This window comes from Streptomyces pyxinicus, from assembly GCF_024753135.1.
GTDB classification, from domain to species: domain Bacteria; phylum Actinomycetota; class Actinomycetes; order Streptomycetales; family Streptomycetaceae; genus Streptomyces; species Streptomyces pyxinicus.
This window is the reverse complement of record NZ_JANUGP010000022.1, coordinates 57672-114861: the sequence shown is the minus strand read 5'-3', so window position 1 is coordinate 114861 and position 57190 is coordinate 57672. Positions and strand designations below refer to the sequence as shown.

The window sequence follows — 57190 nt, the reverse complement described above, 5'->3', positions numbered from 1 at the left end:
CAGGACGTGGCAGCTGCGTGCTCCGCGGAGCAGGGCGTCGGCGAAGTCGGTCCCTTCAGCGATCGACTTCCTGGCGAGGAAGACGCTGCCCTCGCCGAACCGGTCCTCAAGCACTCCATGGCACACGTAGGCGAGAGGCTTGCCGCCGTCAGTCCGGTAGTTGAGGAAGATCTCGTGCACGTACGGATCCCTTCTCGATGAGATGCGCTAGGAAAGGTGCGTGTGAGTAGCCGAGGCGGTCAGTTCCGGCAGCAGCTGCCGCACCACCGAGGAACGGCTGTGCCTGCCGAGGGTGCGGGAAAGACGCCGTACGTCCGCCGAGACCGTCGCGGACGAGATGAGACGCAGCGACGGCAGCAGTTCGGAGGTGAGCCGGCACGCCTGGTCGATGTCTCCGGCCGAGGCGTGCGACAGCGCCCGACGGACCCCGTACCGTGTCCTGCTGCGGAGGGCGTGCCCGGGTACGCGGATCAATTCCCTGTCCAGTATCTCGGCGGCCTGCCGGGGACGTCCCAGGTCATACAGGCACCAGCCGGTGAACATCGATACGACGTCGGGCACATGGGAGGCACCGAGTACGGGCTGGGACGGGTCGGTACCGTCCCGCTCCAGCAGTTCCCTGGCTTGGTCGAGACTGCGCAGGCAGCCTGTGTAGTCGCCGGCGACCGCTCTGCCCTGCGCCAGGTGCTGGGCTGCCAGCCCGCGGATCCGGGCCGGAGCCTCGCTCTCCAGGGCATGGGCGGCCAGTTCCATGGAATCCGCGACGTCTCCGCGGTAGAGGCTCACCAGCGATCGCCGTACCTGGGCGTAGACGGCGAGTGCGTTGTCCGTTCCCGCTGCCGCGAGACGAACCGCGCGATCCGTCCACCACAAAGCAGCTGTGTCGTCTCCTGATTCCTGTGCCATCCACCCGGTGTATTCGGCATAGCGTGAAGCCAGCACCAGCAGTGCTTCGCGGATTCGGGGGCCGCTGCCCGCCGCAAGCTGCTCCAGGCTGTGTGTCTGGGCGATCAGCGGTGGCAGCACGAAGGCGGGCCCCGAGGCCTGCCCGAGCCTGCGGAGCTGTTCGAACACTAACCGCGAGGCATCGACAAGGGTCGCAGCCCCTTCGGGCGTCGGGCAGGACGGCTGGGGGCTGCCGACCTGTAGGCTCAGTGCCGCGGCCGCACCGGCGGCGATGAGGTCACGACGCGTGACGGGCTGGAACGAACTCGAACCGTCCTTGTGAAGTTGCATCAACCACACCTCTTCTTCGTCGTTGCCGGAAACGGATAAGCGCGGCTGCGCCTGAGGAAGTGCGACAAGGCGGGACAGCGAGCCTTCGGCATCCAGCTCCGTGTCGCACAGCCGTGCCAGCTCGGGCGTGGGGCGCTGGATCCCCCGCTCCACCTTGCTCAACTGGCTCTTGCTGTAGTGGACCCGCTGCCCCAGTTGCTGCAGGGAGAGGCGGGCCGCAAGACGCCGCCTGCGCAGCTCACTGCCGAAGTCGTTTGACTGCTCCAGCACTTAAACCTCCGTTGCTCTCCGGCCGGCAGCCGGAGTGCGGCGCGAACTCAGAGTGCGCCGGACGCCATGGGCCGGACAAGGCGAAACGGGCGTTTCCCGTTTCCACATCCGCGAGGGAAACCGAACGATGACCTGATGTCGAGAAAGTGATTTCGGCCATCGACGGTCACCGGGTTCGGTGTCAGGTGGCTGCCCAGGACCTCACGGCGACACCGCTGAGAGGGGGTCTGCGCTGCTCGGCCGGCGTCATTGTCGGTGGGGTTTGGTAAGAATGCAGGCGTGAGCAGCGAGGACGGGACGGGGGACGGCGGGGCCGAGGGGGCGCCGCCGGAGCAGCTCGCGCTGATCCGGGACAGCGTGCGCAAGGCCAAGGCGCCGCGGGCCAAGCCCCGGACCTGGCGGGGCGCCGCGCTCGCCGAGCACCTGCCCGTCGCCCGGGTGCTGGTCGACAAGGGCGTGCTGCACCTCGACCGGTACTTCGACTACGCCGTGCCCGCCGAGCTGGACGAGCAGGCGCGGCCCGGGGTGCGGGTGCGGGTCCGGTTCGGCGCCGGGCGGGGTCGGGTGCGCGAGGGGCGCCGGGAGGGCGGCGGGCTCATCGACGGCTTCCTGATCGAGCGGCGCGCCGAGTCCGACTACTCCGGGCCGCTCGCCGCGCTCGCCCAGGTCGTGTCGCCCGAGCCGGTGCTGGGCGAGGAACTGCTGGGCCTCGCCCGGGCCGTCGCCGACCGGTACGCGGGCAGCCTCGCCGACGTCCTCCAGCTCGCCGTACCGCCCCGCAACGCCCGCGCCGAGCAGCGGCCGTCCCCCGCACCGCTGCCGCCGCCCGCCGCCCCGGACCCCGGCTCCTGGGCGCGCTACGAGCACGGCTCCGCCTTCCTGGCGGCCCTGGCCTCCGGGGGCGCGCCCCGCGCCGTGTGGAGCGCGCTGCCCGGGCCCGGCTGGAGCGAGGAGACCGCCCGCGCCGTCGCCGCCACGCTCGCCTCCGGACGCGGCGCCCTCGTCGTCGTACCGGACGGGCGGGCCGCCGCGCGCGTCGACGCGGCGCTGACCGCGCTGCTCGGCGCGGGCCGGCACGCGCTGCTCACCGCCGACGCAGGGCCCGAGAAGCGGTACGCGCAGTGGCTCGCGGTGCGCCGGGGGTCGGTCCGGGCCGTCGTCGGCACCCGGGCGGCCATGTTCGCGCCGGTGGCGGACCTCGGTCTGGTGGCCATCTGGGACGACGGCGACGACAGCCACAGCGAGCCGCACGCCCCGCAGCCGCACGCCCGGGACGTCCTGCTGTTGCGCGCTGCCCTGGACGGATGCGGGTTCCTGCTCGGCGGGTTCGCCTGCACCGTGGAGGGCGCCCAGCTCGTGGAGAGCGGCTGGGCCAGGCCGCTGGTCGCGGGCCGGGAACAGGTGCGGCGGACGGCGCCCCTGGTACGGACGGTCGGGGACGACGACCTCGCGCGGGACGAGGCCGCCCGCGCCGCCCGGCTGCCCACGCTCGCCTGGCAGGCGGCCCGGGAGGGGCTGCGGCACGGCCCGGTGCTGGTCCAGGTGCCCCGGCGCGGCTACGCGCCGCGCATGGCCTGCGCCCAGTGCCGGGCACCCGCGCGCTGCCGGCACTGCTCCGGGCCGCTGGAGGGGCAGGACGGCGGCGTCCTCAAGTGCGGTTGGTGCGGGCGCGAGGAGAGCGCCTGGCACTGCCCGGAGTGCGGGGGGTTCCGCCTCCGCGCCCAGGTGGTGGGCGCCCGCCGGACCGCCGAGGAACTGGGGCGGGCCTTTCCCGCCGTGCCGGTGCGCACCTCGGGGCGGGAGCACGTGCTGGACACCGTGCCCGGCACGCCCGCGCTGGTGGTGAGCACCCCGGGGGCCGAACCGGTCGCCGAGGGCGGCTACGCGGCGGCCCTGCTGCTGGACGGCTGGGCCATGCTCGTACGGCCCGACCTGCGCGCCGGCGAGGACGCGTTGCGCCGGTGGCTCGCGGCGGGCGCGCTGGTACGGCCGCAGGGGCAGGGCGGGACGGTCGTCGTGGTGGCCGAGCCGACGCTGCGGCCGGTGCAGGCGCTGGTGCGCTGGGATCCGGTCGGGCACGCGGTGCGGGAGCTGGCCGAGCGGGCCGAGCTGGGTTTCCCGCCGGTGTCCCGGATGGCCGCCGTGTCGGGTACGCCGACAGCTGTCGCCGAGTTCCTGAGGGCGGTCGAACTGCCGCCGGAAGCCGAGGTGTTGGGGCCGGTGCCGGTGGCGCCGACGCTGCCGGGACGGCCGCGCAGGCCCGGCGCGCCCCCGCCCGGTGAGCACTGGGAGCGAGCCCTCGTCCGGGTCCCGCCGGGCAGCGGCGCCGCCCTGGCCGCCGCCCTCAAGTCCGCCCAGGCGGCGCGCATGGCCCGGGGGAGCGACGAACCGGTCCGGGTCCGCGTCGACCCGCCGGACATCGGCTGAGACGGCTCGCTCCGGGCTGCCCGGCCCCGCCCTCCCACAGGCTCGGGCTTCCCGGCAGCCGTGGGGGAGGGGCGGCGGGCGGTGCTCAGCCGTTGCGGGGGCTCGGGAAGGCGGTCGGGCGGACCTCCTCGCGCAGGGCGGGGCTGCCCGCGGTCGGCTGGGTGGGCATCGAGCGGGCCGCGGGGACCGTGGGCAGACCGGTACTCACGCTGACCGGGTGGTGGCCGGCCGGATCCGCCGTCCGCTCCGACTCGGCCGCCGCCTGGGCCGCGGCGCGGCGGGCGCCGTAACGCCGGTGCACCGCCTGCTTGGTGACGCCGAGCGCCGAGCCCACCGCGTCCCAGGAGAAGCCGAGTGAGCGGTCGAAGTCCACGGCCGCCGTGACCAGCGTCTCGACACTGTCCCGGAGTTCCTGGGCGAGGCGCACCGTCGGGGCGGGGGCGCGTCCGTAGACGACGAAGCCCGTGGCGGGGCCGGAGCGGCGCGGGCGGTAGACGTTGCCCAACTGGGCGGTCAGCGTGCGCAGTGCGTCCACCTGCCGGCGGACCCGCTCGATGTCCCGCACCAGCAGGTGCAGGCTGGCCCGGGCCTGGGCGTCGTGGGTTGCGTGGTCGGCCATGAACAAGCCTCTCGAACCGGCGTTGAAAGGGACGGGACCCCGAAGGCGCCCCGAAGTGGTCAACTCTTCCTTGACCAACGCGTGCGCGCTCCGCTGGTCACGGGGTGGGGCGTGCGGGCTTATGCGTACGCCGGTCCCCCGAGCCTGCGCCGTGAGCGGCCGGCCGGGTGTCCGCCGCCTGCCTGCCGGCGGACATCTCGGGCGGGGTCGGGTGGCTGTGAGCACGCACCGGCGGTCGGCAGCTGTCGCTGTGGGCCGGCGGTCCGGCAGCGTAGGTGCGGGTCGGCGGTCGCGGGAGCGGCGGGGTGCGTGGCGCCCGGGGTGGGCGCGGGTACGGGCCCGCGGTCCGGTGGGCGTGGTCATAGACTGGTGCGCTGCCCGTCAACCCCCGCCCGAGAGGCCCGAACCCGCCCATGAAGCTCGTCTTCGCCGGTACCCCCGAGGTAGCCGTTCCCGCCCTGGACGTCCTGATCGCCTCCGGGCGGCACGAGGTGGCCGCCGTCGTCACGCGGCCCGACGCACCGGCCGGGCGCGGACGCAGGCTGGTCGCCTCGCCCGTGGCCGAGCGGGCGGAGGAGGCCGGCATCGAGGTGCTGAAGCCGGCCAAGCCGCGGGACCCGGAGTTCCTGGAGCGGCTCAGGGAGATCGCCCCCGACTGCTGCCCGGTCGTCGCCTACGGCGCCCTGCTGCCCAGGGCCGCCCTGGACATCCCCGCCCACGGCTGGGTCAACCTGCACTTCTCGCTGCTGCCCGCCTGGCGCGGCGCCGCTCCGGTGCAGCACTCCATCATGGCGGGCGACGAGATCACCGGCGCCTCCACCTTCCTCATCGAGGAGGGACTCGACTCCGGGCCGGTGTACGGCACCGTGACCGAGGAGATCCGCCCCACCGACACCAGCGGCGACCTGCTCACCCGCCTCGCCTTCGCCGGCTCCGGGCTGCTCGCGGCCACCATGGACGGCATCGAGGACGGCACCCTGAAGGCCGTACCGCAGCCGTCCGAGGGGATCACCCTCGCCCCGAAGATCACCGTCGAGGACGCCCGGGTCGACTGGGCCACGCCCGCGCTGCGCGTGGACCGGGTGGTGCGCGGCTGCACCCCCGCGCCCGGCGCCTGGACCGTCTTCCGCGGCGAGCGGCTGAAGCTCGTCCAGGCCACGCCCGTGCCCGAGCGCACCGACCTGGCACCGGGCCGGCTCGCCGTCGGCAAGAACAGCGTGCACGTCGGCACCGGCTCCTACGCCGTGGAGCTGCGGTGGGTGCAGGCACAGGGCAAGAAGCCGATGCGCGCCGCCGACTGGGCGCGCGGCGTCCGGATCGCCGAGGGCGAGACGCTCGGCGCCTGAGCCCCGGACGCCGGAGGCGGGGGCGCGCCGACGTAGGCTGGAGGCCGCACCCCCCTCTGACATCCGGAGCACCTTTTTCGTGAGCGAGCAGTCCCGGCGGCCGCGCAGGCCCGCCAAGCCCTACCGCCGTCCCCAGAAGGACCCCGTCCGCATCCTCGCCTTCGAGGCCCTGCGCGCGGTCGACGAGCGGGACGCGTACGCCAACCTGGTACTGCCGCCGCTGCTCAGGAAGGCCCGCGAGAACGGCGACTTCGACACCCGGGACGCGGCCCTCGCCACCGAGCTGGTGTACGGGACGCTGCGCCGCCAGGGCACCTACGACGCCGTCATCGCCGCCTGCGTAGACCGGCCGCTGCGCGAGGTGGACCCGCCGGTGCTGGACGTGCTGAGCCTCGGCGCGCACCAGCTCCTCGGCACCCGCATCCCGACGCACGCCGCCGTGTCCGCCTCCGTCGAGCTGGCCCGGGTGGTGCTCGGCGACGGCCGGGCCAAGTTCGTCAACGCCGTGCTGCGCAAGATCGCCCAGAACGACCTCCAGGGCTGGCTCGACAAGGTCGCGCCGCCCTACGACGAGGACCCCGAGGACCACCTCTCCGTCGTGCACTCGCATCCGCGCTGGGTGGTCTCCGCGCTGTGGGACTCCCTGGGCGGCGGGCGCGCGGGCATCGAGGACCTGCTGGAGGCCGACAACGAGCGGCCCGAGGTGACCCTCGTCGCGCGGCCGGGCCGGGCCACCGCCGAGGAACTGCTGGGCGAGGAATCCGCCGTACCGGGGCGCTGGTCGCCGTACGCCGTGCGGCTCGCCGAGGGCGGTGAGCCCGGCGCGGTCGAGGCCGTGCGCGAGGGACGGGCCGGCGTGCAGGACGAGGGCAGCCAGCTGGTCGCCCTCGCGCTGGCGAACGCCCCGCTGGACGGGCCGGACGACAAGTGGCTCGACGGCTGTGCCGGACCCGGCGGCAAGGCCGCGCTGCTGGCCGCCCTGGCCGCCGAGCGCGGGGCGGCGCTGCTCGCCTCCGAGAAGCAGCCGCACCGGGCCGGCCTGGTGGCGAAGGCGCTGCACGGCAACCCGGGCCCGTACCAGGTCATCGCGGCCGACGGCACCCGTCCGCCGTGGCGGCCCGGCACCTTCGACCGGGTACTGATGGACGTGCCCTGCACCGGCCTGGGCGCCCTGCGCCGGCGTCCTGAGGCCCGCTGGCGGCGGCGCCCGGCGGACTTGGACAACTTCGCCCCGCTCCAGCGCTCCCTGCTGCGCACCGCGCTCGACTCGGTGCGGATCGGCGGCGTCGTCGGCTACGCCACCTGCTCCCCGCACCTCGCCGAGACCCGCGCGGTCGTCGCGGACGTCCTCAAGCAGCACCCGGACACCGAACTGATCGACGCCCGCCCCCTCCTCCCCGGCGTCCCCGCCCTCGGCGACGGCCCGGACATCCAGCTCTGGCCCCACCTCCACGGCACGGACGCCATGTACCTGGCCCTGATCCGCAGAACCGGTTGAGACGCCGAGGAGCGCGGCGCCCCGCGAGGGGCGCGGGGAACCGCACGACCGACCCCACCGCCCCGCGGACAAAAGACCACGTCACGCCCCCACCGCTACAGCCGAGCGCAGCGACATGGCAGGCTTGGGGCATGGCCGCGCAGATCAACCCCAGCATCCTGTCCGCCGACTTCGCACGCCTCGCGGAGGAGGCCAAGGCGGTCCAGGGCGCCGACTGGCTCCACGTCGACGTCATGGACAACCACTTCGTCCCCAACCTCACGCTCGGGGTGCCGGTCGTGGAGTCCCTGGCCCGTGCGACGGACACCCCGCTGGACTGCCACCTGATGATCGAGGACCCCGACCGCTGGGCTCCCCGGTACGTCGAGGCGGGCGCCTCCTCCGTCACCTTCCACGTGGAGGCGGCGGCGGCCCCGGTGCGGCTCGCCCGCGAGATCCGCGCCAAGGGCGCCCGCGCCTCGATGGCGCTCAAGCCGGCCACGCCGATCGAGCCCTACGAGGACCTGCTGCCGGAACTCGACATGCTGCTGGTCATGACGGTCGAGCCGGGCTTCGGTGGCCAGGCCTTCCTCGACATCATGCTGCCGAAGATCCGCCGCACCCGTGAGCTGATCGGCAAGCACGGCCTCCAGCTCTGGCTCCAGGTGGACGGCGGCGTCTCGGCGTCCACGATCGAGCGGTGCGCCGAGGCCGGAGCCGACGTGTTCGTCGCCGGGTCGGCCGTCTACGGCGCCGAGGACCCCGCCGAGGCGGTCCGGGCGCTGCGCGGTCAGGCGGAGGCGGCCACCGCCCAGGCCTCCTGGGCATGCGACCACTGAGCCACAGATACATGAACGGTTAAGGGAACGGCGCCCATCAGGGCGGATCAGTCGCGCCGAATCTGCGAGGATGAACGGCGAATCCAGAGTGTGAACAGCAGTGAGGAGATCGCCGTGTCGGGTATGTCGGCGGGCCGGTCAGCCATGCGGATGGGACCCGCTGAGCTGGTGCAGGCGGCGGCCATGGCCCGCCGCTTCTACCTTGAGGGCAAGTCCAAGATCCAGATCGCGGAGGAGTTCGGCGTCAGCCGCTTCAAGGTGGCCCGGGTCCTGGAGACGGCCCTCGAACGGGATCTCGTGCGCATCGAGATCCGCGTCCCGGCCGAGCTGGACGCCGAGCGCTCCGACGCGCTCCGCGCCCGGTACGGCCTGCGGCACGCCGTCGTGGTCGAGTCCCCGGCCGAGGCGGAGGAGACCCCCGACCCCGAGAACCTCGGTGAGGTGGCCGCCGACCTGCTCGGCGAACTCGTCAACGAGGGCGACGTGCTCGGCCTCGCCTGGGGCCGCTCCACCATCCACATGGCGGCGGCGCTCGACCGGCTGCCCCCGTGCACGGTGGTGCAGCTGACCGGTGTGTACGACGCCGGGACCTCGGAGCGCGGCTCGGTCGAGGCCGTACGCCGCGCCGCCCAGGTGTCGGGCGGCGACGCCCACCCGATCTACGCGCCGATGCTGCTGCCGGACGCGGCCACCGCGGCGGCGCTGCGCAACCAGACCGGGATCGCCCGCGCCTTCGAGTACTTCGACAAGGTCACGGTCGCCTGTGTCTCCATCGGCTCCTGGGAGCCCGGCATCTCGACGGTGCACGACATGCTCAGCGACGAGGAGCGTGCGCACTACGCCTCGCTCGGCGTCGCCGCCGAGATGGCCGCGCACCTCTTCGACGCCGAGGGGCGCCGGATCGGGCGGGACCTCGGGGAGCGCTGCATCACGGTCAAGGCCGACCAGCTGCGCCGTATCCCGGAGGTCGTGGCCATCGCCGGAGGCCAGCGCAAGGCCTCCGCGATCGACGCGGTGCTGCGCTCGGGCCTGGTGACGAGCCTGGTGACGGACACCTCCGCCGCCGACTACCTGATGACGGCCGGCCCGACTCCCAAGTCGACACTCAGCCGCGCCGACCCGGACGGCGTCTGACCGGGCCGGCCCCGGACGACCGGGACCGGACGACCGGCCCAGACACGAGGCGGCCCAGACAAGAGGCGGCACAGACAAGAGGCGGCTCAGACAAGAGGCGGCACAGACAAGAGGCGGCCCAGACAAGAGGCGGCACCGACCAGAGGCGGCACTGACATGAGCGAGGACCCGACCGGCCGTTTCCCCGTCGAGCTGGACCTCGGCGGGGTCGGGGACAAGGCCGGCCTGATGGACCGGGTCGCCCGGGCGCTGGACCTGCCGGACTGGTTCGGCCGGAACTGGGACGCGCTCCTCGACAGCCTCGCCGACCCGTCCGTCTGGCCCACGCCGACGGCCGAGCCCGGTCGTGGTCTGCACCTCGTGGTGACCGGCTGGCGGCCGTACGCGGACGCCCGTCCGGACGAGTGGCGGGTGGCCCGGGAGGTGTTCGCGGAGGCGGCCGGCCGCACCGCCGCGCTCACGGTGACCCTCGCGCCCGAGTGACATCACCCTGTCGTGACGGCATGTCAACTCCCGTCCATGGATAGGCTTCCGCAGGGACGGAGCCATTCGGGACGGGGGTCGAGACAGACGTGGTGTATCAGATTCCGCCGGCGCCGGCGCACTTCGTGGACCGCGAGTGGCAGCAGGCACAGGCCCGCCGGCTGGTCATGGCGGGGCCGCCGGGGGACGACGGCAGCCGGCCGCTGTGCCTGCTGCTGAGCGGCTACGGCGGCATCGGCAAGACCGAGCTGGCCTTCCGCCTGGCCCGCGCCCTGCACGCGCGCTACCCGGACGGCGTGCTGTACGTCGACCTGGACGACGTACGCCGGGAAGACGGCGCGGTGGAGGTCGCCGACGTCCTCGGCGAGCTGCTGCGCGGCCTCGGCGCGGAGTGGATCGCGCCCGCGTTCCCGGAGCGGGCCCGGCAGTACTGGTCCCTGACCCACGGCAAACGGCTCGCGGTCGTCGTGGACAACGCCCGGTACGGCACCGAGGCCGAGCCGCTGCTGCCCGCCGGGAGCGACAGCCTGGTCATCGTCACCAGCCACGGACCCCTGTACGACCTCCAGACCAGGGCGGGCGCCGAACTTCCGCTGGAGCCGCCGGCACCCGCCGACGCGCTGGACCTGCTGGAGCGGATCACCCGGGACGCCCGGCTGTCGGCCGAGCCCGAGGAGGCGCGCAGGCTGCTCGACGTGTGTGCCGGACTGCCCGCCGCCCTGCTCGTCGCGGGGCAGTGGCTGCGCCGGTACCGGGACCGGCCGCTGGCCCGGCTGCTCGGCCGGCTGAGCACCGAACTGGACGAGAAGGGACTCCCCCCGGTGGAACAGGTGTGGGACGCGGCCTACGACAGCCTGGGCGCCGACCCGGCCCGCCTGTACCGCCTGCTGGGCCGGTTCCCCGGCCCCTCCTTCACCCTCGCCGCCGTCGACGCCCTGCTCGGCCGGGGCCCGGACACCGCCGAGGACGCGCTCGACGAACTGCGCGCGTCCGGGCTGCTGCCCGTTCCGGGTCCGGACGGCCGTATGCGGCTGCCCGAGCTGCTGCGCGCCCACGCCCGCCGCCGGGCGGAGGCACACGGCGATCAGGCCGACCGCGAGGTGGCCCTGCGCCGGCTCGTCCGCTGGTATCTGCGCCAGGCCCAGGGCGCGGACCTGGCGGCGGCCGGGCGGCGGCTGAGGACGGCACCCGAGGCGGAGCCGGTGCCCGGCACCCGGGACGTCCTCTTCGAACGGCCCGGAGACCCGCCGGGTGCGGCCGTGGCGCGGGCATACCAGTGGCTGGAGTCCGAACGGCACGCGCTGTTCGGCTGCGTCCGCGTCGCGTACGCCGCCGGTGCGGCCGGCGAGTGGGGCCTGGAAGAGGCGTCGGCCCTGTGCGAGCCGCTGTGGACGCACTACCTGAACCATCCGCACTACGCCGACCACATCGACGTCTTCCGTACGGGCGTGGCCGCCGCCCAGCGCGCCGGCGACATGCGGGTGCTGGTCCGGATGCGCTGCCAGCTCGCCCGGCCGCTGTGGGAACAGGGCGAGTTCGAGGAGGCGGGGCAGCAGCTGACCCAGGCCTGGTCGACCGTCCAGGCCGCTTTCGGCACCTCCCCGGACGAACGCAAGCTCGCCGCGTCCACCCGGGAGTTCCTCGGCATGCTGAGCGCGGCACGCGGCGACTGGCCCGCCGCGGCCGAGGAGTTCGCGGCGTCCGGGGCGGTGCACGAGGAGATCGGCAACGCCTACGGCGCCACCTTGCAGCGGTACCGCCTGGGCGAGGCGCTGGCCCACCTCGGTGAACTGGAGCGCGCCGCCGACCTGCTGGAGCGGGTCCGCGCGGAGTTCGCCGACGGCGGCCGGACCCGGCTCACCGCGCGCGCCGAGTTCGCCCTCGCCGGGGTGCGCGACCGGCTCGGCCGCACCGACGAGGCGCGCGCCCTGTACCTGGCGGCGCTGGACGGGATGCGCGCGCTGCGCGGTGTCCGCGACGAGGCGCGCGTCCTGGACGCCCTCGCGGACCTCGCCGCCCGCACGGGCCGGGAGGCCGAGGCCGAGGGACACCGGACGGCGGCGCGGGAGCGGTGGGCGCGGCTGGGGCTCGCCTGAGGAACACCCCCCGGGGCGGCCTCCTCTGTCTCACACGGGTGTCGCGGCCTCCTCGGCGGTGGCCGGGGCGAGCCGGACCTCGACCGTCTGGGGGCCGATGGCGCAGGTGAGACCGGTGTGCTCGACGTCCGGGCGGGCGAAGAGCACGGCGTGTACCGCCGAGAGGACGGGCACCGGGTCGACCGGGACGGTCCGCCGGTGGGTCCCGTGCGGCCCGATCCGCACGGACAGCAAGGGGCCGGAGCGAGGCCGCAGCAGGCAGTGCGTGCCGGAGACGACGACCGCCGCGCTGCGCCGGCCACCGGGGTGGTCCGCCAGGATCCGCCGCGTCCAGTCCTCCGCCGGCTCGGTCGGCGCACCCGGGTGGCCGCCCGCGCGGCGGTACAGGAGTGCGGCGCTCTGGAGGTGACGCCGGTGCGCGGCGCCGACCTCGGCGGCGAGGTGATGGACGGGGGCGGGCGGTACCAGGTGGGCGGGGTGGCGTAGAACGCGGATCACGCCGTGCTCGTCGTGCTCGACGCGTACCGCGAAGGCGGCGGGCGTGTCCTGCGCCGGTGCCGGGTCGGGCAGCAGGCGGGGGAGGACGGGATGCGTGGGCGGTGGGAGGCCGAGCAGGTCGTACACCGTCTCCCGCAGCCGGTCCAGCGCGTGTCCCCGCTCGGCGAACACCGAGTCCGTGAAGGCACTGCTGCCGCCGGGGCGGTGGGCGCGCAGGATGGCCGCCATGACGTCCGCCGCGTCCGCGCGAGGCAGATCCGGGGCGAGGTGAGGGGCCCGCTTCAGGAGGTCGGCCATCGGGCTGCCGGGAAGCAGTTCGTCGCCGCCGTCGTAGGCGCCGAGCAGCGGGCGGTCGAGGGCCGCCGGGTACAGGGCCGCCGATCCATGGTCGGTGATCAAGAGGTCCGCCGCGATGGCGACCGACGCCCACTCCTCGTGGACGCCGGGCAGCAGCAGGCCCGCCTGGCGCGCGGGGTCCAGGTACTCGTCGAGGTCGAGGGCGCCGCGACGGACGCGCTCGTTGGGGTGCAGGACCAGGGCGAGCTGGTACTCGTCGTGGGGGAGGACGGCGGCCAGCTCGGCGGGGAGCCCGGGGCGGCGGCCGATCAGGGATTCCGGGCCCCAGGTGGAGAACAGGACGACGAGCGTACGGCTGCCGGTGCGCAGCGCGGCCCGGTAGCGGTCACGGCGGTCCTGCGACTCCAGGAACCGCTCCAGCAGGGGGTCGCCGACGACCGCCGCCCGGGCCGCCGCCTCGGGACTGGCCAGGGCCAGCCGTTCGATCTGGCTGGGGTGGGCGAACAGGTACCGGGTGGCGAGCGGTGTGCCGTCGGGCTGGAGGAGGTGGGCGGGGTCGAGTCCGGAGGCGGAATCCTCCGTTCCCTCGCCGGAAAGGGACTTGTTGAAGCCGGCGCCGTGCGGAAGCAGGGCGCGCGGGCCGTGCAGGCGGCGCAGGTCGCCCTTGGGGCTGGCGGCGAGGATCAGCGCGAAGGTCCGGGAGACGGCGTCCGCCCAGGGCAGGGTGCGGCCGCCCGCGCGGTCGATCGCGCCGAGGGCGTGGTGGGAGAAGTCGGAGCCGGGGACGAGGGTGAAGTAGCGGCGTACGCGGTCGTCACCCGCGAAGACCGGGAGTGTGTCGAGCAGCCGGTGCAGCGCGTTCTGCGAGCGCGCCGCGAACAGCACAGCACGCCCGTCGCCCGTCGCCCGTCGCCCGTCGCCCGTCGCCTCAAGTGTCTCTCCAGTGTACTTGGCATGCCCCTGCCGTATCCGGCGTTTCCGCAGATCGGCACGAGTGGCGCCGTAGTGATCGTACCGAGGCGGGAGGGCCCTTCGCCGAGGTGCTTGGCGGAACCTCCGAAGATCGCCGGGCGGGCCTGGAGGTTCTGTCGGGGTACGGCGGCGGCCCCGTCATGGGAGAATGAAGTACGTGCTCTTTTCCCCCTGGCACACCTGTCAGGGGGTCGCCTCTGATCGACTGGGATGTGCAGCACGTGCGTTTCCTCAATGACATCCAGCCCGCGTACGACCTGACGTACGACGACGTGTTCATGGTGCCGAGCCGCTCTGCGGTGGGCTCGCGTCAGGGCGTGGACCTCAGCTCGCCGGACGGCACGGGCACCACCATCCCGCTCGTCGTCGCCAACATGACCGCCATCGCCGGCCGCCGCATGGCCGAGACGATGGCCCGCCGCGGCGGCCTCGTGGTCATCCCGCAGGACATCCCGATCGACGTCGTCACCGAGGTCGTCTCCTGGGTCAAGGGCCGGCACCTGGTGCTCGACACCCCGATCGTGCTCGCCCCGCACCAGACCGTCGCCGATGCCTTGGCGCTGCTGCCCAAGCGCGCGCACAACGCCGGTGTCGTCGTGGACGAGGACCGGCGGCCCGTCGGCGTCGTCACCGACACGGACCTGACCGGCGTCGACCGCTTCACCCAGCTCGAAGTGGTCATGTCCCGGGACCTGCTGCTCCTCGACGCGGACATCGACCCGCGCGAGGCCTTCAACCGGCTGGACGCGGCCAACCGCCGCTACGCCCCGGCCGTCGACAAGGACGGCAGGCTCGCCGGAATCCTCACCCGCAAGGGCGCCCTGCGCGCGACCCTGTACACGCCGGCCGTCGACGCTCAGGGCAAGCTGCGCATCGCCGCGGCCGTCGGCATCAACGGCGACGTCGCGGGCAAGGCCAAGCAGCTCCTCGACGCGGGCGTGGACACCCTCGTCATCGACACCGCTCACGGCCACCAGGAGTCGATGATCAGCGCCGTCCAGGTGGTGCGCGCCCTCGACCCGCGGGTGCCGATCGTCGCCGGCAACATCGTCTCCGCCGAGGGCGTCAAGGACCTGATCGACGCCGGCGCGGACGTCATCAAGGTCGGCGTCGGCCCCGGCGCCATGTGCACCACCCGCATGATGACCGGCGTGGGCCGGCCGCAGTTCTCCGCGGTCCTGGAGTGTGCCGCCGAGGCGAGGAAGTACGGCAAGCACGTGTGGGCCGACGGCGGTGTCCGCCACCCGCGCGACGTGGCCATGGCCCTCGCGGCCGGCGCGTCCAACGTGATGGTCGGCTCCTGGTTCGCGGGCACCTACGAGTCCCCGGGCGACCTCCAGCAGGACGCCAACGGCCGCCTGTACAAGGAGTCGTTCGGCATGGCCTCCGCGCGCGCGGTGCGCAACCGCACCTCCGAGGAGTCGGCGTACGACCGGGCCCGCAAGGCGCTGTTCGAGGAGGGCATCTCCACCTCCCGGATGTTCCTCGACCCGGCCCGCCCGGGCGTCGAGGACCTGATCGACTCGATCATCGCGGGCGTCCGCTCCTCCTGCACCTACGCCGGTGCCGGCTCCCTGGAGGAGTTCGCCGAGAAGGCCATCGTCGGCATCCAGAGCGCGGCCGGCTACGCCGAGGGCAAGCCGCTGCACGCCAGCTGGAGCTGAGCCCCGGCCCCTACGGCCCCCGTCCCTCCCGCGCCGGGAGGAACGGGGGCCGTAGGCGTCCGGGCCCCTCTCGCGTGTCCTGTTGCGCGGGCCGGGCGTCCCGCGCAACGCTCGACAGGGCACGCGCAACGAATGGGCGTTCCCCCGGGAGGAACGCAATGATCATCCGGGGACACGCAAGATTGCCGCATTACGTCCGTGAAGGCCCGGCTCGTAGGGTGCTCACCTGTACGTGGCGTGGCGGGGACCCCGCTCGGTGGGTCCCTGGTCTCGTGGGGCTGCCGTCGGTCCTCGTCCGCCGTGACCGGCAGCGATAAGGAGGCCACCGCGTGCTCGACCATGGCGCGTCCCCGCAGAACCCACCGACGCCGGCCCCCGCGTCCCCGGGCGTCGCCGCGCGCCTGATGCGCCGCAAGCCCGTGGAGCGCCTGATCGCCGAGGGCGGCCAGGGCGAGGGCGGCACGCTCCGGCGCTCGCTCGGGCTGTGGCAGCTCACCATGATCAGCATCGGCGCCACCCTCGGCACCGGTATCTTCGTCGTCCTCGGCCAGGCCGTCCCGAAGGCGGGTCCGGCCGTCACGCTGTCCTTCGTGATCGCCGGTGTCACCGCGCTGTTCTCCGCCCTGTCCTACGCCGAGCTGGCCGGCACCATCCCGGTCTCCGGCTCCTCGTACTCGTACGCCTACGCGACCATGGGCGAGCTGATCGCCTGGGTCTGCGGCTGGTGTCTGCTGCTGGAGTACGGCGTCTCGGTCGCCGCCGTGGCCGTCGGCTGGGGCGAGTACCTGAACGAACTGCTGGACGGCACCCTCGGCGTGACCCTGCCGGCCGCCCTGGCCAACCCGCCCGGCGTCGACGGCGGCGTCTTCAACCTGCCCGCGCTGATCGTCATCCTGCTCGCCATGGTGTTCCTGCTCGGCGGCGCCAAGGAGTCCGCCCGCGCCAACACGGTCATGGTGTGCGTGAAGATCGCCGCGCTGGTGCTGTTCTGCGCCATCGGCTTCATGGGGTTCAAGTCCGGCAACTACGCGCACTTCATGCCGCTGGGCATGGACGGCGTCAGCGCCGCGGCCGCCACGCTGTTCTTCTCCTACATCGGCTTCGACGCCGCCTCCACCGCCGGCGAGGAGGCCAAGGACGCCCAGCGCGACCTGCCCCGCGCCATCATGCTCTCGCTGGTCATCGTGACGGCCCTGTACGTGCTGGTCGCCGCCGTCGCGGTCGGCGCCCGGCCGTGGCGGACGTTCGCCGACTCCGAGGCCGCCCTCGCCCAGATCATGACGGACGTCACCGGGCAGAGCTTCTGGGGCACCCTGCTCGCCTTCTGCGCCGTGATCGCCATCGCCAGCGTGGTGCTGACGGTGCTCTACGGCCAGACCCGCATCCTCTTCGCCATGTCCCGCGACGGCCTCGTCCCGAAGGTCTTCGCCCGGGTCCACCCGAAGACCGGCGCCCCGCGCGCCAACACGGTGATCGTCGCCCTGTTCTGCGGGGTGCTCGCCGCCGCCATCCCGCTGGGGCAGCTCGCCGACGCCACCAGCATCGGCACGCTGTTCGCCTTCGCGCTGGTCAACGTGGCCGTGGTGGTGCTGCGCCGGACCCGCCCGGCCATGCGGCGCAGCTTCCGGGTGCCGCTCGGGTGGCTGCTGCCCGTGCTGGGCTTCGTCTGCTGCGCCTGGATGATGTTCAGCCTGTCCGCCGTGACCTGGGCCGTGTTCGGGGTCTGGATGGCCGTCGGGCTCGTGTTCTACTTCCTGTACGGCTATCGCCGTTCCCGTCTCGCGACCGACGACCCGCTCGCGGCGACGGCAGAGAAGTGAACCGGACGAAGAAGTGAACGACCCCCTGTGTTGAACGATCTCGACGAACGTATCGTGCACGCCCTCGCCGAGGACGCCCGCCGGTCCTACGCGGACATCGGAGACCTGGTCGGCCTGTCCGCGCCCGCGGTGAAGCGGCGGGTGGACCGGCTGCGCGCCACCGGTGCGATCACCGGGTTCACCGTGCGGGTGGACCCGGCGGCGCTCGGCTGGGAGACCGAGGGGTTCATCGAGATCCACTGCCGGCGCAACACCTCGCCGGAGACCATCCAGCGCGGTCTGGAGCGGTACCAGGAGGTGGTGGCCGCGTCCACCGTCACCGGGGACGCGGACGCGATCGCGCAGGTCTTCGCGTCCGACATGCGGCACTTCGAGCGGGTGCTGGAGCGGATCGCGGGGGAGCCGTTCGTGGAGCGGACCAAGTCCGTGCTGGTGCTGTCGCCGTTGCTGCGGAGGTTCTCTTCGGGGGCGCCGGGGTAGGGGGGCGGGGGCAATGGCCCCCTGGGCCCTTCCTAATCCGCCGTCTTCCGCGCCAGCGCGTTGTTGTCCATGGAGTTGCGCACGCTGAAGCTCACCGCGTCCGAGCGGTACCGGTCGTCCGACCACTCCACCGGCCGGCCCTCGCGGGTGGTCGTCACGCGCCGGACGCGCAGCAGCGGACTGGTGCGGCGGACGCCCAGCAGCTCGGCGTCCCGGGCGCCGGCCGCGACCGCGTCGATGACGTGCTCCCCGTAGGCGAAGACCAGACCGGTGTCGTCGTAGAGGCGCTGGGTCACCGAGGGGCAGTCGGGCTCCAGGGGCGCGACCGCCGGCGAGATCCAGTCCGCGTACACCGTGCGCTCCAGCAGCACCGGTTCGCCGTCCAGACCGCGTACCCGGAGCACGTGCAACACCCGGGTGCCGAGGGTTAGTTGAAGGCGTACCGCGTCCTCGTGCGTGGCCGGGTGGTACTCCTGGGCGACGACGTGGCCGGTGGCCTCGCGGCCCATCGCGCGGGCCCACTGGGCGAAGCTGCGCAGTTCCTCGAAGCTCTGGCTGCGGCGGCTGGCGAGCACGACGCGGCGGGCGCCCTGCCGGGAGCCGATCAGCCCCTCGGCGGTGAGGGCCGCGACGGCCTGGCGGACCGTGCCGCGCGAGACGCCGTAGTGCGCGGCCAGCTCCGACTCCGAGGGCAGCCGGCTGCCGACCGTGTACTGCTCGCGGTCGATCGCGCGCCGCAGCTCGTCGGCGATCGCCTCGTGTCGCGCCGTCATGCTTCCCCTCTGCGTAGGCCGCTGTGCACAGCGTGACCAGCCTAGACGAGATCTGCCGGTGATCTGTATCGGCCGGAAGTGTGCAGGGAAACAGGGGTCGGAGTTTCGCCAGTGTTTACGGACAGGACACCGGCGCCGGGCGTACTGAGGCCAACTTGTTCAGACAAGTTATCCGCACTACTCCACCCTCGTGCGTCCCCTGGAGAGACCGTGACCGTGTCCCTGCCGAGAAAGACCGTCCTCGGCGGCTCCCTCGCCGCCGTAGCCGCGTTCGCGCTGAGCGCCTGCGGCGCCGCCCCCGACAACGCGTCGACCACCACCAAGGACGGCAAGAGCGCCGCCACCGCCACCTCCGCGACCGCCTTCGGCGGCATGGACGCCCTGGTCAAGGCGGCCAAGAAGGAGGGCAAGCTGCACATCATCGCGGTGCCCCGCGACTGGGCGAACTACGGCGCGATCATCGACGGCTTCCAGAAGAAGTACGGCATCACGATCGAGGACGAGAGCCCCGACGGCTCCAGCCAGGACGAGATCAACGCCGTCACCTCCCGCAAGGGCCAGGACCGCGCCCCCGACGTCCTCGACCTCGGCAGCTCCTTCGCGCTCAGCGCCGCCCAGCAGGATCTGCTCGCCCCCTACAAGGTGGCCTCCTACGGCGACATCCCCGCCGCCCAGAAGGACCCGCGAGCCCGCTGGTACAACGACTACGGCGGCTACATCTCCATCGGCTGCGACGCCAAGCGCGTCAAGTCCTGCCCCACCACCTTCAAGGACCTGCTCAAGCCCGAGTACAAGGGCCAGGTCGCGCTCAACGGCAACCCCACCAAGTCCGGCTCGGCCTTCGGCGGCGTCTACGCGGCGGCCCTCGCGAGCGGCGGCTCCTTCGACGACATCCAGCCCGGCCTGGACTTCTTCGCCAAGCTGAAGAAGAACGGCAACTACACGCCCGTCGAGTCCACCCCGGCCACCGTCGAGAAGGGCGAGACCCCCATCTCGATCGACTGGGACTACCTGAACGCCGGGTACGCCGACGAGTTCACGTCCAAGGGCGTCGACTGGAAGGTCGCCATCCCGGCCGACGGCCAGTACGCCCAGTACTACTCCCAGGCGATCAACAAGGACGCCCCGCACCCGGCCGCCGCCCGGCTGTGGCAGGAGTACCTCTACAGCGCCGAGGGCCAGAACCTGTGGCTCAAGGGGTACGCCCGCCCGGCCCTGATGGCCGCCCTGGACAAGGCCGGCACGCTCGACAAGCCGGCCGCCGCCAAGCTGCCGAAGGTCACCGGCACCCCCGCCTTCCCGACCGAGGACCAGCAGAGCAAGGCCAAGTCGGCCCTCGCGCAGGGCTGGGGGAAGGCCGTCTCCGGATGACCGCCGCCCTCCCGCGCGCGGACGTGGCGCCCGTCGCTTCGGCGAAGCGGCGGCGCCGCGCCCCCGGCTGGCTCGCCGTGCTGCCGCTGCTGGTCTTCACGGCGATCGCCTTCGGGCTGCCGGCCTTCGCCATCCTCGACGGCGCCTTCACCGTCAAGGACCCGGCGACCGGCGCCGCCTCCTACACCACCGCGAACCTCACCGGCTCGCTCCAGGGGCCGTACCTCACCGCCCTGCTCGGCAGCGTCAAGCTGTCCGCCGTCTCCGCCGCGCTCGGCGCCCTGTTCGGGCTGCCGCTCGCGCAGGCCGTGGTCGGCTCCCGCTCCCGCGCGCTGCGCGAGGCCGTGCTGACCGCCTCCGGCGTGCTCGCCAACTTCGGCGGCGTCCCGCTCGCCTTCGCCTTCGTCGCCACCCTCGGCAACGCGGGCGTCCTCACCGCGCACCTCGGCCTGAAGGACAGCGGCTGGGACCTCTACAGCTTCTGGGGCCTGGTCCTCGTCTACCTGTTCTTCCTGATCCCGCTCATGGTCCTCACCATCACCCCGGCCCTGGACGGCCTGCGCTCCCAGTGGCGGGAGGCCGCCCTGAACAACGGCGCCACCGGCACGCAGTACTGGCGGCACGTCGCGCTGCCCGTCCTCGCGCCCTCCCTGCTCGGCGGCCTGGTGCTGCTGTTCGGCAGCGCCTTCGCCGCCTACGCCACCGCCGCCGCGATGGTCGGCAGCGCGGTCCCGCTGGTCACCCTCCAGATCGCCGACGCGCTGTCCGGCAACGTGCTGGTCGGCCAGGAGAACGTGGCCCTCGCCCTGAGCCTGGACATGGTGCTGGTGGCCGGTCTGGTCATGGCCGTGTACCTGCCCCTGCAACGACGGAGCGCCCGATGGCTCGACGCCTGACCCCCTGGCGCTGGGCCGTCCTCGGCCTGGCCGCCCTGTACTTCCTGATCCCGCTCGGCGCCTCCGTGGTCTTCACGGTGGACGTGCCCGGCCAGGGCGTCACCTTCGACGCCTACACCCGGATCCTGTCCACCGACGGCTTCGTCTCCAGCCTGCTGCTCTCGCTGGAGCTGGCCGTCGCCACCATCGCCGCGGTGCTGCTGCTGATGGTGCCCGCCACGGTCGCGCTGCGGCTGGGCGCGGCCCGGCTGCGTCCGGTGGTGGAGGTGGTGTGCTCGCTGCCGCTGGTGGTGCCGCCCATCGCGTTCGTCGCCGGGATCGTCACCGTCCTCAAGTGGGGGCCCGAACACCTCTCCCGCACCCCGCTGTTCCAGACCTTCGTGGCCATCCAGAACGAGGACTTCCCCGTCGTGCTCGTCCTCGCCTACGTCGTGATGGCGCTGCCCTTCGTGTACCGGGCGCTCGACGCCGGCCTGCGCGCGATCGACGTGCGCACCCTGGTGGAGGCCGCCCGCAGCTGCGGCGCCTCCTGGCCGCAGGCGCTGGTGCGGGCCGTCCTGCCCAACCTGCGCGGGGCCCTGCTGAACGCCGCGTTCCTCACCCTGGCCCTGGTGCTCGGCGAGTTCACCGTCGCCCGGCTGCTCGGCTACCGGCCCTTCGCCGTGTGGATCTACAACGTCGGCGGCTCGCAGGCCCAGATGTCCGTCGCCGTGTCCGTGCTCAGCCTGCTCGTCACCTGGGCCCTGCTCCTCGCCCTCGCCGGTGCCGGCGGCGGACGCGACCGAACCGCTTCTTCCCGGGGATGACCCACCATGACCGCCACCACTGTTGAGAAGATCACCGCCGAACAGGCCGCGACCGTCGAGTTCCGCGGCCTGCGCCGGGAGTTCGGGACCACCGTCGCCCTGGACGGGCTCGACCTGGCCGTCCGGCCGGGGGAGTTCCTGGCCCTGCTCGGCCCCTCCGGCTGCGGCAAGACCACCGCCCTGCGGATGCTCGCCGGGTTCGAACACCCCGACTCCGGCGCCGTGCTGGTCGACGGCCGGGACGTCACCCACGTCCCGGCCCACCGCCGCGACGCCGGGATGGTCTTCCAGTCGTACAGCCTCTTCCCGCATCTCAGCGCCCTCGACAACGTCGCCTTCGGGCTGCGGATGCGCAAGGTCCGCACCGCCGAACGCCGGTCCCGGGCCGCCGAGTTGCTGGACCTGGTCGGCCTCGGCGACAAGGGCGAGCGCTACCCGCACCAGCTCTCCGGCGGCCAGCAGCAGCGCATCGCGCTGGCCCGCGCCCTGGCCCTGCGCCCGCGCGTGCTGCTCCTGGACGAACCGCTGTCCGCGCTGGACGCCAAGGTGCGCCTCACCCTGCGCGAGGAGATCCGCCGGCTCCAGCGGGAACTCGGCATCACCACCCTCTTCGTCACCCACGACCAGGAGGAGGCCCTGTCGGTCGCCGACCGGGTCGCCGTCATGCGCGCCGGCCAGCTCGAACAGTGCGCCGCCCCGGCCGAGTTGTACGGCCGTCCCGCCACCGCCTTCGTCGCCGAGTTCGTCGGCACCATGAGCCGCATCCCGGGCTCGCTGGCGGACGGCACCGCCGAGGTGCTCGGGCAGCGGCTGCCGGCCGAGGGCGAGGTGCCCGACGGCCCGGTGGACGTGCTGGTGCGGCCCGAGGCGCTGCGCGTGCACGCCGACGAGCGGGGCGGCGCCGAGGTGGTCGCCACCGCCTTCCTCGGCGCGGTCGTCCGGGTCACCGTACGGCTCGCCGACGGCACCGAGGCCAAGGCCGACCTGCCCGCGCACGAGGCCGCCGGACTGGGCGCCGGCACCCGTGTCGGCGTGTCGCTGCCCGAGCGGCCGGTACTCGTGGCCGAACGTATCCAGAAGTGAGGAACAACCCCGCCGTGACCCCCCACACTCCCGGCCACCACCCGCTCCAGGCCGTGTTGTTCGACATGGACGGCACGCTCGTGGACACCGAGCGGCTCTGGTGGGAGGCGGTCGAGCAGGCTGCCGGCCGCCCACTGACCGAGGCCGACCAGCCGGAGGTGCTGGGCCGTCCGGTCGAGCACACCGCCCGCTGGCTCGCCGCCGCCACCGGCCGCCCCGCCGCCCTCCTCGCCGCCGAGCTGCACCGCGCGTTCGCCGAGCGGGTCCGCACCGGCATCGTGCCCCGCCCCGGCGCCCTGGAGCTGCTGGACGAGCTGGCCGCCGCCGGCATCCCCACCGCCCTGGTCACCGCGTCCCCGCGCGCGGTCGCGGACCTCGTCCTCGACGCGCTCGGCGCCGACCGGTTCGCGGCCTCCGTCACCGCCGACGACACCCCCGAGACCAAGCCGGCCCCCGACCCCTACCTGGCCGCCTGCCGCGCCCTCGGCGTCGCACCGGCCGCCTGCGTCGCCGTCGAGGACACCGGGACCGGCGTGGCCTCGGCGGAGGCGGCCGGGTGCGCCGTCCTCGCGGTGCCCTCGCTCGCCCCGATCGACGCGGCGCCCGGCCGGACCGTCCGGTCCACGCTGGCCGGGGTCACGGTCGCCGAGCTGAACCGGCTGGTCGTACCCGGACTCCGCGTCATGAGCTGGAACCTCTGGCTCGGCGGCAGCCGGGTGGACGACCACCGGGCCAAGCAGGTCAAGGCGATCCTGGACAGCGGCGCCGACGTCGTCGGACTCCAGGAGGCCGCCGGCACCGCCGCCCGGGAGCTGGCCGAAGCCCTTGGCTGGCACCACCACCGGGCGGGCGACAACCTCGGCATCCTCAGCCGCCATCCCGTCACCGCCCGCCTCGGCGACCCGGACGTCGGCTTCTACGGCGCCGCAGGGGTCCGGATCGCGGTGGCACCCGGCCGCGAGGTGGACGTCTGGACCGCCCACCTGCACTACACGCCCTACGGCCCCTACGAGGTGGCCTTCGACGGGCTGCCGGCCGCCGAGCTGATCGCCCACGAGGAACTGCGGCTCGCCCAGCTGCGGGAGGCGCTGGAGCGGATCGAGGCGTCCGCGCGCCCCGGCGTCCCGGTCGTCCTGACCGGCGACTTCAACTGCCCCTCGCACCTGGACCGGACCGACGTGGCCTGGCCGGTGACCCTGGCCGCCGAGGAGGCCGGGTTCGCCGACTCCTTCCGCGAGGCCCACCCCGACCCCGCCGCCGTGCCCGGGCCCACCTGGTCGCCGGTCCACCCGGTGCACGAGGACGGCAGCGGCCGGCCCGAACCGCAGGACCGCATCGACTACGTGCTGCACCGGGGACTGACCGTTCTGGACTCCCGGACCCTGGTCACCGGCACCCCGCGCCCCTGGCCGGACGTGGCGGGCAACGACTGGCCCTCCGACCACGCCGCGGTGGTCACCAGCTTTGCGCTGCCTGCCCGGTGACCTCGGGTTACCGCAGGTGACCGTTGCGAACAGGGTGAGCGTCCCGTAGTTTGTGCCGGGCTCTCTACTGACTGGTAACTCCGGCAGGTACCCATGCGCTGGCCCCTCGGCCGACCCACCACCGTCCGCACGCGGATCGTGGCGCTCGCGCTCACCCCGGCGCTCGCCCTGATGGCCCTGTGGAGCTTCACCATGGTGTCCGTCACCGCCGAACTCCGGTCCCTCGCCCGGGTCCAGGGAGTCTACGAGGACTTCGGCACCCCCGTGGACACGGCGGTCGGGCAGATCCAGGTCGAACGCCGGCTGTCCGCCGCCTACCTCGGCACCCGCCCCGGCGCCGGCACCACCGCCGGACAGCGGCTCCTCGGCCAGCAGCGCCGCACCGACCGGGCGCTGGACGCCCTGCGCCAGGCCGTCCAGGACGGCGACCGGGACCGCCTGAGCACACGGCAACGGCGGACCCTGGACGCCATGGTCGCGGCCACCGGCAGGCTGGAGGCGCTGCGCGAGCGGGTGCTGTCCCGGCGGATCGGCTGGGACCGGGCGGTGACGGAGTACGGCGCGCTCGTCGAGCCCGGCTTCGACGTGCAGTCCGCGCTCACCGCCCTCCAGGCCGGACAGCTCGCCCGCGAGGCACAGGTCGTCACCGAACTGGTCCGGGTACGGGAGTTCGTCTCCCGGGAGGACGCCCTGGTCGCCGGGGCACGCGCGGCCGGGACGCTCACCGACCGGCAGTACGACGCCCTCGCCGCCGCCGTCGAGGACCGCCGCGTCTTCGAGCGGACCTATGTGCCCGGCCTGCCCGCCGACTCGCGCGCCCTGTTCACCCGCTTCCAGCGCGGTGAACGGCACCGGTCGCTGGAGCGGGCCGAGGACGCGCTGCTGCGGGCCGGTGCCGCCGGGGCCGGCCGGGCCGTCGCCGCCGGCACCTGGCGCGCCACCACCGACCGGGCCGTCGTGGAGTACCGGCGGCTGTGCACCGAGGCCGCCGAGAACGCGGCCGCGCGGGGGCGGGAGTTCGCCGGCCGGGAGCTGACCCGGGCCGCCGTCGTCGGCGCGGCCGGACTGGCCGCCGTCGCGCTGTCGCTGTGGTGCGCGGTACGCGGCGCCCGCCGCCTCTCCCGGCGCCTGGAGGCACTGCGGGATGCCGCCGACGTCCTCACCGCCCGCCAACTCCCGGACGTGATACGCAGGTTGAGCGCAGGCGAGGAGGTCGACGCGAGTGCCGAGGCGCCCCCGCTCGCCGCGTCCGACCTGCCCGACGACGAGATCGGTCAGGTCGGCCGGTCCTTCAACACCGCGCGGCTCGCGGCCGTCGAGGCCGCCGTCCGTCAGGCCACCCTGCGCCGGGGGCTGTCCGCGGTGCTGCTGAACATCGCCCGGCGCAACCAGGCCTTGGTGCACCGGCAGCTGAAGCTGGTGGACACGCTGGAACGGCGTACCGAGGACCCCGGCATCCTGCGCGAGCTGTTCCGCATCGACCACCTCACCACCCGGATGCGCCGGCACGCGGAGAGCCTGATCATCCTCTCCGGGGCCGCCCCCGGCCGTCGTTGGCGCGGGCCCGTGCCGGTGGCCGACGTGGTCGCCTCGGCGGTCGGCGAGATCGAGGACTACGCCCGGGTGGCCGTACCGCCGATGCCGGAGACCGGCATCGCGGCGGACGCGGTCGCCGACGTCGTCCACTTGGTCGCCGAACTGCTGGAGAACGCCACGGCGTTCTCGCCGCCGCACACCCGCGTCACGCTGCGCACCGGACGCGCCGGGAGCGGCTTCGTCCTGGAGATCGACGACCGGGGCCTCGGGCTGGACGCCGGCCGGCGCGCGGCGGCCCTGCGCACCCTCGCCGACCCCGACACCTTCGACCCCACCCGCCACGACCGCCTCGGCCTCTACGTCGTCGGCCGCCTCGCCGCCCGCCACGGCATCGAGGTGACGTTGCGCGACTCGCCGTACGGCGGGACGACGGCGGTGGTACTGCTGCCGGAGACGGTCCTCGCGGAGGTGGAGCCGGTGCGGGCCGGGCCGAAGCGGGACGACGAGGCGGCACTCGCCCCGGTACGACGGCTGCCGTCCCGCGAGCGGACCCGGCCGGCCCCCGCCCGGCGGGACACCGCGCCCGGACCCGCCCACCCGGAACCGGCCGCCCCCGCCCTGCCCACCCGCACCCGGCAGGCGTCCCCCGCACCCCGGCTGCGCGAGGAACCGCCCCGCCCGGAGGCTCCCGCACCCGAGGCCGACGCCGAGGAGATGCGCGCGATCTTCGGCGCGTTCCAGCGAGGCCTGGACCGTGGCCGCAAGGGCCTGCCCGTGCCCGGCACGGACGCCCCCACCGACCTGGCCACCCCCCACCCCACCGAAGGGACGGACACCGACGATGACCGGTGACGCACACGACAGCGAGCGGAGCGGCGAACTCGCCGGGGTGCCCGGGACCGACCTCGGCTGGCTGCTGGACGACCTCGTGGCCCGCACGGAGCACGTCCGGCAGGCCGTACTGCTCACCGCCGACGGGCTCGCGCTCAGCCACTCGCAGGGCATGGCCCGGAGCGACATCGAGCACCTGGCCGCCGTCTGCTCCGGCTTCCACGGCCTGGCGAGGTCGGCGGGGGAGCGGTTCGGCGCCGGACGGGTCCGCCAGACCATGGTCATGCTGGACGAGGCCTACCTGTTCGTCACCCCGGCCGGACACGGCAGCCGGCTCGCCGTGCTCAGCGGGGCCGGCACCGACGTGGGCCAGCTGGCCCACGAGATGGCCCTGCTCGTCCGCCGCCTCGGCCGCCACCTGGACGCCGCGGCCCGCGCGACTCCCTGACCCGCGGTGAGCGACGAGCACTGGTACGAGGACGAGACCGGGTCCCTGGTGCGCCCCTACACCGTGACCCGGGGCCGCACCCGGCCCGAGAGCGGGCACCCCGTCGACCTGATGTCCCACGTCACCGCGCTGGACACGGACGAGCCGGACCCCGCCCTCGACCACGGCGCCGCCGCGCTGCTGGAGCTGATCCGCCGCGGCCCCCGCCCCGTGGTCGAACTCGCCGCCGACACCGACCTCCCTCTGACGGTCGTCCGCGTCCTCCTCGGCGACCTGACGGAGGCCGGCCTGATCCACGTCGCCGCCCCCCGGCCCGGCGCCCCGCACGGCCCGACCGCCGACCCCACCCTGCTCAGAGAGATCGCGGCACGGTTGCGGGAGCTGTAGGGCGGTCACTCCTTCCCGGCGCCGCCCGGCGGTAGCGCGTCGGCTGCGGCGACACCGGCCGGCACGCGCACTCGCCGGCGTGAGTAGCGCGAAGGCCGGGCGTCCGTCGACCCGCCAGGCTGGGCGGGGCCAGGGCCGTGCGGCCCTCCGCCGGCCGACGGGCCCGGCCTCGTCCGCGTCCTGCCGGCGTGCGGGGCGTCGACGGGGTCGTGGACAGGACCGGTGCGCTTAAGCGGTCGCTCCGGTGGCTCCGGTCCATCGTCGTGGACGGCCGGTCGCCCGCGCCGGCGCCGCCACCGGTGACCCGGCGCCGGTGGGCTCACGGCTGCCGGACGGCGTACGCGCCCGCGCCGCCTGTGCCTCGTGCGGCCCGGAACCAGCCGTGCCCGGCAGCCCGCACCCCTCGTGACCAGCCGCTCCGGCCCCACCCCCGCCACTCCGCGCAACGAATCACCGTTCCGCCCCCGCCCCACGCAACGAACCGCGCACCGGCGCGCAACGGCTCCTTCTTGTCCGGTCGAGCGCGCCGACCGTACTGTCTTTCTGGCCCCCCGAACCCCCTCCGCCCCCGGTGAGGATCACGCATGCGCACCGCCCTGCTCCAGAGCTCCGGCCGGCCCGGCTCCGTCGGCGAGAACCTGAAGGTCCTCGACGCGGCCGCGGCCCGTGCCGCCGCCGCGGGCGCCGCGCTGCTGGCCGCCCCGGAGATGTTCCTGACCGGGTACGCGATCGGCGACGACATCGCGCGCCTCGCCGAGCCCGCCGACGGCGACTCGGCCGACGCGATCGCCGAGACCGCCGGCCGGCACGGCATCGCGATCGCCTACGGCTACCCGGAGCGCGACGGCGAGACCGTCCACAACTCCGCCCAGCTGATCTCCGCCGACGGCACCCGGCTCGCGAACTACCGCAAGACCCACCTCTTCGGCGGCTTCGAGCGCGACCACTTCACGCCGGGCGGGCAGCCGGTCGTCCAGGCCGAGCTGAACGGGCTCACGGTGGGCCTGATGATCTGCTACGACGTCGAGTTCCCGGAGAACGTCCGCGCCCACGCCCTGGCCGGCACCGACCTGCTCGTGGTCCCGACCGCGCAGATGCACCCCTTCCAGTTCGTCGCCGAGTCGATGATCCCGGTGCGCGCCTTCGAGAACCAGATGTACGTCGCCTACGTCAACCGGGTCGGGCAGGAAGGGGAGTTCGAGTTCGTCGGGCTGTCCGTGCTGGCCGGCCCCGACGGAGTCGCCCTGACCCGGGCCGGCCGCGCCGAGCAACTGGTCATCGCCGACGCCGACCCCGCCTTCCTGGCCGCGTCCCGGGAGGACAACCCGTACCTGAAGGACCGCCGCCCCGGTCTGTACGGGTCCCTGGCCTGATCCGGCCCACCCCCCCAGCCTCACCCGAGTCACCCGCGCAAGGAGTCCGTACCCCATGACGTCCACGGTGCCCAACGCCGTCGAGCACACCGACGAGCAGCAGCCGCCGATCACCATGTTCGGCCCGGACTTCCCCTACGCCTACGACGACTTCCTCGCCCACCCGGCGGGACTCGGCCAGGTGCCGGCCACCGAGCACGGCACCGAGGTCGCGGTCATCGGCGGCGGCCTGTCCGGTGTCGTCGCCGCCTACGAGCTGATGAAGATGGGCCTCAAGCCCGTCGTCTACGAGGCCGACCAGCTCGGCGGCCGGCTGCGCACCGTCGGCTTCGACGGCTGTGACGAGTCGCTCAACTGCGAGCTGGGCGCGATGCGCTTCCCGCCGTCCTCCACCGCCCTCCAGCACTACATCGACCTGGTCGGCCTGGAGACGCGGCCCTTCCCGAACCCGCTGGCCGAGGCCACCCCCTCGACCGTGGTCGACCTCAAGGGCGAGTCGCACTACGCCGAGACCATCGCCGACCTGCCCCAGGTCTACCGGGACGTCGCCGACGCCTGGGGCAGGTGCCTCGAAGAGGGCGCCGACTTCTCCGACATGAACCGCGCCCTGCGCGAGCGGGACGTCCCGCGCATCCGCGAGATCTGGGGCCGGCTGGTCGAGAAGCTCGACAACCAGACCTTCTACGGCTTCCTCTGCGACTCCGAGGCCTTCAAGTCCTTCCGGCACCGCGAGATCTTCGGCCAGGTCGGCTTCGGCACCGGCGGCTGGGACACCGACTTCCCCAACTCCATCCTGGAGATCCTGCGCGTCGTCTACACCGAGGCCGACGACCACCACCGCGGCATCGTCGGCGGCTCCCAGCAGCTGCCGCTGCGGCTGTGGGAGCGCGAGCCGGAGAAGATCGTCCACTGGCCGTACGGCACCTCGCTGGCCTCCCTGCACGCGAACGGCGAGCCCCGCCCGGCCGTGACCCGGCTGCACCGCACCGCGGGCGACCAGATCACGGTGACGGACGCCAACGGTGACATCCGCACCTACCAGGCGGCGATCTTCACCGCCCAGTCCTGGATGCTGCTGTCCAAGATCGCCTGCGACGACGCGCTGTTCCCGATCGACCACTGGACCGCGATCGAGCGCACCCACTACATGGAGTCCAGCAAGCTCTTCGTGCCCGTCGACCGGCCCTTCTGGCTGGACAAGGCCGTCGACGACAAGGGGGAGCCGACCGGCCGGGACGTCATGTCGATGACGCTCACCGACCGCATGACCCGCGGCACCTACCTGCTGGACGACGGCCCCGACAAGCCGGCCGTGATCTGCCTGTCGTACACCTGGTGCGACGACAGCCTGAAGTGGCTGCCGCTGTCCGCGAACGAGCGGATGGAGGTCATGCTGAAGTCGCTCGGCGAGATCTACCCGAAGGTCGACATCAGGAAGCACGTCATCGGCAACCCGGTCACCGTCTCCTGGGAGAACGAGCCCTACTTCATGGGCGCGTTCAAGGCCAACCTGCCCGGTCACTACCGCTACCAGCGGCGCCTGTTCACGCACTTCATGCAGGACCGGCTGCCCGCCGACAAGCGGGGCGTCTTCCTCGCCGGCGACGACATCTCCTGGACGGCCGGCTGGGCCGAGGGCGCCGTGCAGACCGCGCTGAACGCGGTCTGGGGCGTCATGCGGCACTTCGGCGGCGAGACGGACGCGGCCAACCCCGGCCCGGGTGACGTCTACGACGAGATCGCCCCGGTGGAGCTCCCCGAGGACTGACCGCGCCTGCCACGGCCAAGGCGCGGGCGACCGGTCTCAGACTCCGGCCGCCCGCGCCTTCTCGAACACCTCGGCGGCGACGTCCTTCAGCTCCTCGGCGTCCCGCGCGGTCGGCTGGAGTTCGACGAGGATCTCGTCCAGGCCGATCTCGGCGTGCTCCGCCAGGTCGGCCACGATCTGGTCGACACTGCCCTGGAACGGCTGACGGTCCGGTCCCTCGTACGGCTTGTCCAGGCGCACGGTGTTGACGCGCAGCACCGTCCGCAGCGGCTCGGTGCGGCCCCGCTCCTCGGCCAGCTCCCGCAGCTCCCGCCACTGCGCGGCGATCTGCTCGGCGCTCGCGCCCACCGGCAGCCAGCCGTCGGCGTGGTCCACCAGCCGCCGCCAGGCCCGCCGGCTGCCCGCCGCCAGCAGGAGGGGGATCGGCCGCGCGGGCTTGGGCCCGACCACGGCCGAGGCGATCTTCGTGAGCGGACCGTCGTGGACGACCGGATCCGGACCCCACACCGCGCGGCACACCGCGATGACCTCGTCCAGCACCGCGCCGCGCTCCTCGAACGGCCGCACCCCCGAGGCCGCGTACTCGTCCAGCGACCAGCCGGTGCCGAGCCCCGCGAGCACCCGGCCGCCGCTCGCCGCGTCCAGCGTCGCCAGCGACTTGGCCAGCTGGAACGGCAGGTGCAGCGGCGCCACCAGGACGCTGGAACCCAGCTCCACCCGCTCGGTGGCCGCCGCGGCCAGGGTGAGGGTGACCAGCGGGTCGGCCACCGACCGGTACTGGTCGGGCCAGGGCAGCCCGTCGACGTCGTAGAGCCCCTGGGTCGCGGGCTCCGGGAACAGGGCCCGCTCGAACACCCATACGCTGTCGTAGCCGATGCGCTCGGCGGCGCGCGCCACGTCCGGCACGTCCCTGCCGATCGAGAACTGCCGCATCTGGGGAAGACCGAGACCGAGCCTGCTGGCCATACCGTTGCTCCTCTGCTGCGCGAACGGGCACCTGCGGGTACCTGCCCCTCAACGTGCCACGCCCGGCGGGGTGTTCCGGGGACGCGGCGCCCGGGGGCGGTTTCCGGCCGGATCAGTCGGGCAGCGGGGTCAGCAGCATCCGGCCCGCGAAGCCGACGGCCGCGTCCAGCCGCGCCGTGAACTCCTCGGCCACGTCCGCGCAGTGCCGCAGCGCCCACAGGGCACGCGCCGCCGTCCAGGTCGCGTCCCGGGCCCGCTCCAGGCTCCAGGAACCGAGGAGATGGGTGAGCGGGTCGGCGATCTGGAGCAGATCCGGTCCCGGCATCAGGTCCTCGCGGACCCGTTCCTCCAGCGCCACGAGGAGTTCGCCGACGCGGTCGAACTCGTCCTCCAGGTCGGCCGGTTCGCAGGCGAGCGCCCGGCAGCTGTCGACCACGGCGAGCGCCAGGTCGTGCCCGATGTGCGCGTTGATGCCGGCCAGGGCGAACTGGAGCGGCCGTACCCCGGGATGCCGGCGGAGCTGGAACAGCGGCCGCCAGCACGCCGGGGGACGGCGGTCGTCGTCGGCCGCGTCGACCGCCGCGAGATACCGCTCGGCGAACCGCGCGTCCAGCGTGGCCGCCGCCCGCCGGTCGGGGAACTCCCCGGCGTCCAGCCGGCGGCCGACCTCCTCGGTGACGGCGAGGTAGACGCGGTTGAACACGGCGATCCCGTCCCGCTCGGGCAGGTCCGCGTCGAGCGCGCGCATCCGGGAGAGCACCGCGTCGACGGGGTGTGTGAGGTGTTCCGACCGCGTCATGGGGGAAGGGTCCCAGCCCGGGACCGGCCGGCGGGCCGACCGCCCCGGTGCTTCGCCGGAACGGAGGAACCACGGGACCCGCGTTCCAGCCCCGGGCCCAGCCCCGAGTCCGGCCCCGGACCCCCGGCCGCTACGGCTCGGTGCGCGGGTTCTCGGCGTCGTACGTCGACGTGCCCTCGTCCAGCAGCGGCCCCTGCTGCTTCAGGTGGGCCGGGGCGAAGGCGCGCAGCGCGTGGTAGCCGGTGATGACGACCAGGGTGCCGAGCGCGATGCCGCTGAGCGAGAAGGTGTCGGTGAACTTCATGGAGACGTTGCCGACGCCGATGATGATGCCCGCGGCGGCCGGCACCAGGTTCAGCGGGTTGCGCAGGTCCACCTTGGCGTTCAGCCAGATCTGCGCGCCGAGCAGGCCGATCATGCCGTAGAGGATCACGGTGATGCCGCCGAGGACGCCGCCCGGAATGGCGGCCACGACCGCGCCGAACTTGGGGCAGACACCGAAGAGCAGCGCGAAGCCGGCGGCGGCCCAGTAGGCGGCGGTGGAGTAGACGCGGGTCGCGGCCATCACGCCGATGTTCTCGGAGTAGGTGGTGTTCGGCGGGCCGCCCACCGCGGTCGACAGCACCGAGGCGACGCCGTCCGCCGAGATCGCCGTACCGAGCTGGTCGTCCAGCGGGTCGCCGGTCATCTCACCGACCGCCTTGACGTGGCCCGCGTTCTCGGCGACCAGCGCGATCACCACGGGCAACGCGACCAGGATCGCCGACCACTGGAAGGACGGCCCGTGGAAGGACGGCAGGCCGATCCAGTCGGCGTGGGACACACCGGAGAGGTCGAGCCGCCAGTGGTCGGTGACCTCGCCGCTCGGGCTCGTCGAGTGGATCTTCCCGAAGATCCGGTCGAAGGCCCAGGAGACCACGTACCCGAACACCAGGCCGAGGAAGATCGCGATACGCGACCAGAAGCCGCGCAGGCAGACCACGGACAGACCGGTGAACAGCATCACCAGCAGCGCGGTCCACTGGTCCTGCGGCCAGTACGTCGAGGCGGTCACCGGCGCCAGGTTGAAGCCGATCAGCATGACGACGGCGCCGGTGACGATCGGCGGCATCGCGGCGTGGATGATCCGCGCCCCGAAGCGCTGCACCGCGAGACCCACCAGGAACAGCACGGCGCCCACGACGAGGACGGCGCCCGTCACGGTCGCGCTGGTGCCGCCCTGGGCGCGGATGACGGCGGCCACGCCGACGAACGACAGCGAGCAACCGAGGTAGCTGGGCACCCGGCCGCGGGTGGCGAGCAGGAAGATCGCGGTCGCCACCCCCGACATCATGATGGCGAGGTTCGGGTCCAGGCCCATCAGCACGGGGGCCACGAAGGACGCGCCGAACATCGCGACGACGTGCTGGGCGCCCAGCCCCACCGTGCGCGGCCAGGACAGTCGTTCGTCGGGGCGTACCACCGCTCCGGGCGCGGGCGTGCGCCCGTCACCGTGCAGTTTCCAGCGCACGCCGAGGTCCATGGTGGGGTTTCGCTTTCTTTCGTACCGGGGGCGGTCCGGACCATTGTCACGGGTAACGGACGCCGGGGCTCCGGGAGGGGCCCTGAGCGGTCGCTTAGTATGGGAGGTGCCCGGGGGTGTGCCACCCCGTACCGCACCGCTCAGGAGCCCCGCCCGTGACCGCCGAAGCGCCGACCGCCCCCGCCCTCTCGCACGGCCGGCTGATCCCCGTGACCGTCCACTTCGACGACCTCGACGCGCTCGGGCTGCTGCACAACGCCCGCTACCCGCTGATGGTCGAGCGGGCCTGGACCGAGCTGTGGAACGAGCACGGCATCCGCTTCGACGGCGACTGGGTGGCGGCCGGCGACGCCTGCAACGCGGTCAAGGAACTCCGGATCACCTACGAGGCCCCGGTCACCCGCCCCGGCGGCTACGCCGTCCACCTCTGGCTGGAACGGCTCGGCACCACCGGCCTGACCTACGGCTTCCGCTTCTGCTCGGCCGACGGGACCGAGACCTACGCCCACGGCACCCGGGTGCTGGTCCGGCTGGACGCCACCACCCTGCGCCCGGCGCCGTGGACGGACGACTTCAGGGCCGCGGGTCGGGCACTGCTGCGGACGGCCGGCTGACCTCCGCCCGGCCGCCGCGCTCCGCCGTGCGCAGCACGCCCGCGAACACCACGAGCCCGCATGCCAGCGCGGTGACCACGCAGAACGACACCACCAGGCTGGTCGCCTGGGCCACCCCGCCGATCATGCTCGGCGCGACCAGCCCCGAGGTGTAGGTGATGGTCGCCACGCCTGCGATCGCTTGACTCGGGTTGGGCCCCGCGTGCCCGGCCGCCGCGAAGCACAGCGGTACGACCACCGCGATGCCGAGACCCATCAGCGCGAAGCCGCCGATGGCCACCGCCGGCTGCCCGGCCAGTACGATCAGCAGCCCGCCCAGCACGGCCAGGACCCCGCCGGCCCGCACCGTGCGGACCGCGCCGAAGCGGTTCACCACCGCGTCCCCGACGATCCGGGCGATCGCCATGGTGAGCATGAAGCCGGTCGTACAGGCCGCCGCCACCCCGGCCGAACTGTCCAGCCGGTCCCGCAGGAACACCGCCGACCAGTCCAGGCTCGCGCCCTCCGCGAACACCGCGCAGAACCCGACCGTGCCGATCAGCAGCGCCGAGCGCGGCGGCAGGGTGAAGCGGGGCGGCGGCTCCTCGTCCTCGGCGGGCTGTACGTCGAGCACCCAGGCGCAGGCGACCAGGCCCAGCACGGTGAGCGTGCCCGCCGCCAGGGCGTGGTGCAGGCGCGCGTCGGAGCCGAGGTGCGCGGCGAGGGTGCCGGCCGCCGAGCCGACCAGCGCGCCCGCGCTCCACATGCCGTGCAGCCCCGACATGATCGACTTGCCGAGCCGCCGCTCGATCTCCACGCCCAGCGCGTTCATCGCCACGTCCGCCATGCCGGCGGTGCCGCCGTAGACGAACATGGCCAGGCACAAGGTCCACATGTTCGGTGCCAGGGACGGCAGCAGCAGCGACAGCGTCCACAGCGCGAGCAGCCCGCGCAGGGCGCTGCGGCTGCCGAACCGGTGGGTGATCCGGCCCGCCAGCGGCATCGCGCAGGAGGCGCCGAGCGCCGTGAAGGCCAGGGCGAACCCCAACTGGCCGGCGCTGAGCGAGGCGTGGTCCTGGATCCACGGCACGCGGGTCGCGAAGGAGCCGGTCACCGCGCCGTGCACGGCGAACACGGCCGCCACGGCGAACCGGGCGCGCCTCACCTCGTCCCGCCCGCAGCGCACGTCACTCATGTCCCTTCCCCTTCCCGGGAGTTCCCCGGCCGCCTCCGGTGGCATCGGCGCGTAAACTATCAGGGAGCCTGCCTGATAGAAAGACGGTTTCACGGCCGCCCGTCGTCCCGCCCCCGGCCGGTCCGGTCGCCGCGATCTGGGAGGATTCCCGCCATGCCCGCATCACCCAGCATCGCCCGGGCCATCAACGACCGGCTGGCCCTACGGCTGTTGCAGCAGGAAGGCCCGCTCACGGCCGGGCAGTTGAAGCAGCTGACCGGGCTGTCCCGGCCGACCGTCGCCGACCTCGTGGAACGGCTCACGGCCGCCGGGCTGATCACGGTGGTCGGCGAGTCCGGCGCCCAGCGCCGGGGCCCGAACGCCCGCCTCTACGGCATCGTCGCCGACCGCGCCCACCTCGCCGCCCTCGACGTCCGCACCGAGGGCGTCCTCGTCCTGGTCTCCGACCTGGTCGGCCGGGTGCTCGCGAAGGCGTCGGTGCCCATCGGCGGCGACGCGGGCACCGGGCCCGCCGTGGAGCAGGCGGTGGCCGCGGTGGAGCGGACCGTGAAGGAGGCCGGTGCCGACCGGCTGCACACCGTCGGCATCGGTGCGCCGGGCCTGATCGACCCGGCCACCGGCGACCTGCGAGACTCCGCCGGGCTGCCCGCCTGGCACCGCAGCCTGGCCGCCGCCCTCCAGGAACGGCTGCCGGGGGCGCGGGTCACCGTGGAGAACGAGACCAACCTGGCCGCCCTGGCCGAACAGCGCGAGGGCGCCGCACGGGACCGGGACACCTTCGTCCTGCTGTGGCTCGGTCACGGGGTCGGCGCGGCCGTCGTCCTCGACGGCACCCTGCGCCGAGGCGCCTCCGGCGGCACCGGCGAGATCGGCTTCCTGCCGGTCCCGGGCACCGGCTCCCTGCCCTCGGCCACCGACTGCGACGGCGGCTTCCACTCCCTGGCCGGCGCCGCCGCGATCGCCGCCCTGGCCGCCGAGCACGGCCTGCCGGCCCCGGCCACGCCGGACGGCCCCGGAGCCGCGGAGATCGTCCGGGACGCGACGACGCGCCCCCTCGTCCCCACCCCCCGCTTCCTGCACACCCTCGCCGACCGGGTCGCCCTGGGCGCCGCCTCCCTCGTGGCCGTCCTGGACCCCGGCTGCGTGGTGCTCGGCGGGGAGGTCGGCCAGGCCGGGGGAGAGGTGCTGGCCGGACTCGTGGCGGAGCGGCTGCACCGCTTGTCCCCGCTGCCCACCGAGGTACGCCCCAGCACCCTGGGCGGCACCGCCGTCCTCCGGGGAGCCCTCCTGACGGCACGCGACCGCGCCCAGGACGAGATCTTCGCCCCACCCGAGCGCTGACACCCCGACGACTGGCCCTCGCCCGGAAGGACCGGCGTCTCGGGGGTGCGGCCGGCGATGCGGGGACGCCCATCACCGGAAAGACTCACCGGGAGTCGGGAGTCGGGAGTCGGGAGCCAGGAGCCGGGCGGGAGGCCCCGCACCCGGCGCCCCACCCTCACCCCCCGCTCCCACCACCCCCGAACCGCCGCCCCAGGTACTCCTCGAACGTCCCCTTCCCCACCGCCCGTTCCGCGGTCAGATGGCCGCCCGCGCGGAAGGCGCCGTAGGTGCGGCCGAGGAGTGGGATCTCCAGGACCCGGCGACGGCGGCCGGTCGCGCGCAGGTAGGCCTCGGCCAGTGAGCGGAACGTACGGATCTCCGGGCCGCCCAGGTCCGGTACCCGGCCGGCCGGGGCCGCGAGGGCCAGTCCGGCGAGGCGATCGGCCACCTCCGCGACCTCGACCGGCTGGTCCCACACCCCGGCCGGGACCGGCAGCACCGGCAGCTTCGCCAGGCCTTCGAGGAGGGTGAGCACCAGATCGTGGAACTGCGTCGCGCGCAGCGTGGTCCAGCCGAGCCCCGATGCCTCGACCAGCCGCTCCACGGCCAGCTTGGACGTGTAGTAGCCGAGCGGCACGCGGTCGACGCCGACGATCGAGATGTACACGAGGTGGCCGACGCCCGCCCGCCGCGCCGCCGCGATCAGATGCTCCGCGGCCGTCTCGTCCCCGCCCCGCGGCGTGCTCGCGCAGTGCACGACCGTCTCCGCGCCGGCGAGCGCCGCGTCCAGCTGGGCTCCGCCCTCGCGCAGGTCCACGGCGTACGGCGGGGTGCGCCGACTGAGCACCCGTACCTCGTGGCCGTCCGCCCGCAGCCGCTCGGTGACGAGCCGGCCGAGGGTTCCGGTACCGCCGGTCACCAGGATCGTGGTCATGCTGTGTCTCCGTTCCGTCGAGCACCTTTCGGCAGCGGTGACCGCACAGCACCCCGGAAACGTGACAGCTCTGGCGGACGGTCTCTCAGGCGGGCGCGAGCTGCCGTCGTACGAAGTCCAGCTTGTCCGGGTTCATCACGCACCGCACCTGGGTGATCAGCCCGTCCGCCGTCTCGAACGCGGCGACGCCCAGCAGCGTCCCGCCCGCCCACATGACCAGCGCCGGCGTGCCGTTCAGCTCCGCCGACGAGAGCTCCACACCGACCGCGTGCCGTTGTGCGACCCCTGCCAGGAAACGCAGCACCTTCTCCCGGCCCTCGATCGGCCGCAGGGCCGCGCTGACCTTGCCGCCCCCGTCGCTCCACCAGGTCACGTCCGCCGCCAGCAGCCGCTCCAGAGCGGCGACGTCACCCTCGCGGGCAGCCGAGACGAACGACGCGACCAGGGCCTCCCGGCGCTCCGGGGCCGCCTCGAAACGGCCCTCGGGCACCGCCACCCGGGCCGCCGCCCGCCGGTACAGCTGACGGGAGTTGGCCTCGGTCAGCCCGAGGACGTCCGCGATCTCCCGGTGGCCGTACCCGAAGGCCTCGCGCAGCACGTACACCGCGCGCTCCGCCGGGGTCAGCCGTTCCAGGAGCAGCAGCATCGCCATCGAGACCTGCTCGCGCCGCTCGGCGGACTCCAGGGGCCCGAGGGTGTCGTCGGCGGTCGCCACCGGCTCCGGCAGCCAGGGTCCGACGTACCGCTCGCGCCGGGCGCGGGCCGAGGTGAGCCGGTTCAGGCAGAGGTTGGTGACGGCCTTCGCGAGCCAGGCCCCGGGGCGTTCGATCACCGCGCGGTCGGCGCCGGCGAACCGCAGATACGCGTCCTGGACGGCGTCCTCGGCCTCCGTGGCGGAGCCGAGCAGCCGGTAGGCCAGGCCGAACAGCCTGCCCCGGTGGGCCTCGAACTCGTCTGCGGGCAGGGCGGATTCCATGCGCTCACCCTGCCAGAAGGGCGGCGCGGCGCCGCCCGCGGTCCTGGGCGGCCCGGCGGCGGGCAAGGGCCGTCGTCACCGCCACCGGGCCCGTCCGCACCCTAAAAGGACTAGACCATTAAGGTCAATGGTCCGGACCGGGACCAACGCTCGCCCGGGACGGCTGGGTTGACCCCGGCCGCTGCGGCGCGCAAGTTCGGCGCCACGCACTGTGAGCGAGCCCACACCGCTCGCCTGTCGGGGTGAGTGGCGGGCGTGGCACACTGGCCCTGTACCAGAAGCAGCGCACTCCGGGGTCGGTGAAAGTCCGAACCGGCGGTTACAGTCCGCGACCCGGTCGCTTCCAGCGGCCGGTTGACCAGGTGAAATTCCTGGACCGACGGTTAAAGTCCGGATGGGAGGCAGTGCGCGGCGGGCGAGCACATCCGTGTGCGCGCCGCCGTATCGCGGGACACGTCCATATCCGGGCGGGTCCTCCTTCGGCGACGCCCCCGGTGTGTCCACCCGTTCATTCTGTCGTCATCGACAGGCCCCGGAGTCCGTGCCCCACGAGGCAGGAGGACCCGGGAAGTGTTCACCGGAATCGTCGAAGAGCTGGGTGAGGTCACCGCCGTCGAGAATCTCGGCGACGCCTCCCGCTTCCGGCTCCGCGGCCCCGTCGTGACCGAGGGCGCGCAGCACGGCGACTCCATCGCCGTGAACGGGGTCTGTCTCACCGTCGTGGAGCACGGGGACGGCGAGTTCACCGCCGACGTCATGGCCGAGACGCTGAAGCGCTCCAGCCTGGGCGCGCTCACCGTAGGCTCCCGCGTCAACCTGGAGCGCCCCACCGCCGTCGGCGCGCGCCTCGGCGGACACATCGTGCAGGGCCACGTGGACGGCACCGGACAGGTGCTGGCGCGCACGCCCTCCGAGCACTGGGAACTCGTCAGGATCTCCCTCCCCGCCGACCTCGCCCGGTACGTCGTGGAGAAGGGCTCCATCACGGTCGACGGCATCAGCCTCACCGTCGTGGACGCCGGCCCCGACCACTTCACCGTCAGCCTCATCCCGACCACCCTCGCCCTGACCACGCTCGGCGTGAAGCAGCCCGGCGACCCGGTCAACCTGGAGGTCGACGTCATCGCCAAGTACGTCGAGAGCCTGCTCGGCGACCGCGCGCGGAGGGCCGGCCGGTGAACTGGATGAACTCCGAGGCCTTCACCCTCTTCGGCCAGCACATCATCTGGTCCGACATGACCGGCAACATCCTCGGCCTGATCACCCTGGCCCTCGGCTGGCGCCGCTCCCTGCTGACCTGGCCCGTGCAGTTCCTCTCCGGCCTCGTCCTGTTCGCCGCCTTCTACGGCCACCTCGCCGGCAGCGCGGGCAAGCAGGTCGTCGTCATGGCCGTCGCCCTGTACGGCTGGTGGCAGTGGCGGCGCGACAGGAACCGCGGCACCGACGGCCATATCGCGCCCCGCTTCGCCACCTGGCGCGAGCGCGCGGCGATGCTCGGCGGCGCCGCCGTCGGCACCGTCGCCGTCGCCCTGCTCTTCACGGCCTACCCCAGCCTGTCCTGGGACCCCTGGCCGGACGCGTACATCTTCGTCGGCACCGTCGTCGCCATGTACGCGCAGGCCAAGGGCATGGTCGAGTTCTGGTTCGCCTGGCTGCTCGTCGACGTCGTCGGCGTCCCCCTCAACTTCGCCAACGGCTACGCCTTCTCCGGATTCGTCTACGTCATCTACGGCGCGCTCGTCCTGTGGGGCATGCGCGACTGGTGGCTGCGCTCCCGCCGGAACCCGCGGCCCACCCTGGAAGGAGCCCCGGCATGACCTCGGCACCGCTCCGATACGACACCGACGCCATCGAGCACTTCGGCCTCGACCCCGTCGAACAGGCCATCGCCGACATCGCGGCCGGCCGCCCGATCGTCGTCGTGGACGACGAGGACCGGGAGAACGAGGGCGACCTCGTCATCGCCGCCGAGAAGGCGACCCCCGAGATCATCGCCTTCATGATGAGCGAGTGCCGGGGCCTGATCTGCGCCCCCATGGAGGGTGCCGAACTGGACCGGCTCCGGCTGCCGCAGATGGTCGACGACAACACCGAGTCGATGAAGACGGCCTTCACCGTCTCCGTCGACGCCGCTGCCGCGCACGGCGTGACCACCGGCATCTCCGCCGCCGACCGCGCCACCACGCTGCGACTGCTCGCGAGCGGCACCGCCGAGCCCGTCGACTTCGTCCGGCCCGGCCACGTCTTCCCGCTGCGCGCCCGCGCCGGCGGCGTCCTCGTCCGCGACGGCCACACCGAGGCCGCCGTCGACCTCGCCCGGCTCGCCGGCCTGCGGCCGGCCGGCGCCATCGTGGAGATCGCCGGCGAGGACGGCCGGATGCTCCGCCTGCCCGAACTGATCCCGTTCGCCCGCAAGCACGGCCTGACGATCATCTCCATCGAGGACCTGATCGCCTACCGCCGCAGCAGCGAGCCCACCGTCCGCCGCGAGGCCGAGACCCGCCTGCCCACCCGGCACGGCGTCTTCACCGCCCACGGCTACCGCTCCACCGTCGACGGCGTGGAACACGTCGCCCTCGTGCACGGCGACCTCGGCGACGGCGAGGACGTCCTGGTCCGCGTCCACTCCGAATGCCTCACCGGCGACGTCTTCGGCTCCCTGCGCTGCGACTGCGGCCCCCAGCTCGACACCGCCCTGGAGCGGATCCAGCAGGAGGACCGGGGCGTCGTCGTCTACCTGCGCGGACACGAGGGACGCGGCATCGGCCTGCTGTCCAAGCTGCGCGCCTACGCCCTCCAGGAACAGGGCCACGACACCCTGGACGCCAACCTCGAACTCGGCCTGCCCGCCGACGCCCGGGACTACGGCGCCGGCGCCCGGATCCTCGCCGACCTCGGCGTGCGCAGCGTCCGGCTCATGACCAACAATCCCGACAAGACCGAGGCGCTGCTCGGCCACGGCCTGCGGGTCACCGGCCGGGTGGCGATGCCCGTCCAGGCCGGCGAGCACAACCTGGGGTATCTGCGCACCAAGCGGGACCGGATGGGCCATGACCTGCCCTGGCTGGACACGCCCCCGGCACCGGCCTCCCCGGCTACGTCCGCGTCCTGCGGAAACCAGTAAGCGACAAAGTAACAAGGCAACAAGGCACTAAGGAGAAACGTGAGCGGCAAGGGTGCACCGGAGCTGTCCGTACGCAACGTCAGCGACCTCAGGGTCGCCGTCATCGCGGCGCAGTGGCACGAGCAGGTGATGGACGGCCTGGTGAACGGCGCCCTGCGCGCCCTGCGTGACCTCGGCATCGACGAGCCCACCCTGATCCGCGTCCCCGGCAGCTTCGAGCTGCCGGTCGCGGCCAAGGTCCTGGCCGGCCGCGGCTACGACGCGATCGTGGCCCTCGGCGTCGTCATCCGCGGCGGCACCCCCCACTTCGAGTACGTGTGCCAGGGCGTCACCCAGGGCCTCACCCAGGTCTCCGTCGAGACCGGCGTCCCCGTCGGCTTCGGCGTGCTCACCTGCGACACCGAGGAACAGGCCCTGGACCGGGCCGGTATCGAGGGCTCGCACGAGGACAAGGGCCACGAGGCGGTGACCGCGGCCGTCGCGACCGCGGCCACGCTCCGTTCCGTATCCGAACCCTGGCATTAGGTCGGCCACCACAAACGGCTAGGGTGGGGCGCACCATGTCCAAGAAGACGTTCGAGCAGCTCTTCACCGAGCTGCAGCAGAAGGCCGCCCAGGGCGACCACGCCACCTCCCGCACCGCAGAGCTGGTCGGCAAGGGCGTCCATGCCATCGGCAAGAAGGTCGTCGAGGAGGCCGCCGAGGTCTGGATGGCCGCCGAGTACGAGGGCAAGGAGGCGGCGGCCGAGGAGATCTCCCAGCTGCTGTACCACGTCCAGGTGATGATGGTCGCCCGCGGGATCTCCCTGGACGACGTCTACGCCCACCTCTGACCCTCCGTACGCACCTGCCGTAGAAACCCCGTCACGCAAAGGAAGCCGACCTCATGCTGCGCATCGCCGTCCCCAACAAGGGTTCACTCTCCGGCCCTGCGGCGGACATGCTGCATGAGGCCGGCTACCAGCAGCGCCGCGAGACCAAGGAACTGCGCGTCGTCGACCCGGAGAACGAGGTCGAGCTGTTCTACCTCCGCCCCCGCGACATCGCGATCTACGTCTCCTCCGGCCGCCTCGACATCGGCATCACCGGCCGTGACCTGCTGATCGACTCCGGCGCCGACGCCGAGGAGATCCTGGCGCTCGGCTTCGCCCGCTCCACCTTCCGCTTCGCCGGCAAGCCCGGCACCGCGAGCGGCATCGAGGACCTCAAGGGCAAGACCGTCGCCACCTCCTACGAGGGGATCGTCGCCGCCCACCTCGCGGACCAGGGCGTCGACGCCTCCGTGGTCCACCTGGACGGCGCCGTCGAGACCGCCATCGAGCTGGGCGTCGCCGAGGTCATCGCCGATGTCGTGGAGACCGGCACCAGCCTGCGCAACGCGGGCCTTGAGGTCTTCGGCGAGCCGATCATGAAGTCCGAGGCCATCGTCGTCCGCCGTACCGGCGCCGACGGTGAGGAGCCGAAGGTCCAGCAGTTCCTGCGCCGGCTCCAGGGCGTCCTGGTCGCGCGGACGTACGTGATGATGGACTACGACTGCCGGGTGGAGCAGCTGGAGAAGGCCGTCGCGCTCACTCCCGGCCTGGAGTCCCCGACCGTCTCCCCGCTGCACAACGAGGGCTGGGTCGCCGTGCGCGCCATGGTCCCGGCCAAGGAGGCGCAGCGGATCATGGACGACCTCTACGCCATCGGCGCCCGCGCCATCCTGACCACGGCCATCCACGCCTGCCGCCTCTGAGGGACACGCACCGAGATGCCCGAGACGTTCGACCTGCCCCGTCTTCCCGTCACCTTCCGGCCGGGCCACACCCGGGCCGTCCTGCTCACCGCCGGTGTCGCGATCTTCCTGGTCATCTCCGGGATCGCGCTGCTGCTGGAGCTGGGCCCGGGGGAGCGGCTCACCTTCGTCGTCACCGGGGCGCTCATCTTCTGGGTGCTGGCCCAGCTCGCCCGGGTGAAGGTGGTCGCCGACGACACCGGTGTGACCGTCGTCAACATCGCCAGCCGGCGGCGCCTGGAGTGGGCCGAGATCGTCCAGGTGAACCTCCGTCCGGGGGATCCCTGGGTGTTCCTGAACCTCACCGACGGCACCAGCCTGCCCGCGCTGGGCATCCAGCCCGGTATCGCCAAGCAGCGCGCCATCGCCGACGCCCGGGCCCTGCGGGCGCTCGCGGAGGCCCACGCCGACGGCCGCCCGGAGCAAGATCAGGGCTGACTCGGGGTCCCGGCCCTGCCCGCACGCGCCCTGTCTTGATTAATCTGGTGAGCGGAGGCCTTTTCGCTGTGCCTCCGCCCCTGCGCGCCGCCCGGCGCCCAGGGGTTCCTGCTACCCGAGGAGTGACTCCCTCCAGCGATGGACGGATCGTCCTGTAGTACCCGCGCCACCCCGACCCGGAAGTCCGGGAAGGCGGTGGCATCGTGACCACCCCCCTGCTGCTCCTCGGAGCGGCCTTCCTGCTGATCCTGGCCAACGGCTTCTTCGTGGCCGCTGAGTTCGGCCTGGTGACCGTCGAGCGCCCGGAGGCCGAGCAGGCCGCCGCCGACGGCGACCGGCGCGCCGTCCGGGTCGTGGAGTCGCTCAAGGAGTTGTCCTTCCAGCTCTCCGGCACCCAGCTCGGCATCACCATCACCTCCCTGGTCGTCGGCATGCTCGCCGAACCGGCCCTGGCCGGGCTGCTGCGCGGCCCGTTCGGCGCGCTCGGCATCCCCGAGGGCGCCGCCGGCGGGGTCGCCGTGGTCGTCGGCATGCTGCTGGCCTCCGCGATCCAGATGGTGATCGGCGAGCTCGTACCCAAGAACTGGGCCGTCTCCAAGCCGCTCCAGGTCGCCCGGTTCGTGGCCGGCCCGCAGCACCACTTCTCCCGGCTGTTCCGGCCGGTGATCGCCGCGCTCAACACGGTCGCCAACCGGCTGGTCCGCGCCCTCGGCGTCGAACCCGCCGAGGAGCTGGCCTCCGCCCGCACCCCGGGCGAGCTGGTCTCCCTGGCCCGGCACTCCGCGCAGGCCGGCGCGCTGGAACAGGACACGGCCGACCTGTTCGTCCGCACCCTCTCCCTGGGCGACCTGACCGCGCAGCACGTCATGACCCCGCGCGTGAAGGTCAGCGCCCTCCAGGACTCGGCCACCGCCGAGGACGTGGTGAACCTCACCCGGGCCACCGGCCTGTCCCGCTTCCCCGTGTACCGGGAGAAGATCGACGAGGTCGTCGGCATGGTCCACCTCAAGGACGCGCTGGCGGTCTCCGCGCACGACCGGCTGCGCACCCCGGTCGGCCGGATCGCCCGCAAGGCACTCCTCGTGCCCGAGTCGCTGCCCGTCCGGCCGCTGCTGGCCCGGCTGCGCAGCGAGCAGCCCATCGCGGTCGTCGTCGACGAGTACGGCGGCACGGCGGGCGTCGTCACCCTGGAGGACATCGTCGAGGAACTCGTCGGCGAGGTCCGCGACGAGCACGACGCCAAGGACACACCCGAACTGGCCGCCGCCCCGCCCGAGGACGGCAGGCCCGCCTGGGACGCCGACGGCAGCTGCCGGGTCGACGTCCTGCTGCGGATAGGCCTCGACGTGCCCGAGGGTCCGTACGAGACGGTCGCCGGCCTCGTCGCCGACCTGCTCGGCCGGATCCCCGCCCCCGGCGACCGGGCCGAGCTGCCCGGCTGGCGGCTCTCGGTCCGCCAGGTCGGCCACTACCGCGCCGAGCGGGTCCGCCTGGTCAGGACGGCCGCCGCGGTCAACGTCATGGAGGCGGTCCGATGAGCGTCCTCCAACTGCTCTTCGCCGCGCTGCTCGTGCTCGCCAACGGCTTCTTCGTCGGCGCCGAGTTCGCGCTGGTCTCCGTCCGCCGCAGCCAGATCGAGCCGCTGGGCACCGCGCGGGCCCGGCAGGTCCTGTACGGCCTGGAGCGGCTGCCGCAGATGATGGCTGCGGCCCAGTTCGGCATCACCGTCTGCTCGCTGACGCTGGGCGCGGTCGCCGAACCGACGGTGGCCCGCCTGCTGGAACCGCTGTTCGAGTGGATCCACCTGCCGCACGGCGTGATCCACCCCCTGGGGTACGTCATCGCCCTGGCCGCCGTGGTCTTCTTCCACCTCGTCATCGGCGAGATGGTGCCGAAGAACCTCGCGATGGCGGCACCGGAGAAGGCGGCGCTCTGGCTCAGCCCGGGGCTCGTCTACTTCGCCCGGCTGTGCAGGCCGATCACCGTCTCCCTCGGCGCCTGCGCGCAGGGCATCCTGCGGCTGTTCCGGGTCGAGCCGAAGGACGAGGTGGAGGCCGTCGTCACCAGCGAGCAGCTCAACCGCCTGCTGGAGGACTCCGGCCAGGCCGGGCTGCTCGACGCCGAGGAGCGGGAGCGCCTGGAGGACGCCCTGGAGCTGGGCTCCCGCCCGGTGACGGACGTACTGCTGCGCCGGGAGTCCCTGGTGACGGTGGACCCGTCGGTCACCCCGGGGGAGATTGTGCGGCTCACCGCCCGCACGGGCTACTCCCGCTTCCCGGTCGCGGCGACGGAGAAGGGCCCCTTCATGGGATACGTCCACGTCAAGGACGTCCTCGACCTGGAGGACTCCGCGCGCGCGGTCCCGCAGCACGTGTGGCGTCCGATGACGACACTGCGCGCGGAACTGCCGCTCGACGACGCGCTGACGGTGATGCGCCGGGCGGCGACCCACCTGGCCCAGGTCGCCGACGCCTCCGGGCGCGTACTGGGCCTGGTCGCCCTGGAGGACGCCCTCGAACTCCTGGTCGGCGAGGTCCGCGACCCGGCCCACCGCCTCCCGGCCGACCTGAAACTGACCGAGCCGAGACTCAGCGGAGACCCGGAACAGGCACTGGCGACCTAGCTCTGCTGTCGCCTAGGGGTGTGGGAAGCCGCGCGCGGCTTCCCACACCTTTAGGGCGGTTTAGGACGGCGACGGATCCTGCGGCCCCCGCCCCGACAGCACCTCCCCGTAGGCCTGCATCAGGTCCGGCAGCCGCAGGGTCGCCAGGTCCTCCCGGGACAGCGCCCCCGGATACGCCGACAGCCGCAGGTCCCGGTAGGCGCAGCTCTTCTCGTACAGCGTCCGCAGGAACCGGCCGTTGCCCAGCTCGTCGATCCACCCCTGCTCGACCACGTGCCCGGCGATGGACCGCAGTTCCTCCAGGGCCTCCCCGTCCCAGCCGTCCCCGTTCTCGGCCGCGAGCACCTTGCCGATCTCGGTCAGTTCCTGCGGCCGGTAGGAGGGGAAGTCGACCCGGCTGGTGAACCGCGAGGACAGCCCGGGGTTCGCCGCGAGCAGCCGGTCCATGCCCTCCGGATACCCCGCCAGGATGACCACCAGGTGATCCCGGTTGTCCTCGGCACGCTTCAGCAGCACCTGAAGGGCCTCGTCCCCGTAGGCGTCGCCCTTGCCGTACCCGGAGTTGGACAGGGAGTACGCCTCGTCCACGAACAGCACCCCGCCGATCGCGGAGTCGATCAGCTCGTTGGCCTTCACCGCGGTCTGCCCGAGATACTCCCCGACCAGGTCGGCCCGCTGCGCCTCCACCAGGTGGTCGCCGCCGAGCAGCCCCAGCGCGTAGAACACCCGGCCGAGGATCCGCGCCACGGTGGTCTTGCCCGTTCCGGAGGGGCCGGAGAAGACGAAGTGCCGCTTGGGCGGCTGTACCGGCAGCCCCTGCCCGGTCCGCAGCCGCGCCATGTTCAGCTGCGCGGACAACGCCTTCACCTGCCGCTTGACCGGTTCGAGCCCCACCATCCGCTCCAGCTCGGCCAGGGCCTCCTCCAGCAGCTCCGGATCGGTCGGCCCCGCCGGGATCGGCGAGACGGGCACACCCGTCTTCGTCCGCACCGCCGGATCGCCCACCGACGGCAGCGGGCCGGTCGGCAGATCGGGATCAGGCAGCCGCAGATCACGCCCCTCCGTACCGAAGATGGGATCGAACCCGTCCATCCCGTCCACGGCGTCGAGACCGGCCCCGGTCAGGGTGATCGCGGCGAAGCCGGCCGCGTCCTCGTACCCGTCGCCCTCGGCGATCGCGGCCAGCCGCGCCGAGGTGTCCATGAACGCCGGGTCCACCCGGTGCACCGCCCGGTACAGCGGGAGCGCGGCGGCCGACCGTCCGGTGCCCTCGTGCGCGCGGGCCAGCCAGTACCGCAGCTCCTTGCGCTGCGGCTGCTCGCTGCGGCACCGCATCAGCGCCGCCGCCAGCAGCGGTTCCGCCTGCCCGTACATCTCCAGCCGCACCCGCGCCATGCCGCCGAACAGCCCGGCCTCGATGCCGAGCAGCGGGTCGTCCAGCAGGGGGTCGGTGTGCCGGACGAGCTGGTCCCAGTCCTTGACCAGGTAGGCCCGGCAGGCGTGCAGGAAGCGCACCTGCGGATCGGTGTCGACCGGGGGCAGCCCGGCGAGCGCCCGGTCCAGTTCGGGCACGTGCCGGCCGTCCAGCCAGTGCGAGGCGTGCGCCAGCAGCAGATCACGCGGGCTCTCCAGCACCGGCTGCACCCACCAGCCCAGCCAGTACCAGGAGTTGAGCGGTCTACGGTGCCGGGCACGCTGCTCGCCGAACCGCTCGCGGTGCCGGGACATCCGCAGCAGGGCGGTCGTCGTGTCGACGCGCAGCGCGTGCAGCCCGAGCCAGGCGTCCGCCATCCCCGGGTCCATCCGCACCGCGGTGCGGAACTCCTCCTCGGCCTGCGGGTAGGCGCCCATCGTGTAGGCGTCCACACCCCGCAGCCAGGCGAGGTCGGCCGGGGCCTCGGGGCCCTGCGTGCCGAAGTCCATCGTCCCCCCACAGACCGTGCCCCCGTGGTTCACCGCCGGGCAGTCGCCCGACGGCCGCCGCGGTCGAACCGCTGTGCCGCGGACCGGAGTTGCCGGTGCGCCAGGCAGCCTCGACGGGCGCTCCGAGGGCATCGTACCCGTGGGGCGACCGCCTGCCGAAGGGTGCCGCAGGGGCCGTTTACCGAGGTAGGAGCAGACGGGGCGCACTCACGTTCGTGACCGACGGTGATCGGACCGGTGCGCCGGGGCCCCAAGAAGTGGGCCGTGGGCAGAACGAAGCCCCCGGTCACGGGGGAACAACCGGGGGCTTCGCGTCTGGGGGGCGGCTTCACATCGCCGCACATGGGAAACGTAAGACCTGTACGGGCCCTCGGTCAAGCGAAGTTGAGGCACTCGGGGAAGTTCCCCCGGGTCGATCTTCACCACTTCACCACATTGCCCACGACCCCTCACCCTACGTAGCGACTTGGTCCGGTCCAGCGGGCCGCGCCGGCCCCGGCAGCACCTCGTACCCCTCGGATTTCTCCCGCACCAGCAGACCGGCGTGGGGGCGCGAAGGATCGGCGGCGAAGTGCGCGCGCTCCGCCTCGACCCAGCCGTCCCAGAACCGCCGTTGCGCCGCCCCGTCCCGCGCCCGGCCCCGCGCCCAGGACCGGGACGCCGGCAACTCCATCCACAGCAGCTCCGCCAGGAACGGCCGCAGTTCCCGGCGTCCCGCCCCCACGCCCTCGACCAGCACCACGGGCGCGAGCGGCAGCGGGCGGGGCGGTCCGAAGACGCGGGCGCCCCAGTCGTAGGGGCGGTAGTGCGCGGTCTCACCACGCGAGAGGGGCTCGGCCACCCGGGTCAGGAAGCGGTCGGTCCAGTCGAAGAGCCGCTCGTGGCTGGCGATGTCGTCGAGGTGCAGCACCGGGGCCCCGCCGAGCGCGCCGGCCAGACGCCCGGTGAAGGTGGACTTCCCGGAGCCGGCGTGCCCGTCGACGGCGACCAGCCGGACCGGCCCCAGGGAGGGGGGAAGCCCGCGCAGCCGGGCGGCGAGGTCGCGAATGACGATTCCCGATGTGTGGTGCGGGTGGGCGAGGCTTTCCGGAAACAGTCTAGTGGCGGGCTGCGGCGGCGGAACCGGGCGCACGGACCACGGCCGCCGGGATGTGAACCCCTGGCTGTCAACTGGCCAATCGAGCGGAATGAACAATCCGAATCGCTTGACCGATATGTCGAATTCCGCGTTCCCGGTGCGCCTTCCGCTGAGTAAGGTGCCTCCTGCGCAACCGCGACACGTCGAAACGGGGACAGGGCGGGTGGACATGGCCGCTGAGTTATTCGAGGGGCACTATGTATGGCATCCGGCGGCCGATGACCGCGTGCTGGCCAGCGTTTGCGTCGATGTGCGCGCCGGACGTTATCGGCACGCCCACGAGGCGCTCGTCGAGACGCGCGCCGACTTCGCGCTGCGCGCCCACCGCTCGCTGGTGATCGCCTCCGAGGCGGCCGGCACCGATCTGGTGGAACGCTGGCTGGCCGAGGAGCCGTCGCCCGAGGCGGCGCTGATGTGGGCGCGGGTCGCGGTGCAGCGGGCGCTGCGGGCCGCCGACGCCCGGGACGAGCGGGCCGAGGCGCTGGAGCGGATAGCGCTGACCGCGTGCGACCGCGCCGCCGCCCAGGCCCCCGAGGACCCCACCCCCTGGGTCGCCAAGCTGTCCATGGCCCGGCTGCACCGGCTGCGCGACCCGGCGCCGCACGGCCTGCTCACCGCCCCGCCCGGCCCCTGGCGGCTGTTCGCACACGTGCTGTCCCTGGACCCGTGGCACCGCGAGGCCCATCACCGGTTCCTGTCCTGCTTCTTCGCCCGGCACGGCGGCTCGGTCAACGCGGCCTGGGACGTGGCCGCCTTCCTCAGCCAGCGGGCGCCCGCCGACTCCGCCCTGCGGCTGCTGCCCCTGGTCGCCCTGGTGGAGAGCTACAACCCGACCCAGCTGCTGGCCGACCGGGTCTGGGAGCAGCCCCAGTGGCGGTCCACCGCCCTGGCGATCTACCACAACTGGCTTCCCGCCGTGGCCGGTTACCGCTTCACCCCGGTGCTCGACCTGGCCTACCTCGCGCACGCGCTGGTCATGGGCCGACGCGAGTTCGAGGCCCGGGCGGTGTTCGCGGCGATGGGTCCCTACGCCTCGCGCATGCCCTGGAGCGCCTTCGGCGACCCCGTCGAACAGCTCTCCCGGGCCCGGCGTGCCTGCGGGCTGCCCGTCCCGGGGCCCGCCTGACCCCCCGCCCCGGGAACCTCCCACAAGTCCCCATCGACAGAAAGGCAAAGCCGTGTCGGAACGGATATCGACGCACCGCGCGAAGGCCCGCGCGGGCGGAGAGACGGTCGTGCTCGACGACGACGCCACCCTGCACGCGATGGGCTATCCGCGAAAACTCACCCGCCGTTTCAAGGCATTCGACAATTTCGCGATCTCCTTCACCATCATCAATATCCTCTCGGGAATTTTCTCGTCCTTCGGATTCGGTATGAACGCGGGTGGCCCGCGTATTCTCGTGTTCGGCTGGATAGGCGTCTCCGTCATGGTGCTGCTCATCGGGGCGGCCATGGGCGAGGTCGCCTCCGCCTATCCGACGAGCGGTGCCCTGTATTTCTCCGCCGGTAAACTCGCGAAGCGGCACAAGGGCGCCTGGTCGTGGTACACGGGCTGGCTGAACTTCGTGGGCCAGATCGGCGGCACCGCGGCGACCGGCTACGCGGCGGCCACCTTCATCCAGGCGTTCGCCCAGTTGCAGTGGCCCTCCTACCAGGCGACCGCGCACCAGACGGTGGCGATCACGGCGGTGATCATCGCGCTCCAGGGCCTCGCCAACACCTTCACCGTGCAGCTCGTCGCCGTACTGAACCGCATTTCCGTGTGGTGGCTGCTGATCGGACTCGTCGTGATCGTGGGCGCACTCATAGTGATGCCCGATCAGCACCAGCCGGCGTCCTTCGTGACGCATTTCGAGAACAACACCGGCTTCACAAGCGGACTTTACGGCGGCATGCTCGGCCTGCTGGTCACCAGCTGGACGTTCACCGGGTTCGACGGCAGCTTCCACATGTCCGAGGAAACGGTCGGCGCGACGGTCAACGCGCCGAAGGGGATCATCCGTGCCATCGGCTATTCCGCGATCACCGGGCTGATCCTGATACTCGCATTGGTCTACAGCATCAGCGACTACGCCAAGGTGGCGGGAGCGGGTACGCCGCCCGTCCAGATCCTGATCGACGGGCTCGGGCTCGGCGTCGCCAAGGTCATGCTGCTCATCGTCATCGGCGCGATGCTCTTCTGCGGCCTCGCCAACCTCACCAGCAACACCCGGCAGATCTTCGCCTTCTCCCGGGACGGCGCCATGCCCGGCTCCCGCTGGTGGCACTCCGTCTCCCCGCGCACCCGCACCCCGGTGAAGGCCGTGTGGCTCGCCGTCGGCTGCTCGCTCGCGCTGGTCGTGCCCGGCTGGTGGTCCCACACGGCGTTCACGGCCATCGTCAGCGTCAACGTGGTCGGCCTCTTCCTCGCCTACGCCGTCCCGATCTTCCTGCGCCTGCGCCTCGGGAACGCGTTCCAGCCCGGCCCCTGGCACCTCGGGCGCTGGGGCCGCCCGATCGGCTGGCTCGCCGTCGTCTGGATCTTCCTGAGCAGCATCCTCTTCATGCTCCCGCAGGCCTCCCCGATCACGGTCGACTCCTTCAACTACGCCCCCATCGCCCTGGCCGCGGTCCTGCTGATCGCCACGGTCTGGTGGTTCACCACGGCCCGCCGCCGCTTCCAGGGCCCGGTCAGCTACGGCCGCCCCGACGAGGTGGCGGCCATGGACCTGATCTGACCCGTCCCGATCACCGACCACAGGACCGGGCGGCCCCCAGCCTCGCGGGGCCGCCCGGTCCGCACTTCCGCCTCCGCTCACCCGCACGGCCCCGGGGCACCACCCGTCCGTACCGCCGCCACCGGTCCGAACCAATAATCATCGCGCCGCGTGCGCCGAAGTGCTGGCCGGGCCCCGGCACGTGATCCATAGTGGGCGCGAACCCTGCACCGGACCCGTCCCGACACGGACACACCCTGGGGGTAAGCGCGCCCATGAGCAGAGCCGAACAGCCCTCCCGCAGAACCGTGCTGGCCGTCGCCGTCGCCGCCGCGGTGACCGGCACCGCGGCCCCCGCGACGGCCGCGACACGGCGGCCCGCCCACTCCTCGGGCCGGACGCCGGCCCGCCCCGTCGACTACCACGCCTGGACCACGTACGCCGAGTGGCGCTCGGGCGCAGCCCAGGGCACCCGGGCCGTCCCGGGCGCCCGCCCCGGCCTGGAGATCGGCACCCCGGCCGGCCGCACCGACTACACCGACCCGCACACCTGCACCACCGCCACGTGGGAGTACGGCACCTGGACCTCCCCGGCACACCGCCTCACCGTGCCCGCCACCGAGGTCATCGCCTCCTGGAACGCGCACACCCCCGACGGCACCTGGCTCCAGGCCGAGCTGCGCGGCACCTACTCCGACGGCACCGACACCCCCTGGTACGTGATGGGCCGCTGGGCCTTTGGCGACCAGGACATCAGGCGGACCTCGGTGGACGGCCAGAGCGACGGCAGAAGCAGCGTCTGGACCGACACCCTCGCCGTCGACGACGCGAGCACCGGTCTGCGCGTGGCGTCGTACCGGCTGCGCCTGACCCTGTACCGGAAGCCGGGCACGCGGCTCACGCCGACCGTCTGGCGGCTCGGCGCGATGGGCTCCGACATCCCCGACCGGTTCACCGTCCCGGCCTCCACCCCCGGCCTCGCCCAGGAACTCGCCGTGCCGCGCTACTCCCAGGAGATCCACAAGGGCCAGTACCCGCAGTACGACAACGGCGGCGAGGCGTGGTGCAGCCCCACCTCCTCGCAGATGATCATCGAGTACTGGGGTGCCCGGCCCACCCCCGGGCAGCTGTCCTGGGTCGACCCCTCGTACGCCGACCCGGCGGTCTGCCATGCCGCCCGCTACACCTACGACTACCAGTACGAGGGCTGCGGCAACTGGCCCTTCAACGCCGCCTACGCGGCCACCTACCCGGGCCTGCGGAGCGTGGTCACCCGGCTCGCCTCGCTGACCGACCTGGAGACACTGGTCGCGGCCGGCATCCCGGCCATCACGTCCCAGTCCTTCCTCAAGACCGAGCTGACCGGCGCCGGCTACGGCACCGCCGGCCACCTCATGACCGTGATCGGGTTCACGGCGGACGGCGACGTGATCGCCAACGACCCGGCCTCGCCGAGCGACGACGCGGTGCGCCGGGTCTACCCGCGCCGGGAGTTCGAGAACATCTGGCTCAGGACCAAGCGGTACAACGCCTCCGGCGGGGTCTCCTCGGGCTCCGGGGGAGTCTGCTACCTGTACTTCCCGGCCGAGCCGACCACGCGCCAGCGCACGGCCCTCGCGGCGGTGGGGGTGCGCTGAACCGGCCCGTGTGAGCAAGGTCTCCGCCGCGCACGCCGACGCGGGTGGCATGGTGGACGGATGGGCGGGGGAGTCCCTTGTGTACGTCCGACCTCTGTGAGCAACCATGACCGCACACCCGGCCACCGCCACCCGCGTCCGCACCGGCGGCCCCCAGGAAGACGGCCCCGAGATCCTCGAACACGTCATGGGCTGGACCCTCGTCGTGGTGATCGCGATGCTCGTCACCCAGCTCGGTCTGCTCTGACCCGGAGGTCCGGGCCCGCTCCGCTCCCGGGCCCCCTGCCCGACATGTTCATGTTCTGACATACTGCGGGAGTCCCGCCGACTCCCAGACCAGGGTCGAAATTGAACATGCCTCAGCAGCGCGCCACCGCCGTCGCGCGAGCCGCCGCCCCCGCCCCGGGAGCGACCCCCGCGCGAGCGCGCGGCACCGAGCGCTCGGCGACACGCCGCGCGGACCTCATCGCCATCGGCCGGGGGCTGTTCGCCGACACGTCCTACGACGCGCTGTCCATGGACGACATCGCCCGGCAGGCGCGGGTCGCCAAGGGGCTGATCTACTACTACTTCCGCTCCAAGCGCGGCTATTACCTGGCGATCATCCAGGACTCCGTGGCGGACCTGGTCTCCTTCGCCTCCGGCGGCCTCGAACTCTCCGCCGTCGACCGCGTGCACCGCACCGTCGACGGCTATCTGCGCTACGCCGAGCACCACCAGGCCGCCTACCGCACCATCGTCAGCGGGGGCGTGGGCTTCGACGCCGAGGTGCACGCCATCCGGGACGGGGTGCGCGCGGCCATCGTCGCCGTCATCGCCGAGGGCGCCTACGGCCGCGCCGACATCTCCCCGCTCGCCCGGATGGGCCTGCTGTCCTGGGTGTGCGGCGTGGAGGGCGCCACCCTGGACTGGATCTCCCGCCCCGAGCTGCCCCGGGCCGCGATGGCCGATCTGCTGGTGAAGACCCTCGGCGGCGCCCTGCGGGCCGTGGCGGAGCTGGACCCGTCCCACCCGGCCCCGTCGCCGGCCCGCCGCGGCGTCTGACCGGTGAACGCACGAGGGAGCGGAGGCTCGTGGTCCTCCGCTCCCTCGCCCCCCGTGGGTTCCCTCAGTTGATGGCCTTGATCAGCTCACCGTTCGCGGTGTCGCCGCTCAGCTCCCAGAAGAAGGTGCCGCCGAGCCCCTGCTGGTTCTTGTACGTCATCTTCGTGGCGATGGTCGCCGGGGTGTCGTAGCTCCACCAGTCGCTCCCGCACTTGGCGTAGGCGGTGCCGCCCACCGTGCCGGTCGCCGGGCACTTGGTCCTGAGGACCTTGTAGTCGTCGATGCCCTGCTCGTAGGTGCCGGCCGCCGGGCCGGTCGCGGTGCCGCCGGGCGCCGCCTGGGTGACACCGGTCCAGCCGCGGCCGTAGAAGCCGATGCCCAGCAGCAGCTTCGCGGCGGGGATGCCGAGGCCCTTGAGCCTGGCGACGGTCGCCGAGGTGGTGTAGTCCGCCTTGGGGATGCCCGCGTAGGAGGTCAGCGGGGAGTGCGGTGCCGTCGGGCCGGCCGCGTCCCAGGCGCCGAAGTAGTCGTACGTCATCGGGTTGTACCAGTCGACGTACTGGGCGGCGCCCGCGTAGTCGGCCGCGTCGATCTTGCCGCCGCTCGTGGCGTCCGCGGTGATCGCGGCGGTCACCAGGCTGCCGGCGCCGAACTTCGCGCGCAGCGCGGCCAGCACCTTCCGGAAGGCGTCCCGGCCGCTGGTGTCGCAGGTGTTGCCGCAGGCGTTCGGGTACTCCCAGTCGATGTCGATGCCGTCGAAGACGCCCGCCCACTTGGAGTTCTTCACCAGGTCGTAGCAGGACTGGGCGAAGGCGGCCGGGTTCTTCGCCGCCTCGCCGAAACCGCTGGACCAGGTCCAGCCGCCGAAGGACCACAGCACCTTCAGACCCGGGTGCTTCTTCTTCAGCTTCAGCAACTGGTTGAAGTTGCCGCGCAGCGGCTGGTCCCAGGTGTCGGCGACGCCGTCCACCGACTCGGCGGCCGTGTAGGCGCGATCGGTGGCGGCGTAGGAGTCGCCCATCGCGCACTTGCCGCCGGTGACGTTGCCGAACGCGTAGTTGATGTGGGTCAGCTTGGCGGCGGAGCCCGAGGTCTCGATGTTCTTGACGTAGTACTTGCGGTCGTAGGTGCCCCATTCGGTGAAGTAGCCGACGACCTTGGAGCCGGCCTTGACCTGCGGGGCGGCCGGTGCCGCCGCGGTGGCGGTGGCGGTGCCCGCGCCGGCCAGGAGTCCGGCGCCGAGCACGGCGGTACACGCGGCGGCCACGAGCGCCCGGAAGCGGGCGCGGGGGCGGTGGGGGAGGTGCATCGGGGTGGCTCCTCGTGGGGGTGGGGGAACGCGCGCCGATTGGCATGAACGCGGTAAAGCGTTGGTCATGCACCCTAGGAGGACTAGACCAGTAGGTCAATGGTTCGGACCAATCTCGGCGGGCAGGCAGCGCCCGGGTGGATTCTTGAAGTAAGCGGTCGTTAACTGGTGACGACAGGCCCCGGATCGGGCATACTCACAGCGCACAGCCGCTGGTCAGCAGCTTCCGAGACCCGGAAGCGGGCGCCTTCGGCGGCCATCAGGCGGAGCCGCCCCCACCCTCACGGGCCGGGCCGCCCGTGCCCGAACAGGGAGGAGAGCGACGCCATGTCCGACCGCGACCCGCAGCCGGTGGAGCGTCAACTGCCGACGGAGGAGGCGCGGGACCTCCTCGCGCTCGTCCGGGAGATCGCCCAGCGCGAGATAGCGCCCGGGGCCGCCGCGGAGGAGGACGCGGGCCGCTTCCCGCGCGAGGTCTTCACCCTGCTCTCCGAGTCCGGCCTGCTCGGCCTGCCCTATGACGCCGAGTACGGCGGCGGCGACCAGCCCTACGAGGTCTACCTCCAGGTGCTGGAGGAGCTGGCCGCGGCCCGGCTCACCGTGGGCCTCGGCGTCAGCGTCCACACCCTGGCCTGCCACGCGCTCGCCGGCTTCGGCAGCAAGGAACAGCAGGTCGAGCGCCTGCCCGCGATGCTCGGCGGCGGCCTGCTCGGCGCCTACTGCCTCTCCGAGCCCTCCTCCGGCTCCGACGCGGCCTCT

51 protein-coding genes and 1 riboswitch (2 of these 52 only partly in view) are annotated in these 57190 nt (G+C 73.2%); of the genes, 37 read left to right on the top strand and 14 right to left on the bottom strand.

What is annotated here, in order from left to right:
- Positions 1 to 180: the 5' end (the start) of a toll/interleukin-1 receptor domain-containing protein gene (locus tag NX794_RS25390; RefSeq protein ID WP_258781260.1), read on the bottom strand. 573 nt of this gene lie to the left of the window's left edge; the window shows 180 of its 753 coding nt (coding positions 1–180); the start codon lies at positions 178 to 180; the stop codon falls past the left edge of the window.
- Between the two features lie 27 nt (positions 181 to 207).
- Complete coding sequence (locus NX794_RS25385) at positions 208 to 1506, bottom strand: helix-turn-helix domain-containing protein (RefSeq protein WP_258781259.1); 1299 nt, start codon at positions 1504 to 1506, stop codon at positions 208 to 210.
- A 279-nt stretch (positions 1507 to 1785) separates the two neighbouring features.
- Here NX794_RS25385 and NX794_RS25380 point away from each other — a divergent pair, with 279 nt between their 5' ends.
- On the top strand, positions 1786 to 3933 hold the full coding sequence (locus NX794_RS25380; RefSeq protein WP_258781258.1) for a primosomal protein N': 2148 nt from the start codon (positions 1786 to 1788) through the stop codon (positions 3931 to 3933).
- A gap of 85 nt (positions 3934 to 4018) precedes the next feature.
- Here NX794_RS25380 and NX794_RS25375 read toward each other — a convergent pair whose 3' ends face one another.
- Positions 4019 to 4552, bottom strand: coding sequence for a hypothetical protein (locus NX794_RS25375; protein ID WP_258781256.1), 534 nt, complete (start codon positions 4550 to 4552; stop codon positions 4019 to 4021).
- A 413-nt stretch (positions 4553 to 4965) separates the two neighbouring features.
- Here NX794_RS25375 and fmt point away from each other — a divergent pair, with 413 nt between their 5' ends.
- The 6 genes from fmt (at position 4966) to NX794_RS25345 (ending at position 11927) form a co-directional block, all read left to right on the top strand.
- The gene (gene fmt / locus NX794_RS25370) at positions 4966 to 5898 is read left to right on the top strand and encodes a methionyl-tRNA formyltransferase (RefSeq protein WP_258781255.1); all 933 of its coding nucleotides are present in this window, start codon (positions 4966 to 4968) and stop codon (positions 5896 to 5898) included.
- Positions 5899 to 5977: 79 nt separating this feature from the next.
- Complete coding sequence (locus tag NX794_RS25365; protein ID WP_258781254.1) at positions 5978 to 7396, top strand: RsmB/NOP family class I SAM-dependent RNA methyltransferase; 1419 nt, start codon at positions 5978 to 5980, stop codon at positions 7394 to 7396.
- Between the two features lie 131 nt (positions 7397 to 7527).
- A complete protein-coding gene (gene rpe, locus NX794_RS25360; protein ID WP_258781253.1) occupies positions 7528 to 8214 on the top strand; it encodes a ribulose-phosphate 3-epimerase in 687 nt (228 codons plus the stop codon).
- Positions 8215 to 8304: 90 nt separating this feature from the next.
- Entirely contained in the window at positions 8305 to 9348 is a 1044-nt protein-coding gene (locus NX794_RS25355) for a sugar-binding transcriptional regulator (RefSeq protein ID WP_258781251.1), read from the top strand.
- Positions 9349 to 9504: 156 nt separating this feature from the next.
- Entirely contained in the window at positions 9505 to 9831 is a 327-nt protein-coding gene (locus tag NX794_RS25350; protein WP_258781249.1) for a barstar family protein, read from the top strand.
- A 92-nt stretch (positions 9832 to 9923) separates the two neighbouring features.
- Positions 9924 to 11927, top strand: a complete 2004-nt coding sequence (locus tag NX794_RS25345) for a hypothetical protein (RefSeq protein WP_258781247.1) — start codon at positions 9924 to 9926, stop codon at positions 11925 to 11927.
- Positions 11928 to 11957: 30 nt separating this feature from the next.
- Here the strand turns inward: NX794_RS25345 and NX794_RS25340 are convergent, their stop codons facing one another.
- Positions 11958 to 13607 (bottom strand): translation initiation factor 2, encoded by a 1650-nt coding sequence (locus NX794_RS25340; RefSeq protein ID WP_258781245.1) that lies wholly within the window; start codon positions 13605 to 13607, stop codon positions 11958 to 11960.
- Positions 13608 to 13915: 308 nt separating this feature from the next.
- Here NX794_RS25340 and NX794_RS25335 point away from each other — a divergent pair, with 308 nt between their 5' ends.
- From NX794_RS25335 to NX794_RS25325, 3 genes are all read left to right on the top strand, one after another.
- On the top strand, positions 13916 to 15358 hold the full coding sequence (locus NX794_RS25335) for a GuaB1 family IMP dehydrogenase-related protein (RefSeq protein ID WP_258781244.1): 1443 nt from the start codon (positions 13916 to 13918) through the stop codon (positions 15356 to 15358).
- 329 nt (positions 15359 to 15687) lie between these two features.
- Entirely contained in the window at positions 15688 to 17178 is a 1491-nt protein-coding gene (locus tag NX794_RS25330; protein WP_258781243.1) for an amino acid permease, read from the top strand.
- A 27-nt stretch (positions 17179 to 17205) separates the two neighbouring features.
- The gene (locus tag NX794_RS25325) at positions 17206 to 17658 is read left to right on the top strand and encodes an Lrp/AsnC family transcriptional regulator (RefSeq protein ID WP_258781242.1); all 453 of its coding nucleotides are present in this window, start codon (positions 17206 to 17208) and stop codon (positions 17656 to 17658) included.
- 32 nt (positions 17659 to 17690) lie between these two features.
- Here the strand turns inward: NX794_RS25325 and NX794_RS25320 are convergent, their stop codons facing one another.
- Complete coding sequence (locus NX794_RS25320; RefSeq protein ID WP_258781241.1) at positions 17691 to 18431, bottom strand: GntR family transcriptional regulator; 741 nt, start codon at positions 18429 to 18431, stop codon at positions 17691 to 17693.
- 210 nt (positions 18432 to 18641) lie between these two features.
- On the opposite strand from NX794_RS25320, the gene NX794_RS25315 reads away from it, so the two are divergent.
- From NX794_RS25315 to NX794_RS25270, 10 genes are all read left to right on the top strand, one after another.
- Positions 18642 to 19802 carry an ABC transporter substrate-binding protein gene (locus tag NX794_RS25315; protein WP_258781240.1) on the top strand — a complete coding sequence of 387 codons (1161 nt, stop codon included), beginning with the start codon at positions 18642 to 18644 and terminating at the stop codon, positions 19800 to 19802.
- Positions 19799 to 20698: an ABC transporter permease gene (locus NX794_RS25310; protein WP_258781239.1), complete on the top strand. Its 900-nt coding sequence runs from the start codon at positions 19799 to 19801 to the stop codon at positions 20696 to 20698. Before NX794_RS25315 ends, NX794_RS25310 begins: the two co-directional genes overlap by 4 nt.
- Entirely contained in the window at positions 20683 to 21504 is an 822-nt protein-coding gene (locus NX794_RS25305; protein WP_258781238.1) for an ABC transporter permease, read from the top strand. The genes NX794_RS25310 and NX794_RS25305 overlap by 16 nt, the downstream gene beginning before the upstream one ends.
- 6 nt (positions 21505 to 21510) lie before the next feature.
- A complete protein-coding gene (locus NX794_RS25300) occupies positions 21511 to 22587 on the top strand; it encodes an ABC transporter ATP-binding protein (RefSeq protein WP_258781237.1) in 1077 nt (358 codons plus the stop codon).
- Between the two features lie 14 nt (positions 22588 to 22601).
- On the top strand, positions 22602 to 24071 hold the full coding sequence (locus NX794_RS25295; protein WP_258781236.1) for an HAD-IA family hydrolase: 1470 nt from the start codon (positions 22602 to 22604) through the stop codon (positions 24069 to 24071).
- Positions 24072 to 24164: 93 nt separating this feature from the next.
- Positions 24165 to 26459: a sensor histidine kinase gene (locus NX794_RS25290; RefSeq protein WP_258781234.1), complete on the top strand. Its 2295-nt coding sequence runs from the start codon at positions 24165 to 24167 to the stop codon at positions 26457 to 26459.
- On the top strand, positions 26449 to 26886 hold the full coding sequence (locus NX794_RS25285; RefSeq protein WP_258781233.1) for a roadblock/LC7 domain-containing protein: 438 nt from the start codon (positions 26449 to 26451) through the stop codon (positions 26884 to 26886). Before NX794_RS25290 ends, NX794_RS25285 begins: the two co-directional genes overlap by 11 nt.
- 6 nt (positions 26887 to 26892) lie before the next feature.
- The gene (locus tag NX794_RS25280) at positions 26893 to 27273 is read left to right on the top strand and encodes a DUF742 domain-containing protein (protein WP_258781232.1); all 381 of its coding nucleotides are present in this window, start codon (positions 26893 to 26895) and stop codon (positions 27271 to 27273) included.
- Positions 27274 to 27857: 584 nt separating this feature from the next.
- Positions 27858 to 28646, top strand: a complete 789-nt coding sequence (locus tag NX794_RS25275) for a carbon-nitrogen hydrolase family protein (protein WP_258781231.1) — start codon at positions 27858 to 27860, stop codon at positions 28644 to 28646.
- A gap of 55 nt (positions 28647 to 28701) precedes the next feature.
- On the top strand, positions 28702 to 30414 hold the full coding sequence (locus NX794_RS25270) for a flavin monoamine oxidase family protein (RefSeq protein ID WP_258781230.1): 1713 nt from the start codon (positions 28702 to 28704) through the stop codon (positions 30412 to 30414).
- Between the two features lie 36 nt (positions 30415 to 30450).
- Here the strand turns inward: NX794_RS25270 and NX794_RS25265 are convergent, their stop codons facing one another.
- The 3 genes from NX794_RS25265 to NX794_RS25255 form a co-directional block, all read right to left on the bottom strand.
- The gene (locus tag NX794_RS25265) at positions 30451 to 31380 is read right to left on the bottom strand and encodes an LLM class F420-dependent oxidoreductase (RefSeq protein WP_258781228.1); all 930 of its coding nucleotides are present in this window, start codon (positions 31378 to 31380) and stop codon (positions 30451 to 30453) included.
- A 112-nt stretch (positions 31381 to 31492) separates the two neighbouring features.
- A complete protein-coding gene (locus NX794_RS25260) occupies positions 31493 to 32179 on the bottom strand; it encodes a DUF5995 family protein (protein WP_258781227.1) in 687 nt (228 codons plus the stop codon).
- A 130-nt stretch (positions 32180 to 32309) separates the two neighbouring features.
- Positions 32310 to 33701 carry a uracil-xanthine permease family protein gene (locus tag NX794_RS25255; protein WP_258781225.1) on the bottom strand — a complete coding sequence of 464 codons (1392 nt, stop codon included), beginning with the start codon at positions 33699 to 33701 and terminating at the stop codon, positions 32310 to 32312.
- A gap of 155 nt (positions 33702 to 33856) precedes the next feature.
- Between NX794_RS25255 and NX794_RS25250 the strand changes: the two genes are divergently transcribed.
- A complete protein-coding gene (locus NX794_RS25250; protein ID WP_258781224.1) occupies positions 33857 to 34315 on the top strand; it encodes an acyl-CoA thioesterase in 459 nt (152 codons plus the stop codon).
- Here the strand turns inward: NX794_RS25250 and NX794_RS25245 are convergent.
- A complete protein-coding gene (locus NX794_RS25245) occupies positions 34275 to 35489 on the bottom strand; it encodes an MFS transporter (protein ID WP_258781223.1) in 1215 nt (404 codons plus the stop codon). The genes NX794_RS25250 and NX794_RS25245 overlap by 41 nt on opposite strands.
- A gap of 153 nt (positions 35490 to 35642) precedes the next feature.
- On the opposite strand from NX794_RS25245, the gene NX794_RS25240 reads away from it, so the two are divergent.
- Positions 35643 to 36830: an ROK family transcriptional regulator gene (locus NX794_RS25240; protein WP_258781222.1), complete on the top strand. Its 1188-nt coding sequence runs from the start codon at positions 35643 to 35645 to the stop codon at positions 36828 to 36830.
- Between the two features lie 157 nt (positions 36831 to 36987).
- Here NX794_RS25240 and NX794_RS25235 read toward each other — a convergent pair whose 3' ends face one another.
- Both NX794_RS25235 and NX794_RS25230 read right to left on the bottom strand, forming a co-directional pair.
- Positions 36988 to 37746: an SDR family oxidoreductase gene (locus NX794_RS25235; RefSeq protein ID WP_258781221.1), complete on the bottom strand. Its 759-nt coding sequence runs from the start codon at positions 37744 to 37746 to the stop codon at positions 36988 to 36990.
- A gap of 85 nt (positions 37747 to 37831) precedes the next feature.
- A complete protein-coding gene (locus tag NX794_RS25230; protein WP_258781219.1) occupies positions 37832 to 38722 on the bottom strand; it encodes an RNA polymerase sigma-70 factor in 891 nt (296 codons plus the stop codon).
- A gap of 281 nt (positions 38723 to 39003) precedes the next feature.
- Positions 39004 to 39134, top strand: a riboswitch (FMN riboswitch).
- A 158-nt stretch (positions 39135 to 39292) separates the two neighbouring features.
- Between NX794_RS25230 and NX794_RS25225 the strand changes: the two genes are divergently transcribed.
- The 9 genes from NX794_RS25225 to NX794_RS25185 all read left to right on the top strand — a co-directional run bounded on the left by NX794_RS25225 (position 39293) and on the right by NX794_RS25185 (position 46681).
- A complete protein-coding gene (locus tag NX794_RS25225) occupies positions 39293 to 39901 on the top strand; it encodes a riboflavin synthase (RefSeq protein ID WP_258781218.1) in 609 nt (202 codons plus the stop codon).
- Positions 39898 to 40539: a nicotinamide riboside transporter PnuC gene (gene pnuC / locus NX794_RS25220; RefSeq protein WP_258781216.1), complete on the top strand. Its 642-nt coding sequence runs from the start codon at positions 39898 to 39900 to the stop codon at positions 40537 to 40539. The genes NX794_RS25225 and pnuC overlap by 4 nt, the downstream gene beginning before the upstream one ends.
- Positions 40536 to 41846: a bifunctional 3,4-dihydroxy-2-butanone-4-phosphate synthase/GTP cyclohydrolase II gene (locus NX794_RS25215; protein ID WP_258781215.1), complete on the top strand. Its 1311-nt coding sequence runs from the start codon at positions 40536 to 40538 to the stop codon at positions 41844 to 41846. The genes pnuC and NX794_RS25215 overlap by 4 nt, the downstream gene beginning before the upstream one ends.
- A 39-nt stretch (positions 41847 to 41885) precedes the next feature.
- Positions 41886 to 42371, top strand: a complete 486-nt coding sequence (gene ribH / locus NX794_RS25210; protein WP_258781214.1) for a 6,7-dimethyl-8-ribityllumazine synthase — start codon at positions 41886 to 41888, stop codon at positions 42369 to 42371.
- A 35-nt stretch (positions 42372 to 42406) separates the two neighbouring features.
- On the top strand, positions 42407 to 42679 hold the full coding sequence (locus NX794_RS25205) for a phosphoribosyl-ATP diphosphatase (protein WP_258781212.1): 273 nt from the start codon (positions 42407 to 42409) through the stop codon (positions 42677 to 42679).
- A gap of 53 nt (positions 42680 to 42732) precedes the next feature.
- A complete protein-coding gene (hisG, locus tag NX794_RS25200) occupies positions 42733 to 43581 on the top strand; it encodes an ATP phosphoribosyltransferase (protein WP_258781211.1) in 849 nt (282 codons plus the stop codon).
- 15 nt (positions 43582 to 43596) lie between these two features.
- Positions 43597 to 44058, top strand: coding sequence for a PH domain-containing protein (locus tag NX794_RS25195; RefSeq protein ID WP_258781209.1), 462 nt, complete (start codon positions 43597 to 43599; stop codon positions 44056 to 44058).
- Positions 44059 to 44261: 203 nt separating this feature from the next.
- The gene (locus NX794_RS25190; protein WP_258781208.1) at positions 44262 to 45596 is read left to right on the top strand and encodes a hemolysin family protein; all 1335 of its coding nucleotides are present in this window, start codon (positions 44262 to 44264) and stop codon (positions 45594 to 45596) included.
- On the top strand, positions 45593 to 46681 hold the full coding sequence (locus tag NX794_RS25185; RefSeq protein WP_258781206.1) for a hemolysin family protein: 1089 nt from the start codon (positions 45593 to 45595) through the stop codon (positions 46679 to 46681). Before NX794_RS25190 ends, NX794_RS25185 begins: the two co-directional genes overlap by 4 nt.
- Positions 46682 to 46741: 60 nt before the next feature.
- Here the strand turns inward: NX794_RS25185 and NX794_RS25180 are convergent, their stop codons facing one another.
- Together NX794_RS25180 and NX794_RS25175 are read right to left on the bottom strand one after the other, a co-directional pair.
- Entirely contained in the window at positions 46742 to 48604 is a 1863-nt protein-coding gene (locus tag NX794_RS25180; protein ID WP_258781204.1) for an AAA family ATPase, read from the bottom strand.
- 454 nt (positions 48605 to 49058) lie between these two features.
- Entirely contained in the window at positions 49059 to 49652 is a 594-nt protein-coding gene (locus NX794_RS25175) for a uridine kinase family protein (protein ID WP_258781292.1), read from the bottom strand.
- Between the two features lie 259 nt (positions 49653 to 49911).
- Between NX794_RS25175 and NX794_RS25170 the strand changes: the two genes are divergently transcribed.
- The 5 genes from NX794_RS25170 (at position 49912) to NX794_RS25150 (ending at position 55122) form a co-directional block, all read left to right on the top strand.
- On the top strand, positions 49912 to 50868 hold the full coding sequence (locus NX794_RS25170; RefSeq protein WP_258781203.1) for a hypothetical protein: 957 nt from the start codon (positions 49912 to 49914) through the stop codon (positions 50866 to 50868).
- Positions 50869 to 50920: 52 nt separating this feature from the next.
- Positions 50921 to 52462 carry an amino acid permease gene (locus NX794_RS25165; protein ID WP_258781201.1) on the top strand — a complete coding sequence of 514 codons (1542 nt, stop codon included), beginning with the start codon at positions 50921 to 50923 and terminating at the stop codon, positions 52460 to 52462.
- 254 nt (positions 52463 to 52716) lie between these two features.
- A complete protein-coding gene (locus NX794_RS25160) occupies positions 52717 to 54078 on the top strand; it encodes a C39 family peptidase (protein ID WP_258781200.1) in 1362 nt (453 codons plus the stop codon).
- A gap of 106 nt (positions 54079 to 54184) precedes the next feature.
- Positions 54185 to 54325 carry an SCO1431 family membrane protein gene (locus NX794_RS25155; RefSeq protein ID WP_258781199.1) on the top strand — a complete coding sequence of 47 codons (141 nt, stop codon included), beginning with the start codon at positions 54185 to 54187 and terminating at the stop codon, positions 54323 to 54325.
- Positions 54326 to 54432: 107 nt separating this feature from the next.
- The gene (locus NX794_RS25150; protein WP_428985957.1) at positions 54433 to 55122 is read left to right on the top strand and encodes a TetR/AcrR family transcriptional regulator; all 690 of its coding nucleotides are present in this window, start codon (positions 54433 to 54435) and stop codon (positions 55120 to 55122) included.
- Between the two features lie 64 nt (positions 55123 to 55186).
- Here NX794_RS25150 and NX794_RS25145 read toward each other — a convergent pair whose 3' ends face one another.
- On the bottom strand, positions 55187 to 56431 hold the full coding sequence (locus NX794_RS25145) for a glycoside hydrolase family 18 protein (protein WP_258781197.1): 1245 nt from the start codon (positions 56429 to 56431) through the stop codon (positions 55187 to 55189).
- A gap of 327 nt (positions 56432 to 56758) precedes the next feature.
- On the opposite strand from NX794_RS25145, the gene NX794_RS25140 reads away from it, so the two are divergent.
- Positions 56759 to 57190: the beginning of an acyl-CoA dehydrogenase family protein gene (locus NX794_RS25140; protein WP_258781196.1), read on the top strand. Its footprint extends 741 nt past the window's final position; only the first 432 of its 1173 coding nucleotides appear in the window; the start codon lies at positions 56759 to 56761; its stop codon lies off the right edge, out of view.

What these genes read in the sequence shown, in the direction of transcription:
- NX794_RS25300 (WP_258781237.1), top strand. Translation starts at nt 21,511, where the DNA reads ATGACCGCCACCACTGTTGAGAAGATCACCGCCGAACAGGCCGCGACC.
- NX794_RS25170 (WP_258781203.1), top strand. Translation starts at nt 49,912, where the DNA reads ATGGCCGCTGAGTTATTCGAGGGGCACTATGTATGGCATCCGGCGGCC.
- NX794_RS25255 (WP_258781225.1), bottom strand. Translation starts at nt 33,701, where the DNA reads ATGGACCTCGGCGTGCGCTGGAAACTGCACGGTGACGGGCGCACGCCC.
- NX794_RS25320 (WP_258781241.1), bottom strand. Translation starts at nt 18,431, where the DNA reads ATGACGGCGCGACACGAGGCGATCGCCGACGAGCTGCGGCGCGCGATC.
- hisG (WP_258781211.1), top strand. Translation starts at nt 42,733, where the DNA reads ATGCTGCGCATCGCCGTCCCCAACAAGGGTTCACTCTCCGGCCCTGCG.
- NX794_RS25240 (WP_258781222.1), top strand. Translation starts at nt 35,643, where the DNA reads ATGCCCGCATCACCCAGCATCGCCCGGGCCATCAACGACCGGCTGGCC.
- NX794_RS25155 (WP_258781199.1), top strand. Translation starts at nt 54,185, where the DNA reads ATGACCGCACACCCGGCCACCGCCACCCGCGTCCGCACCGGCGGCCCC.
- NX794_RS25230 (WP_258781219.1), bottom strand. Translation starts at nt 38,722, where the DNA reads ATGGAATCCGCCCTGCCCGCAGACGAGTTCGAGGCCCACCGGGGCAGG.
- NX794_RS25310 (WP_258781239.1), top strand. Translation starts at nt 19,799, where the DNA reads ATGACCGCCGCCCTCCCGCGCGCGGACGTGGCGCCCGTCGCTTCGGCG.
- NX794_RS25265 (WP_258781228.1), bottom strand. Translation starts at nt 31,380, where the DNA reads ATGGCCAGCAGGCTCGGTCTCGGTCTTCCCCAGATGCGGCAGTTCTCG.
- NX794_RS25260 (WP_258781227.1), bottom strand. Translation starts at nt 32,179, where the DNA reads ATGACGCGGTCGGAACACCTCACACACCCCGTCGACGCGGTGCTCTCC.
- fmt (WP_258781255.1), top strand. Translation starts at nt 4,966, where the DNA reads ATGAAGCTCGTCTTCGCCGGTACCCCCGAGGTAGCCGTTCCCGCCCTG.
- NX794_RS25185 (WP_258781206.1), top strand. Translation starts at nt 45,593, where the DNA reads ATGAGCGTCCTCCAACTGCTCTTCGCCGCGCTGCTCGTGCTCGCCAAC.
- NX794_RS25375 (WP_258781256.1), bottom strand. Translation starts at nt 4,552, where the DNA reads ATGGCCGACCACGCAACCCACGACGCCCAGGCCCGGGCCAGCCTGCAC.
- NX794_RS25205 (WP_258781212.1), top strand. Translation starts at nt 42,407, where the DNA reads ATGTCCAAGAAGACGTTCGAGCAGCTCTTCACCGAGCTGCAGCAGAAG.
- rpe (WP_258781253.1), top strand. Translation starts at nt 7,528, where the DNA reads ATGGCCGCGCAGATCAACCCCAGCATCCTGTCCGCCGACTTCGCACGC.
- NX794_RS25150 (WP_428985957.1), top strand. Translation starts at nt 54,433, where the DNA reads ATGCCTCAGCAGCGCGCCACCGCCGTCGCGCGAGCCGCCGCCCCCGCC.
- NX794_RS25290 (WP_258781234.1), top strand. Translation starts at nt 24,165, where the DNA reads ATGCGCTGGCCCCTCGGCCGACCCACCACCGTCCGCACGCGGATCGTG.
- NX794_RS25180 (WP_258781204.1), bottom strand. Translation starts at nt 48,604, where the DNA reads ATGGACTTCGGCACGCAGGGCCCCGAGGCCCCGGCCGACCTCGCCTGG.
- NX794_RS25285 (WP_258781233.1), top strand. Translation starts at nt 26,449, where the DNA reads ATGACCGGTGACGCACACGACAGCGAGCGGAGCGGCGAACTCGCCGGG.
- NX794_RS25350 (WP_258781249.1), top strand. Translation starts at nt 9,505, where the DNA reads ATGAGCGAGGACCCGACCGGCCGTTTCCCCGTCGAGCTGGACCTCGGC.
- NX794_RS25275 (WP_258781231.1), top strand. Translation starts at nt 27,858, where the DNA reads ATGCGCACCGCCCTGCTCCAGAGCTCCGGCCGGCCCGGCTCCGTCGGC.
- NX794_RS25145 (WP_258781197.1), bottom strand. Translation starts at nt 56,431, where the DNA reads ATGCACCTCCCCCACCGCCCCCGCGCCCGCTTCCGGGCGCTCGTGGCC.
- NX794_RS25245 (WP_258781223.1), bottom strand. Translation starts at nt 35,489, where the DNA reads ATGAGTGACGTGCGCTGCGGGCGGGACGAGGTGAGGCGCGCCCGGTTC.
- NX794_RS25235 (WP_258781221.1), bottom strand. Translation starts at nt 37,746, where the DNA reads ATGACCACGATCCTGGTGACCGGCGGTACCGGAACCCTCGGCCGGCTC.
- NX794_RS25270 (WP_258781230.1), top strand. Translation starts at nt 28,702, where the DNA reads ATGACGTCCACGGTGCCCAACGCCGTCGAGCACACCGACGAGCAGCAG.
- NX794_RS25160 (WP_258781200.1), top strand. Translation starts at nt 52,717, where the DNA reads ATGAGCAGAGCCGAACAGCCCTCCCGCAGAACCGTGCTGGCCGTCGCC.
- NX794_RS25195 (WP_258781209.1), top strand. Translation starts at nt 43,597, where the DNA reads ATGCCCGAGACGTTCGACCTGCCCCGTCTTCCCGTCACCTTCCGGCCG.
- NX794_RS25305 (WP_258781238.1), top strand. Translation starts at nt 20,683, where the DNA reads ATGGCTCGACGCCTGACCCCCTGGCGCTGGGCCGTCCTCGGCCTGGCC.
- NX794_RS25215 (WP_258781215.1), top strand. Translation starts at nt 40,536, where the DNA reads ATGACCTCGGCACCGCTCCGATACGACACCGACGCCATCGAGCACTTC.